Origin of the sequence: Cobetia sp. 5-11-6-3, from assembly GCF_013374055.1 — a bacterium.
GTDB lineage: Bacteria > Pseudomonadota > Gammaproteobacteria > Pseudomonadales > Halomonadaceae > Cobetia > Cobetia marina.
This window is the reverse complement of record NZ_BLWJ01000003.1, coordinates 402,329-459,999: the sequence shown is the minus strand read 5'-3', so window position 1 is coordinate 459,999 and position 57,671 is coordinate 402,329. Positions and strand designations below refer to the sequence as shown.

The 57,671-nt window shown below is 62.5% G+C and carries 35 protein-coding genes and 9 tRNA genes (2 of these 44 running past the window's edge); 32 read left to right on the top strand and 12 right to left on the bottom strand.

Annotated features, from left to right (window positions below; all coding sequences use genetic code 11):
• From doeA to HXS66_RS07740, 8 genes are all read left to right on the top strand, one after another.
• On the top strand, positions 1-259 hold the 3' portion of the coding sequence (gene doeA, locus HXS66_RS07775; RefSeq protein ID WP_176503260.1) for an ectoine hydrolase DoeA. It extends 968 nt beyond the left edge of the window; only the last 259 of its 1,227 coding nucleotides appear in the window; its start codon lies off the left edge, out of view; the stop codon is at positions 257-259.
• Between the two features lie 76 nt (positions 260-335).
• On the top strand, positions 336-1,421 hold the full coding sequence (gene doeB / locus HXS66_RS07770) for a N(2)-acetyl-L-2,4-diaminobutanoate deacetylase DoeB (protein ID WP_077378423.1): 1,086 nt from the start codon (positions 336-338) through the stop codon (positions 1,419-1,421).
• On the top strand, positions 1,418-1,918 hold the full coding sequence (locus HXS66_RS07765; RefSeq protein ID WP_255303153.1) for an Lrp/AsnC family transcriptional regulator: 501 nt from the start codon (positions 1,418-1,420) through the stop codon (positions 1,916-1,918). The genes doeB and HXS66_RS07765 overlap by 4 nt, the downstream gene beginning before the upstream one ends.
• A 50-nt stretch (positions 1,919-1,968) precedes the next feature.
• Positions 1,969-2,898, top strand: a complete 930-nt coding sequence (gene murI, locus HXS66_RS07760; RefSeq protein ID WP_176493542.1) for a glutamate racemase — start codon at positions 1,969-1,971, stop codon at positions 2,896-2,898.
• A 173-nt stretch (positions 2,899-3,071) separates the two neighbouring features.
• Positions 3,072-4,202 carry a tRNA (uridine(54)-C5)-methyltransferase TrmA gene (trmA, locus tag HXS66_RS07755; RefSeq protein ID WP_136938875.1) on the top strand — a complete coding sequence of 377 codons (1,131 nt, stop codon included), beginning with the start codon at positions 3,072-3,074 and terminating at the stop codon, positions 4,200-4,202.
• A gap of 385 nt (positions 4,203-4,587) precedes the next feature.
• Positions 4,588-9,426: an NAD-glutamate dehydrogenase gene (locus HXS66_RS07750; protein WP_176503215.1), complete on the top strand. Its 4,839-nt coding sequence runs from the start codon at positions 4,588-4,590 to the stop codon at positions 9,424-9,426.
• Positions 9,427-9,686: 260 nt separating this feature from the next.
• The gene (locus tag HXS66_RS07745; RefSeq protein ID WP_176503214.1) at positions 9,687-10,835 is read left to right on the top strand and encodes a hypothetical protein; all 1,149 of its coding nucleotides are present in this window, start codon (positions 9,687-9,689) and stop codon (positions 10,833-10,835) included.
• Positions 10,836-11,090: 255 nt separating this feature from the next.
• On the top strand, positions 11,091-12,134 hold the full coding sequence (locus tag HXS66_RS07740; protein ID WP_176503213.1) for a quinone-dependent dihydroorotate dehydrogenase: 1,044 nt from the start codon (positions 11,091-11,093) through the stop codon (positions 12,132-12,134).
• 821 nt (positions 12,135-12,955) lie between these two features.
• Here the strand turns inward: HXS66_RS07740 and rmf are convergent.
• On the bottom strand, positions 12,956-13,165 hold the full coding sequence (rmf, locus tag HXS66_RS07735) for a ribosome modulation factor (RefSeq protein WP_043334308.1): 210 nt from the start codon (positions 13,163-13,165) through the stop codon (positions 12,956-12,958).
• 529 nt (positions 13,166-13,694) lie between these two features.
• Between rmf and rlmKL the strand changes: the two genes are divergently transcribed.
• Both rlmKL and HXS66_RS07725 read left to right on the top strand, forming a co-directional pair.
• The gene (gene rlmKL, locus HXS66_RS07730) at positions 13,695-15,911 is read left to right on the top strand and encodes a bifunctional 23S rRNA (guanine(2069)-N(7))-methyltransferase RlmK/23S rRNA (guanine(2445)-N(2))-methyltransferase RlmL (RefSeq protein ID WP_176503212.1); all 2,217 of its coding nucleotides are present in this window, start codon (positions 13,695-13,697) and stop codon (positions 15,909-15,911) included.
• A gap of 3 nt (positions 15,912-15,914) precedes the next feature.
• A complete protein-coding gene (locus HXS66_RS07725) occupies positions 15,915-16,253 on the top strand; it encodes a glutaredoxin family protein (RefSeq protein WP_176503211.1) in 339 nt (112 codons plus the stop codon).
• An 85-nt stretch (positions 16,254-16,338) separates the two neighbouring features.
• Here HXS66_RS07725 and HXS66_RS07720 read toward each other — a convergent pair whose 3' ends face one another.
• Positions 16,339-16,617, bottom strand: a complete 279-nt coding sequence (locus HXS66_RS07720) for a WGR domain-containing protein (RefSeq protein WP_077378449.1) — start codon at positions 16,615-16,617, stop codon at positions 16,339-16,341.
• 224 nt (positions 16,618-16,841) lie between these two features.
• On the opposite strand from HXS66_RS07720, the gene pdxB reads away from it, so the two are divergent.
• Positions 16,842-18,020, top strand: coding sequence for a 4-phosphoerythronate dehydrogenase PdxB (gene pdxB / locus HXS66_RS07715; protein ID WP_176503210.1), 1,179 nt, complete (start codon positions 16,842-16,844; stop codon positions 18,018-18,020).
• A gap of 372 nt (positions 18,021-18,392) precedes the next feature.
• Complete coding sequence (gene nhaC, locus HXS66_RS07710; protein WP_077378455.1) at positions 18,393-19,949, top strand: Na+/H+ antiporter NhaC; 1,557 nt, start codon at positions 18,393-18,395, stop codon at positions 19,947-19,949.
• A 92-nt stretch (positions 19,950-20,041) separates the two neighbouring features.
• On the opposite strand, the gene argE is transcribed toward nhaC, so the two are convergent.
• The 5 genes from argE to msrB form a co-directional block, all read right to left on the bottom strand.
• The gene (gene argE, locus HXS66_RS07705; RefSeq protein WP_218015060.1) at positions 20,042-21,196 is read right to left on the bottom strand and encodes an acetylornithine deacetylase; all 1,155 of its coding nucleotides are present in this window, start codon (positions 21,194-21,196) and stop codon (positions 20,042-20,044) included.
• A gap of 279 nt (positions 21,197-21,475) precedes the next feature.
• Positions 21,476-22,375: a protease HtpX gene (gene htpX, locus HXS66_RS07700; RefSeq protein WP_077378460.1), complete on the bottom strand. Its 900-nt coding sequence runs from the start codon at positions 22,373-22,375 to the stop codon at positions 21,476-21,478.
• Between the two features lie 225 nt (positions 22,376-22,600).
• Positions 22,601-23,839 (bottom strand): pyridoxal phosphate-dependent aminotransferase, encoded by a 1,239-nt coding sequence (locus HXS66_RS07695; protein ID WP_077378462.1) that lies wholly within the window; start codon positions 23,837-23,839, stop codon positions 22,601-22,603.
• Between the two features lie 238 nt (positions 23,840-24,077).
• Positions 24,078-25,064, bottom strand: a complete 987-nt coding sequence (gene ylqF, locus HXS66_RS07690) for a ribosome biogenesis GTPase YlqF (RefSeq protein ID WP_077378465.1) — start codon at positions 25,062-25,064, stop codon at positions 24,078-24,080.
• Positions 25,065-25,269: 205 nt separating this feature from the next.
• Positions 25,270-25,692, bottom strand: coding sequence for a peptide-methionine (R)-S-oxide reductase MsrB (gene msrB / locus HXS66_RS07685; RefSeq protein WP_077378468.1), 423 nt, complete (start codon positions 25,690-25,692; stop codon positions 25,270-25,272).
• Positions 25,693-25,956: 264 nt separating this feature from the next.
• On the opposite strand from msrB, the gene HXS66_RS07680 reads away from it, so the two are divergent.
• The 14 genes from HXS66_RS07680 (at position 25,957) to HXS66_RS07615 (ending at position 31,663) form a co-directional block, all read left to right on the top strand.
• Positions 25,957-26,032, top strand: a tRNA-Glu gene (locus HXS66_RS07680).
• Positions 26,033-26,057: 25 nt separating this feature from the next.
• Positions 26,058-26,132 (top strand) — tRNA-Gly (locus HXS66_RS07675).
• Between the two features lie 4 nt (positions 26,133-26,136).
• A tRNA-Glu gene (locus tag HXS66_RS07670) sits at positions 26,137-26,212 on the top strand.
• A 37-nt stretch (positions 26,213-26,249) separates the two neighbouring features.
• A tRNA-Gly gene (locus HXS66_RS07665) sits at positions 26,250-26,324 on the top strand.
• Between the two features lie 142 nt (positions 26,325-26,466).
• Positions 26,467-26,542, top strand: a tRNA-Glu gene (locus HXS66_RS07660).
• Between the two features lie 69 nt (positions 26,543-26,611).
• Positions 26,612-26,686 (top strand) — tRNA-Gly (locus HXS66_RS07655).
• 142 nt (positions 26,687-26,828) lie between these two features.
• Positions 26,829-26,904: transfer RNA gene (locus HXS66_RS07650), tRNA-Glu, on the top strand.
• A gap of 34 nt (positions 26,905-26,938) precedes the next feature.
• Positions 26,939-27,013, top strand: a tRNA-Gly gene (locus HXS66_RS07645).
• A 362-nt stretch (positions 27,014-27,375) separates the two neighbouring features.
• Positions 27,376-28,344, top strand: coding sequence for an ABC transporter ATP-binding protein (locus HXS66_RS07640; protein ID WP_176503209.1), 969 nt, complete (start codon positions 27,376-27,378; stop codon positions 28,342-28,344).
• Entirely contained in the window at positions 28,341-29,114 is a 774-nt protein-coding gene (locus tag HXS66_RS07635) for an ABC transporter permease (RefSeq protein WP_077375500.1), read from the top strand. Before HXS66_RS07640 ends, HXS66_RS07635 begins: the two co-directional genes overlap by 4 nt.
• Before the next feature lie 133 nt (positions 29,115-29,247).
• Entirely contained in the window at positions 29,248-30,126 is an 879-nt protein-coding gene (queF, locus tag HXS66_RS07630; RefSeq protein WP_176503208.1) for an NADPH-dependent 7-cyano-7-deazaguanine reductase QueF, read from the top strand.
• A 128-nt stretch (positions 30,127-30,254) separates the two neighbouring features.
• On the top strand, positions 30,255-30,815 hold the full coding sequence (locus HXS66_RS07625) for an NAD(P)H nitroreductase (RefSeq protein WP_077375494.1): 561 nt from the start codon (positions 30,255-30,257) through the stop codon (positions 30,813-30,815).
• 8 nt (positions 30,816-30,823) lie between these two features.
• On the top strand, positions 30,824-31,399 hold the full coding sequence (locus HXS66_RS07620; protein ID WP_176503207.1) for a YiiD C-terminal domain-containing protein: 576 nt from the start codon (positions 30,824-30,826) through the stop codon (positions 31,397-31,399).
• A gap of 176 nt (positions 31,400-31,575) precedes the next feature.
• Positions 31,576-31,663, top strand: a tRNA-Ser gene (locus tag HXS66_RS07615).
• Positions 31,664-31,779: 116 nt separating this feature from the next.
• On the opposite strand, the gene HXS66_RS07610 is transcribed toward HXS66_RS07615, so the two are convergent.
• Entirely contained in the window at positions 31,780-33,108 is a 1,329-nt protein-coding gene (locus HXS66_RS07610; RefSeq protein WP_077375488.1) for an HlyD family type I secretion periplasmic adaptor subunit, read from the bottom strand.
• Positions 33,105-34,886, bottom strand: coding sequence for a type I secretion system permease/ATPase (locus HXS66_RS07605; RefSeq protein ID WP_176503206.1), 1,782 nt, complete (start codon positions 34,884-34,886; stop codon positions 33,105-33,107). Before HXS66_RS07605 ends, HXS66_RS07610 begins: the two co-directional genes overlap by 4 nt.
• A gap of 858 nt (positions 34,887-35,744) precedes the next feature.
• Here HXS66_RS07605 and HXS66_RS07600 point away from each other — a divergent pair.
• The 5 genes from HXS66_RS07600 (at position 35,745) to HXS66_RS07580 (ending at position 54,613) form a co-directional block, all read left to right on the top strand.
• The gene (locus tag HXS66_RS07600) at positions 35,745-49,385 is read left to right on the top strand and encodes a carbohydrate-binding protein (RefSeq protein WP_255303151.1); all 13,641 of its coding nucleotides are present in this window, start codon (positions 35,745-35,747) and stop codon (positions 49,383-49,385) included.
• A gap of 499 nt (positions 49,386-49,884) precedes the next feature.
• A complete protein-coding gene (locus tag HXS66_RS07595) occupies positions 49,885-50,166 on the top strand; it encodes a peptidylprolyl isomerase (RefSeq protein ID WP_077375482.1) in 282 nt (93 codons plus the stop codon).
• Between the two features lie 95 nt (positions 50,167-50,261).
• Positions 50,262-51,851 (top strand): ABC-F family ATPase, encoded by a 1,590-nt coding sequence (locus HXS66_RS07590; RefSeq protein ID WP_077375479.1) that lies wholly within the window; start codon positions 50,262-50,264, stop codon positions 51,849-51,851.
• A 241-nt stretch (positions 51,852-52,092) separates the two neighbouring features.
• The gene (locus HXS66_RS07585) at positions 52,093-53,088 is read left to right on the top strand and encodes a PepSY domain-containing protein (RefSeq protein WP_176493528.1); all 996 of its coding nucleotides are present in this window, start codon (positions 52,093-52,095) and stop codon (positions 53,086-53,088) included.
• Between the two features lie 328 nt (positions 53,089-53,416).
• Entirely contained in the window at positions 53,417-54,613 is a 1,197-nt protein-coding gene (locus tag HXS66_RS07580) for an NAD(P)/FAD-dependent oxidoreductase (RefSeq protein ID WP_077375472.1), read from the top strand.
• Positions 54,614-54,641: 28 nt separating this feature from the next.
• Here HXS66_RS07580 and HXS66_RS07575 read toward each other — a convergent pair whose 3' ends face one another.
• Positions 54,642-55,550 carry a LysR family transcriptional regulator gene (locus tag HXS66_RS07575; RefSeq protein ID WP_176503205.1) on the bottom strand — a complete coding sequence of 303 codons (909 nt, stop codon included), beginning with the start codon at positions 55,548-55,550 and terminating at the stop codon, positions 54,642-54,644.
• A gap of 218 nt (positions 55,551-55,768) precedes the next feature.
• Here HXS66_RS07575 and HXS66_RS07570 point away from each other — a divergent pair, with 218 nt between their 5' ends.
• The gene (locus tag HXS66_RS07570) at positions 55,769-56,965 is read left to right on the top strand and encodes an MFS transporter (RefSeq protein ID WP_176503204.1); all 1,197 of its coding nucleotides are present in this window, start codon (positions 55,769-55,771) and stop codon (positions 56,963-56,965) included.
• Between the two features lie 101 nt (positions 56,966-57,066).
• Here HXS66_RS07570 and HXS66_RS07565 read toward each other — a convergent pair whose 3' ends face one another.
• Positions 57,067-57,417: a YqjK-like family protein gene (locus HXS66_RS07565; protein WP_084207957.1), complete on the bottom strand. Its 351-nt coding sequence runs from the start codon at positions 57,415-57,417 to the stop codon at positions 57,067-57,069.
• Between the two features lie 36 nt (positions 57,418-57,453).
• Positions 57,454-57,671, bottom strand: the 3' portion of a protein-coding gene (locus tag HXS66_RS07560; RefSeq protein WP_043333873.1) for a phage holin family protein. Its footprint extends 205 nt past the window's final position; only the last 218 of its 423 coding nucleotides appear in the window; its start codon lies beyond the right edge, outside the window; its stop codon occupies positions 57,454-57,456.

Here is a 57,671-nt window from a genome sequence, read left to right as displayed (position 1 = left end):
GATGGACAAGTACGGCTTCGACCGGGGGGGCGCACGTTGCGGCTATCCCATCGGCATCAGCTATCCGCCGGATTGGGGCGAGCGCACCATGAGTCTTCGCCCCAGTGACGAGACGGTGCTGGAACCGGGCATGACCTTCCACTTCATGCCCGGCATGTGGATGGATGACTGGGGGCTCGAGATCACCGAGTCGATCCTGATCACCGAGAATGGTGCCGAGCCATTGTGTGACGTGCCCCGCCAGCTGTTCGTCAAGTGACGGGCTGGCCGTTCGTCAGTGATGCGATGCCATACGCCTTTGTTGTTGTGAGTTCGTCCGGCCAAGGAGGCCTGTCATGCGTGAATCTCCCGTCAGCCTGACCATTGACCTGAACGCCGATGGCCTTCAGCACGGCTTCTTCAAGCTGCCGATTTCCACCGATGAGTCTGCCTGGGGTGCCGTGATGACCCCGATCAGCGTGATCGCCAACGGTGAAGGCCCCACGGTGCTGCTCACCGGCGGCAATCACGGTGACGAGTACGAGGGCATCACCGCGCTCTACAAGCTGGCGGCCCGCCTCACGCCCGAGGACGTGCAGGGGCGTGTCATCATCGTGCCGACCATGAATGCGCTGGCGGCCAAGGCCGGCCGGCGCTGCTCGCCACTTGATGGCGGCAATCTCAATCGCAGCTTCCCCGGCGATCCCGAGGGGGGACCTACCGAGCAGATCGCCGACTATTTCACCCGGGTGCTGGTACCGCAGTGTGACTACGCGCTGGACCTGCATTCCGGTGGCCGCACCCTGGATATCCTGCCGTTCGCGGCCGCGCACCGCCTGGACTATCTCGAGGCGTCGCTGGGCGTGGAGCAGTGCCGTCATCAGGAAGCCGAGAGTCTGGCCGGCGCGCTGGCCTTCGGTGCGCCTTCGGCGATGATGATGTTCGAGCTGGATGCCGAGGCGCTCTACGACACTGCCGTGGAGCGCCAGGGCAAGGTCTTCGTCACCACGGAGCTGGGGGGCGGCGGTTCCACCACGCCTGAGCGCCAGGCGATCGCCGACCGTGGCGTCGACAACTTCCTCGCCTTCAGTGGCGTGCTGCGCGAACGCAGTCGTGCCGACCTGGAGGGCGATGTCGAGCGACGCCATGCCGACCAGGCGGCCAGGCCGCTGCTGATCGACATGCCGGACGCCAGCTGCTACGTGCAGAGTGAGCATGAAGGCCTGCTGGAACTGTGCGTGGCGCTGGGTGAGCAGGTCAGCGCGGGGCAGTGCGTGGCTCGGGTCTACCCGCTGGGGCGGGCCGGCCAGCCGGCGGTGGAATATCGTGCCGAGCGCGACGGCGTGCTGGTGGCCCGGCGTTTCCCGGCGCAGGTCAGTCTCGGCGATACGCTGGCGGTGATCGCCGAGGTGGTGGACGACCTGGCGCGAGATGCCTCATGAGTTCAGGCGCTGCGCGCGCGATGCCCGCGCCCAGGCTTGATGCCTTCGATCTGAAGATTCTGGCGATCCTCGAGCGCGATGGTCGCATTACCAAGTCGCGGCTGGCCGAGGAGATCAATCTGTCGGTCAGCCCGTGCTGGGAGCGGGTCAAGCGCCTTGAGCAGGCCGGCATCATCGAGGGCTATTCGGCGCGCATCAATCAGGCGCTGCTCGAGGCGCAGCGCGGCGGTGGCGTGGTGGCAGCCCCGCGCACGCCGGTATGGGTGGAGATACACCTCAAGCATCACGATGCCGAGAGCTTCCAGCGCTTCGAGCGCGCCATGCGCGAGGCGGACGAGGTGATCGAGTGTGTGGCGGTCGGCGGCGGCGTGGATTATCTGCTGCGTCTCGAGACGGCGAGCATCGATGCCTACCAGCGATTGATCGACCGCTGGCTGGTCTCCGAGCTTGGGATCGATCGTTACTTCACCTACATCGTCACCAAGCAGGTAAAATAGCGCGCCATTGCAGCCGACCTTCCTCTTTCGCAGCGCGAGATATCATCATCATGGCGCCTTCCACCGCCCCTTCAGGCTCCGTTGTCAGCCAGTCCCATGTCCTATCTGACGCGCCTGACGCGCCGGTGCTGATCTTCGATTCGGGGGTCGGAGGACTCTCGGTGGCGGCGGAGATTCGCCGCCAATGGCCGACGTTGCCGCTGGCCTATGTGTGTGACAACGCCGCGCTCCCCTACGGCACCAAGGCCGATGACTGGCTGGTGACGCGCATCGCGCAGGTGTGTGCGGCGGCGGTCGAGGCAAGTGGAGCGCGTGCCCTGGTGGTGGCGTGCAATACCGCCAGCACGCTGGCGCTGCAGGCATTGCGCGAGACGTTGTCGATTCCGGTGATCGGTACCGTACCGGCGATCAAGCCTGCCGCGCTGCTGGCGCGCAGCCGTCAGAGCGCGGTGCGCCGCGCACAGGGCGAGCCGCCAGTGTTCGGCTTGCTGGCCACCTCCGCCACGGTGAGGCGTGCCTATACCGAGCAGTTGATCCATGATTTCGCGGCGGATTGCCAGGTGATTCGCGTCGCGGCGGACCCGCTGGTCGCCGAGGCCGAGCGCCGTCTGCGTGGCGAGGCTGCTCGCCCCGAGGTGGTCGCGGCGAGTCTGGCGGATCTCGCGGCGGTGCCGGGGCTGGAGGTGGTGATTCTCGGCTGTACCCACTTCCCGCTGCTCAGCGCGGATATCGCCAGCGCCCTGGGCAGGAATGCGCCGGGTGAACCACCGCTGGCGCTGGTGGATTCCGGCGCGGCGATCGCACGGCGCGTGGCCCAGGTGCTGGAGTTGCCGGCCCGCACGGCGCAGGCCACGCTGGCGCAAGACGAGGTGTCTGACGCAGGCATCGCCCTGGCGACGGATGCCTGTCAGCCCGGCCTTGCCACTGCACTTGAAAGCCAGGGGTTTGCCGCCCCTCGAGGACTCGCGCTCGGCCCCTGACGGCCCCTGTCGCTGCATGAGTCACCAACCCGTGCTTGAGCTTCGCGCTGCCGGTGGTAGGCTAGCGCGCCCAACCTTTGAATGGACGTGATCGGCATGGCTTGCCATGACCCCATCCGCGTCCCTTTGCTCATCGTTTCAGTGCTGCGGTATGCCCGCAGGCAGGAGTCAGTGTGGCCATCGCCGTCGTCGATCCCAGTCAGTATGAACAGCAGCTTGCCGAGAAGGCCGAGCAGACCCGCGCCCGTTTCGCCGCCTTCGATGCGCCGGAGCTCGAGGTGTTTCCCTCGCCGCCCAGTCATTACCGCATGCGCTGCGAATTTCGTATCTGGCATGAGGATGACGACCTCTACTATGCGATGTTCGAGGTGGAATTCGACGATGAGGGCAACAAGAAGAAGACGGTCGTGCGCATGGACGACTTCCCGGTGGCCAGCCAGCGCATCAATACGCTGATGCCGCTGCTGCGTGAGCGACTCAAGGCCAGTCCGGTGCTGCGTGAGCGTCTGTTCCAGTGTGAATTCCTCACCACCCTGAGTGGCGAGGCACTGGTCACGCTGATCTATCACCGCAAGCTGGAAGAGGACTGGGAAGCCGAGGCGCGCGCGCTGGAGCAGGAACTCGACATCATGATCATCGGGCGTTCACGCAAGCAGCACCTCGTGCTGACGCGCGATCACGTCTTCGAGCGTCTCGAGGTCGATGGACGTGAATATGTCTATCAGCAGGTCGAGAACAGCTTCACCCAGCCCAACGCCGAGATCTGCCGCTCCATGCTCAGCTGGGCGCGCGACGTGACCCATCCGGACAAGGCGCAAGCGGAAGGCCGGGAGCAGGGCGATCTGGTCGAGCTCTATTGTGGCAACGGCAATTTCACCATCGCGCTGGCCGAGAACTTCCGTCGCGTGCTGGCCACCGAGATCTCGCGGACGTCGGTGGCCTCGGCGCAGGTCAATCTGGCGGCCAATGGCATCGACAATGCCCAGGTGGCGCGCATGTCCGCCGAGGACTTCTCGCTGGCACTGGCCGGTGAGAAGGAGGGGCGTCGCGTGGCGGAGATGGACCTCGAGAATCATGACTTCCGCACCGTGCTGGTGGACCCGCCGCGCGCCGGTCTCGATGCCGACAGCTGCGAACAGACCGCGCGCTACGAGCGCATCGTCTATATCTCCTGCAACCCGCAGACGCTGAGCGAGAATCTCGAGGTGCTGTGCCGTACGCATCGCATCGAGCGTTTCGCGCTGTTCGACCAGTTCCCCTATACCGACCACCTGGAGTGTGGGGTCTATCTCGTCAGGAAGTGAGTGAAAGCAGGCGTGTCAGCAAGTGAGAGACGGCGGAGCGTTTTCCGCCTCGACGCTTGAAAAGCCGAGGCCCCGTTGCCAACTAGACTCCAGATCCGGCTCCATGAGCCATCGGGAGTGATAGTGGCGGCGGGGCCTCGTCGTGTCTGTCTCGATGAACGCCTTGTTAGACTTTCGTTTCATGATGCGAGGCGCAAGTCAATACCCGATGCACAGATGTCATGCAGCATGACCAATATGGAACAGGCATGGGGCCGAGGCACAGACTGCGCTAGTCTGTGATGCACTGCATGAGCCTGCGCCTTGGCATCCTGTCACGGGTGCGAGCGTGGGCTCTCTATGACTATTCTTCCTGATACTTCCATCAGGTCAGTCGAGGTGATTGATGCTACACGTGGCGACGGACGGCAAGCAGGAATTCCTTGCGCAGCTCCAAGAGCAGCTGGACAAGCGACTTCCCAAGGACAAGGTGCAGGAAATCGCGGCCTTTGCGCGCGATTATCATGCGACGGCTTCCTTCGAGGACATGGCCGAGCGCAAGCTGGATGACCTCTACGGCTCCACTCTGGCCGTATGGCACTTCCTGCAGAGTCACGCTGCCCCCAAGGTGCGCGCCTACAACCCTGACTTCGAGAAGCATGGTTGGCAGTCCACCCATACCATCATCGAAGTGCTGCACCCGGACATGCCCTTCCTGGTGGACTCGGTGCGCATCGAGCTCAATCGTCGCGGCATCACCGTGCATGCCATCCACAATGCCGTGCTGGCCGTGGCGCGCGATGCCTCCGGTCAGCTGGAGCGCGTGACCGCGCCGCGCGCCGAGAACGCTCCCGAGACGCGCGAGTCACTGATCTACATCGAGATCGATCGTCACAACGATGGCGAGATGCTCGAAGATCTGGAAAACAGCCTGAGTGAAGTGCTGGCTGAAGTGCGGGTCGCCGTGGCGGATTTCGAGGCCATGCGCTCCCAGGGGGCTCAGGCGCTCAGAGAGCTGCGTGACAACCGTCCTGCCACCGTGTCCGAGGCGGATCACCAGGAAGCCTGCGAGTTCATGGAGTGGATGGGCAACGATCACTTCACCTTCCTCGGCTATGACGAATACACCGTCGAAGAGCAGGAAGACGGCACTCGCGTGCTGAGCAAGGTCGAGGGTTCCGAGCTTGGCGTCCTGAAGCTGGACCTCGAGCGCTATCACGAGCAGTCCCGCCATCAGCAGAGCGTCAACAGCGATCAGTACGTGCTGATCCCGGAGCTGCTGTCCTTCGCCAAGAGCGCCTTCCACGCCCGCGTGCACCGTCCGGCCTATCCGGACTACATCACTGTCGAGCGCTTCGATGCCGAAGGCCGCGTGATCGGCGAGCGTCGTTTCCTGGGGCTCTACACCTCCACGGTCTACAACCAGAGTCCGCGCAACGTGCCGATTCTGCGTCGCAAGGTGCAGGACGTCATGGAGGCCGCCGGGGTCAACCCGAAGGGCCACAACGGCAAGCACCTGCTGCAGATTCTGGAAGTCTATCCGCGTGATGACCTCTTCCAGATCTCCACGGATGAGCTGACCCGCACCGCCACCAGCATCCTCAATATCCGTGAGCGTCGTCGCGTGCGTCTGATCGTGCGTGAAGACCGCTTCGGCAAGTTCTTCTCCGTGCTGGTGTTCGTGCCGCGCGATGTCTACTCCACCGACCTGCGCGTGCGCATCCAGAATCTGCTCTGCGAAGAGCTGGATGCCACCTTCGGTGATTTCACGCCGTATCTGTCCGAGTCCGTGCTGACACGCATCCAGTTCATCCTGCGCTTCAAGGGCGACGAGCCTGGCCAGTACGACATGCGCGCGCTGGAGAACAAGATCGCCCAGCTGGCACGCAGCTGGCGTGACGAGCTGCATGCCGCGATGGTGGAAGGCTTCGGTGAAGAGCAGGCCAATGAACTGATGAGCCGTTATCGCGATGCCTTCCCGGGCAGCTACCGTGATGACTTCTCGCCGCGCACCGCCGTCTACGACGTGGGCCATCTGCGTGCGCTGGATGAAGGCGATGTCGTGGCCTTGAGCACCTATCGTCTGGTCGAGGATGACAACTCGGGTGTCAACCTGAAGCTGTTCCACAAGCATCAGCCGATTCCGCTGTCCGACGTGCTGCCGGTTCTCGAGAACCTGGGGCTGCGCGTCATCGGCGAGCGTCCTTACGAGATCGAGCGCAGCGATGCCACCTGCTGGATCCACGATTTCGATCTGGAGCACCACGGCAAGGGCGCAGTCGAGCTGTCCGAAGTGCGCGAGAGCTTCATCGAAGCCTTCAAGAAGATCTGGTCCGGCGAAGCCGAATCCGACGCCTTCAACCGCCTGATCATCGGTTCCGGCCTTGATTGGCGTGAAGTGGCGATGCTGCGTGCCTACGCGCGTTACCTGAAGCAGATCCGCTTCGGCCTCTCCCAGGCCTACATCGCCAATGCCCTGGGCAGTCATCCGGATATCACCCGCGAGCTGGTGCAGCTGTTCAACCTGCGCTTCGACCCGCAGGGTCAGGGCGATGAGGATGACGTCAGCGCCTGCCGCGAGCGCATCAACGGTCTGCTCGATCAGGTCTCCAGCCTCAACGACGACCGTCTGCTGCGTCGCTACGTGGATCTGATGATGGCCACCCTGCGCACCAACTTCTTCCAGCCGGCGGAAGATGGTCAGGCCAAGGACTACATCAGCTTCAAGCTCGATACCCGTCAGATTCCGGACGTGCCCAAGCCGCGTCCGATGTTCGAGATCTTCGTCTACTCGCCGCGCGTCGAGGGCGTACACCTGCGCGGTGGCAAGGTCGCGCGCGGTGGTCTGCGCTGGTCCGACCGTCACGAGGACTTCCGCACCGAAGTGCTGGGGCTGGTCAAGGCGCAGCAGGTCAAGAACGCGGTCATCGTGCCGGTGGGTGCCAAGGGCGGCTTCGTCTGCAAGCGCATGCCGGAAAGCAACGACCGTGACGTGATCCAGAAGGAAGGTATCGCCTGCTACCAGATCTTCATCCGCGCACTGCTCGACATCACCGACAACCTGTCCGGTGGTGACGTGGTACCGCCGAACGCCGTCGTGCGCTATGACGAAGACGACCCCTACATGGTGGTCGCGGCGGACAAGGGCACCGCGACCTTCTCCGACATCGCCAATGCCATCTCCAACGAGTACGGCTTCTGGCTGGGCGATGCCTTCGCCTCCGGTGGCGCCAACGGCTATGACCACAAGGGCATGGGCATCACCGCCAAGGGCGCCTGGGTCAGCGTGCAGCGTCACTTCCGCGAGATGGGCATCAACATCCAGGAAGACGAGTTCAGCGTGGTCGGTATCGGTGACATGGCCGGTGACGTCTTCGGCAACGGCATGCTGCTGTCCGAGAAGATCCGTCTGGTCGGTGCCTTCAATCACCGCAACATCTTCGTCGACCCGAACCCGGACACCGCGAAGAGCTTCGCCGAGCGCGAGCGTCTGTTCCGTCTGCCGCGTTCCAGCTGGGACGACTACGACAAGAGTCTGATCAGCGAAGGTGGCGGTCTGTTCTCGCGTGATGCCAAGACCATCACCATCACGCCGCAGATGAAGGAAGTCTTCGACATCCGCGAAGACCGCCTGGCGCCCAACGAGCTGATCAACGCGATGCTCAAGGCACAGGTCGATCTGATCTGGAACGGCGGTATCGGCACCTACGTCAAGGCCTCCACCGAGACTCACGCCGATGTCGGTGACAAGGCCAACGACGGTCTGCGCATCAACGGCAACGAGCTGCGCTGCAAGGTGGTCGGTGAGGGCGGCAATCTGGGGCTGACCCAGCGTGGCCGCATGGAAGCCGCAGCCAAGCGTGGCGTGCGCGTCAACACCGATTTCATCGACAACGCTGGTGGCGTGAACTGCTCGGATCACGAGGTCAACATCAAGATCCTGCTGGACGACATCGTCGCCCGCGGTGACCTGACCGACAAGCAGCGCAACCAGCAGCTGGCCGAGATGACCGACGAGGTCGGCGAGCTGGTGATCAAGGACAACTATCGCCAGACCCAGGCACTGTCGCTCTCCGAGCTGCAGTCCAAGGAAGGCATGGGCGTCTTCCGTCGCTTCATCAATGAACTCGAAGCGGCCGGTACCCTGGATCGTGAACTCGAGTTCCTGCCCTCCGATGAGGCACTGATCGAGCGTTCCAATGCCGGTGAAGCCCTGACCCTGCCGGAACTGTCCGTGCTGGTGTCCTACGCCAAGAGCGATCTCAAGACCAGCCTGATCGCCTCTGACGTGCCGGATGACAGCTACGTGCAGCAGCATCTGGAGCGTGCCTTCCCGCGCGTGCTGATGGAGCGCTTCCCGGAGGAGATGTATCAGCACCGTCTGAAGCGTGAGATCGCCGCCACCCAGATCGCCAATGACCTGGTGGATCACATGGGCATCGCCTTCGTGCGTCGCCTGGAAGACACCACCGGTGCCGGCAAGGCCGAGATTGCGCGTGCCTACATCGTGGCGCGTGACAGCTTCAACCTGGAAGCGCTGTGGACCCAGATCGAGGCGCTGGATCACCAGGTGCCGGCCGACATGCAGTACCGCATGATGAGCGATCTGATGCGCCTGATGCGTCGCGCCACCCGCTGGTTCCTGCGTCAGCGCAGCAGCATGGGCGTCAAGGAGAGCATCTCGCACTTCGCGCCGCGTCTGGCTCAGCTGTCCGAGAGCATCGGCGAGCGCCTCAAGGGCGAAGCCCGCGAGCACTGGGAGGCTCGTCGCGACCATTACGTCGAGGCAGGCGTTCCGGAAGCGCTGGCCAGCACCATCGCGGCGACCTCAAGCCTGTATGCCGGTCTCGGCATCATCGAGGCCGCCAAGGTGACCGGCGAGAAGATCAACCGTGTGGCGGAAGCCTTCTACGGCATCGGCCATCGTCTCGAGCTGCCGTGGGTCGGCGACAAGATCAACGGCCTCGAGGTGCAGGACAGCTGGCAGGCCCAGGCGCGCGAGAGCTTCCGTGATGACCTGGATCGTCAGCAGCTGGCCCTGACCGTCAGCGTGCTCAAGCAGGACAATGCCCCGCGCGAGATCGATGAGCGTGTCGACAACTGGATGGCAAGCCATGAAGGACTGGTCAGCCGCTGGTGCTCACTGCTCGGCGAGATGAAGAGTGGTGCCCAGTTGAGCTTCCCGCTGTTCGCCGTCGCACTGCGTGAACTGGTCGATCTGGCCGAGTCCCGTCGCGAGGCGTGAGCCGGGCAGGAACTCTGCTGACCCGCGATACGCACATCTGTAAGCGTCATCGCTGAACGAAACCCCCGCCAATGGCGGGGGTTTTTTTGTGCAATCAAGAAAATCGCGATTGCCAAGGCTGGGGTAAGGTAACTGTCGTCGAGGGTCTGGTATGCTGAGGGCAGCGAGTGCAACCCCTGTTTCCTGAGCCGCATGGTTGCCGCGATGGCAGCGGTCGGCTTACGTTTTCAAGAACTTCAGTACAACAAGGCAGAGACACCATGTCACAACGTGCGTTACCCCTTGCCTGCGCCATTGCGCTCGGCCTCTCCAGTTTCGCATCCCAGGCCGTGCTGGCAGATGGCAGCCCTGCACAGCAGCGCGCCGAAGCCGCTGCGGGCAAGCTGGACATCTCCAAGTTTCTCAAGCCGCGCAGCGATGCCCACAGCCAGAACTTCCAGTTCGGTGGTACCAGTGTCCATCAGTTCACCATCAAGGAAGCCGGGCGCTATGAGATCGACGGCAACGCCAACTTCGATGTGAGTGATCCCTACACCCTGAATGCCAGCCTGGAAGACGAGCAGGGTGCGATCATCGCCACGGGCACGGGGGACAGGGCATCGGATGGCCTGAACATGAATGTCGAGCTGGAGCCCGGGGTCTACAAGCTGCGCGTACGCGCCGACAAGCTGGGCGCCGGCAAGTCGGGTGGCAATACCTATGAAGTGAACGTGGCGGGCCTCAGCGAGAGCGGTGAGAAGCTCTCCGCCGAGGAAAGCGGCATCGAGACCGGTGACGGTCTGGTGTTCCTGGACACCGATGGTGATGGCCGCCGCACTGCCTTCGTCGATGCAGACGATGAAGTGGCGACCATCAAGCCGGCCACCGTGGCCGCGGCTGAGCAGGCGGCGCGCGAGCAGAAGGCCGCCGAGACCGGCAACGCTGCCGCGGAAGGTAGCGCTACTGCCGGTGAAGCCGTCGCCAGCACGGCGACTGGCACGGCCGAAGCTGCCACTTCTGCGTCTGCCACTACGGCGTCTGCCACCACGGCGGCGGCGACCGGCAGCGCTGCCGTCACCGAAAGTGAAGCGGAGCCGGACCGTCGTTTCGATGAGATCGTCACCGATGTGCGCATTCGCGAGAAGGGCGAGGTCATGACCTTCGATGTCTCCGATCGCGGCACCGTGACCATCGACAGCGAGACCTTCCCGGGCAGCGAAGGTACCTACAAGCTGCAGATGCGCCTGCTGGATGAGAACGGCAATACCGTGGCCAGCGACAAGGGCGAAGGTTTCGAGGGCGACTTCCACCTCGAGACCGTGCTGGAACCGGGGCGCTACACCGTGTGGGTCAGCGGTCAGAAGTTCGGCACTGCCATGGAAGGGGTCAACAACTACACCGTGCGGGTGCGTCAGCTGGACGTCAAATAAGCCCAGCGATCAGACCCTGACAGTGACAAGGAAGGCGGCCCTCGGGGCCGCCTTCCTTCGTGTGTCGCTTCCTTGCCGCCTTCCTCTGTGCCTCATCTTCGTCACTTCTCTTTGTCACTTCTCTTCGTTCTCCCTCGTCATTCTCGCCTGAGGCAATCGCGTCCGGCGGAGTGTCTGTCGCGACGGGCTTCGGGTATACTTCGCGCCCAGTTCCGCTGTCGTCATGCCCCCTGTCGCTGCTGCCTGGAGATCACCATGTACTCGTTTGCTCGCTCGCTTCTGTTCAAGCTCGATCCGGAAACGGCTCATGGTGTGACGCTCAACGCCCTGGACATGGCCCATCGGCTTGGCATGGCGCGTGGATTGGGCGGTGAGGCACCACGTGACCCGGTGACGCTGATGGGGCTCGAATTCCCCAACCGTGTCGGGCTGGCTGCCGGTCTCGACAAGAATGCCGATCACCTCGATGCGCTCGCCGCCCTGGGATTCGGTTTCGTGGAGGTCGGCACGGTGACGCCGAAAGGGCAGGCTGGCAATCCGAAGCCGCGCCTGTTCCGCCTGCCGGAGCACCAGGCGATCATCAACCGCATGGGCTTCAACAATGCCGGGGTTGAGCATCTGGTCGCGAAGGTCAAGGCGAGTCAGGCGCGTGGTGCCTCCGGTGTCGTGTTGGGGATCAACATCGGCAAGAACCTGACCACGGCGGTGGATGATGCGCTGAGCGACTATCTGGTCTGCCTCGAGGCCGTGCATGCTCACGCCGACTACATCACCGCCAACATCTCGTCGCCCAACACGCCGGGATTGCGCAATCTGCAGTTCGGGGACCACCTCAATCAGTTGCTGGCGGGGCTGCGCGAGCGTTGTGATCAACTCGATGCCGAGCGTGGCAAGAAGGTCCCGCTGGTGATCAAGATCGCCCCTGACATGGACAGTGAAGAGATTCTGTTCGTGGCGCGTGCGCTGGCTGACAATGGCATCGATGGTGTCATCGCGACCAATACCACCATCGAGCGCTCCGCGGTCGCGGGGAGTTCGCACGCAGAAGAGGCCGGTGGCCTGTCCGGTGCGCCGGTGCGGGAATCCTCCACCCGCGTGATTCGCGGGCTGCGCGAAGCACTGCCGAACATGCCGATCATCGGTGTCGGTGGTATCACGGATGGTGAGAGTGCGCGCGAGAAGGTCGCGGCGGGCGCGGACCTGGTTCAGCTGTACTCCGGACTGATCTATCGCGGCCCGGCGCTGATCGGAGAGTGCGCGCGTGCATTGGAGAAGGCGGATACGCTCATCAAGCTGTGATCAGACAGCCAGACAGCCAGACAGCCAGACAGCCAGACAGCCAGACAGCCAGACAACGAAAGAGCCGCCTCCTGACATCAGAAGGCGGCCTCGGTACCGGCGTGAATGATGATGTGGCAGTGTCAGCGATATGTCTCGTGAACTGACATTGCCGTGTTGGCTGCCATGTCCAGCCAGCGTGCACGATGCGAAGCGCTTTTGCCGTCAGGGACGGCGGTCGGGTATTGGCCCATCGAGCTCATCGGGTCCGTGGATGGTGATAGCAGGCCTGCAAGAAGCCTGCTGATGCAGTCAAGGTGAACGTTTGCCCGTGTCGTGCTCCGCGCTGAACCGTCGTTCATGCAGGCCGTCGCCTGCCGCGCATTCTCTGGAGCCATGTCGCGAGGGAATCGACACGAGCGCCAACATCTCGGCCTTTCAAGCGGAGAAGCGAGTCGGCCCCATTGCCTACTGCTTCACGCGCCTGACAGTGCCGTGCGTCTTCAAGATAGAAATAAGGCGTTACCTCCCTGGTGGCTTGTCATGTCGCTAAGCGACGTCCTTGGGATTTTCCGGGTGACATCAGCATCGACTGAGTCACCGTGAACACCTCGAGTCCTCTCTGTACGTGCCTTCCGGCGCCATTGATCAGGCGATCCGGTAGACTGATGCCGGAGAATCCGCTTGCGCAGCGCATCAGGCTGCGTGGGCGGGGTGAAAGGCGCCAGGCGCCATCTTCAGGTGTCACTCCTTGACGTCATGCATCCTGAAAGTCATCGGGACGGGAATCAACATCCCGGTGGGAGTATCCTGGTTTGTCCATTGCCGGAGCCCGCTGGGGCTCAGGACAGCACCATGGGGTTCTTGTGGATGCCGGACACGCCGGTCATGCCAGACCATTGGTCGCCACGTCCTTCGCGCCAGCCACTCATCCAGAATTCACGTAGATTGACATCGATACTGGGACAATCATCACGGGAACGACCGGTAACGCCGGCCTTGTAGCCGTGAACATAGGCACGCTGAAAGCGATCACGTTTCTGTCTCTTCATGGATGACCTCTATGTGAGAACCCATCGGCATTGGAGTCACTGTCGTGGTGTCTCTCGAGGAGACATCGTCCGGTGGCAGCGACTCGATACAGCATGGCTTGCCGAGTGAGAGAGTAGGCCGATGACCCGAAGGTCACTGCCGGCCTCGTGCTTCATCACCTCAGTGGCCACTGACCAGCCGTGTCGGGAAAGGCCGTGGATGTGAGATGATGGAGGGTCTTGCCAGTACATGCTCGAGCGTGATGGTGGATAGGTCACTGCAGGCCCGGATCTCTGCTCTGAAGGTTGTGTCATCAGAATCCTGTCTCATCGGTGGCAATGGTCACCGAGATGCAGTCGGGCATGCTGCCTGAATGAGGGTTTCGCTCCGTGAACCTCCTTTTCGCTTGGCGTGTCACCTTTCCGAATTGCAGCTACACCTATAGTTTTTAGAACACTGCCTCTGGCTTGTCGACAGCCGTATAGGAATATCGCTAGTGCCAGAAGCCAACTCACAGGAATAAGTCCGGCCTTTGCCGGTGAGAGATTCATGACTGACACGACTTCTGCGACTTCGCCGCGCGCCCCCAGCAACCCGCTCTCCACCTGGTTTGCGACCTGTCCGCGTGGCCTCGAGACCTTGCTGGCTGACGAGCTGACGTCGCTGGGTGCCGAGGTGACCGGCACCACCGTGGCCGGCGTCCACTTCAATGGAAGTCAGGAGACGGCTTACCGCACCATCCTGTGGTCACGCCTGGCCAATCGCATCATTCGCCTGCTGACCCGCGTGGGCGGCGTGGACACCGGCGAGCAGCTGCGCAAGGCGAGCGCCGGCGTCGACTGGGCAATGGAGTTGCCGGATCGTGCCTCCATCGCCGTCGATTTTCACGGAACATGGAAAGATATTCGACACACCTTCTTCGGCGCTCAGACCGTCAAGGATGGCATCGTCGAGGCGATGTTCGAGGAAGGTCGCCACAAGCCGACCGTCGATGGCAAGAATGCCGATCTGCGCATCTATGCGCACCTGCACAATGGCTACATCACCCTGGGTATCGACCTGGTGGGTCGCAGCCTGCATCAGCGTGGCTACCGCCCCGACCTCGCCCATGCGCCACTCAAGGAGAATCTGGCCGCGGCACTGCTGATGCGTGCCGATTGGCCGGCACGTGCGGCGCGGGGTGAGAGCCTGGTCGACCCGATGTGCGGTTCCGGCACGCTGCTGATCGAGGCGGCCTTGATGGCGGCGGATATCGCCCCGCAGTCGCTGAATGAAGACTTCGCCTGCCGCCACTGGGGGCGTCATGACGAGCGTATCTGGAAAGGTCTGCGCGAGGAGATGGAGCAGCGTGCCATCGCCGGGCGCCGCAAGGTCACCGCGCGTCTGTTCGGTCGCGATCACAGCCCGCAGGCGATTTCTGCCGCGCGCTCCAACGCCATGCGTGCCGGCATTCCGGCGCTGATCGAGCTGGAAGGCGCCTCCGTCGCCGAGCTGACCTGTCCAGAGGGTGCCACCACAGGCCTTGTGATGACCAACCCGCCCTACGGCGAGCGTCTGGGTGAGTTGCCGGCATTGGTGCCGCTCTATGCAAGCCTCGGTGAGCGCATGAAGCGTCACTTCGGCGGCTGGACGCTGGGCATGTTCACCGGCAACCCGGACCTCGGTCACCGTCTCGGCCTGCGTGCGCATCGTCAGTACGCCTTCCGCAACGGTCAGCTGGATTGCAAGCTGCTGATGATCGACGTGGCAGCGCGTGAGCGAGCGGTCGACGAGGACAGCGTGGCGGAAGATGCCCGCAGTCAGCCGGCACTCAGCGAGGGCGGCCAGATGTTTGCCAATCGCCTCAAGAAGAACCAGAAGTCGCTGGCGCGCTGGCTCAAGCAGAGCGGTACCACCTGCTATCGCCTCTACGATGCCGACATGCCGGAGTACGCGCTGGCCATCGATATCTACGGGCGTCATGTGCACGTGCAGGAATACACGCCGCCCAAGTCCGTGGATGCCAGTCAGGCGCAGCGTCGTCTGATGGATGCGCTGGCGGCGATTCCGCAGGTACTGGGCTGCTCGCCCAACGATATCCATATCAAGCAGCGCACGCGTCAGGCGGGCAAGGCGCAGTACACCCGTCAGGACAGCTCCGGTCAGCGTATCGAGGTGCAGGAAGGCGACGCCAGACTGTGGGTGAACCTCAAGGACTACCTGGATACCGGCCTGTTCTTGGATCACCGCCCGGTGCGCAAGCTGCTGGGCAAGGAAGCGGACGGCAAGCGGGTGCTCAACCTGTTCTGCTATACCGCGACGGCCACCGTGCACGCGGTTTTGGGCGGTGCCAGCGAGAGTGTCAGCGTCGACATGTCCAATACCTACCTGGACTGGGGGCGCGAGAACTTCAAGCTCAATGGCATCAGCGAGAAGCGTCACCAGCTTGTGCGTGCCGACTGCCTGAAGTGGCTGGAGCGTTCCCGCGAGGAGTTCGACCTGATCTTCCTGGATCCGCCGACCTTCTCCAATTCCAAGAAGATGGAAGGCACCCTGGATATCCAGCGTGATCACGCGCGTCTGATCGATCTGGCGATGGCCAGCCTGGCGCCGGGCGGCACGCTGATCTTCTCCAACAATCATCGTCGCTTCGTGATGGATGACAGCGTCAGCCAGCATCATGTGGTGGAAGACCTGTCGCGCAAGCTGCTGGACCCGGACTTCAAGCGTCGTCCGGATATCCACCACGTCTTCCGCATCCGTCGCGCCAGCGACGTGAAGGGCTGAGCGATGGCCAGCGTCCCGCTGTGGCTCTACACCACGGCGGGCTGTCATCTGTGTGCTCGGCTGGAAGCCACGCTGCAGGCGCTGGGGGCCGATGTCACGCTCACGCGGGTTGAGATCGCCTTCGACGCGCAACTGAGCGAGCGTTACGCGACACGCATTCCCGTGCTGGCGAGCGCATCGGGTGCAGAGTACTCGCTGGCAGATGGCGAAGAGGCCTTGCCGGGCTGGTTGCGCGCGCAGGGCGTCGAGCAGGGCGTCGATCAGACGCCCCCTGCCAGGCGTGACTCAGGCGTCGAGCCGCAGGGGCATGTCATGCGCCATGGGCGTCGCTTTCTGCGCTGATTCGCATCATGCCCGGGCCTGAACGAAAGACCGCCGCTACCTCAAGGTAGCGGCGGTCTTCTTGTCTGCGGGTCCCTGCGGCGGCCTAGCCTTCCAGCAGTGACATCTGGCGCATGGCATCTTCGGCCTCGGGGCTGTCAGCCGTAGCCTCCAGCACCTTGGTGAAGCCACGTGAGGCCTGGATGTGAGCGAGGTCACTGACCCAGGTCATGGCCTGCTCGTAGCTTTCGGCCAGATCGTGCTTCAGTCCGCCGAACTGGGTGCCGATCTGGCCCCAGGAGCGACTGACGATCCAGTCGCCGAACATGTCCTGATGTACATGGACCAGGACGTAATCATGATGGCTTTCCCAGCGGATGATCACGCGTGACTCCCGAGGTGAAACAGAGGTGGCATGTGGATGGCTCGCAAGGCGCTGCAGGCTTGTGGCGCATGCTGCGTACGCCTAAGATGGCACGGCGGCGAACGCTGAATCATACCATTGTAATCTTCGCATGCCTTGCGGCAAGTCAGAAGCTTTGCAAGACGCCATGCACGCGGCAACGACCGCAACGCTACCCACCGGCACAGCAAGGAACAAGGCAACAGATGCACATCATCGTGGATGATAACGTCCTTCTGGCAGAAGAGTTCTTCTCTGAATTCGGGGAAGTGATCTGTCTGCCGACCAGCGAGATCACCAATGCCGTCCTCAAGGAAGCCGACATGCTGATCTGCCGCTCCACGCTCAGGGTGGATGAGGCATTGCTGAAGGGCACTCGGGTGCGCTTCGTCGGCTCGCCGATCATCGGCACGGATCATGTCGATCTCGAATGGCTCGAGTCGGCAGGGATTCACTTCACCAATGCGCCGGGCTGCAATGCCGATTCGGTGGTGGATTACGTGCTGTCCTCGCTGTGGCATCTGGCGGAGCAGGAAGGCTTCGATCTGCAGCTCAATCGTCGTTTCGGCGTGGTCGGTGCAGGTCAGGTCGGCTCGAGGCTGATCAAGCGTCTCGAGTCGCTGGGCGCCGAGGTGCTGGTCTGTGATCCTCCGCGCGCGCTGGCGCAGGAGTCGGGAGAGGAGGCGGCAGAAGCGCTGAATTTCGTCGATATCGATCATCTCGTGACCGAGTGTGATGTCATCTGCGTGCATACCCCGATGGTGACAGGCGGTGAGTACCCGACCCATCACCTGATCAATGCCGAGCGCATCCGTGCCATGAAGCCCGGCAGCGTATTGCTGAGCGCAGGACGCGGTGGTTGCGTGGATACTGCCGCGCTCAAGCAGCGTCTGCTGGAACAGGCTGATCTGCTGACCGTGCTGGATGTGTGGGAGAACGAGCCGGACATCGATGCGGAGCTCGCATCACTGGTGGATATCGCCACGCCGCACATCGCCGGACACAGTCTGGATGGCAAGATGCAGGGAACCGAGATCATCTATCAGCAGGCTTGCCGGCATTTCGGCCTGCCGGCACGACGCAAGCTGGGCCAGTTGAAGCCGGACCCGTGGCTTCGCAAGCTGGTGCTGACGGGGTGGGCGCCGCCGGAAGAGGCCCTCGGTCTCTGCGTTCGGGCCTGTTACGACGTGCGCCGCGATGCCTTGGGTCTGCGTCGCTATCAGCGCCGCTTCGGCAACGCCGAGGGCTTCCTGCGTTATCGGCGTGAATATCCGTTGCGTCGCGAGTTCTCCACGCTGCGCGTCGAACTCAAGAAGAACGCCCGTGAGCTGCGTGAAGTGCTGGAAGGCTTCGGCTTCTCGCGTGTGAAGCTGGCCAGCAAATGATGTGACATGTCATCTCTCCTGCGATATCCACCTGCAGGAGGTGTCGAGGCCGAGTGACGGATCTCGATCGTCAGGCAGTCAGAACGCCCCTGTCAGCTTCGCTGGCAGGGGCGTTCTCGTCTCAGGTACGGATGTGGGGCGGATGACCCGGTAGATGAAACCGGTTCTCGGACGTTTCGGACTGCGACCTTGGTCGATATAATGTCGCCCAAAATTACGCTGACGACAGATGTCAGGGCGCGCCCCGGGCGACTTGTCCGAGGGTGGTGTGGCCCGCTGGCTCCCCGCGTACTCCCCGTTTCTCGTGCCTTCTGCCATGCCCGTCACGACGGCGCGTGTCGGCGTCCTCATTTCCTGAAGATGGTGTCCTGAATGCAACAATCTCCTGATAGACCAGCCGAGGGCGGTGGCTTTCGCCCTCCCTCCCTGCTGGATGCCCTGATCCCCATCGTGCTGGTCATCGCCATGCTGGTGCTGGCGGTCGTGCTGTTCGGCGCCGATGCTTCCTGGGGGCCGAATCAAGTGGCATTGCTGTCTGGCGCGATGATCGCGGGAGTCATCGGCCTCAAGAACGGTTATCGCTGGAGCGATATCGAAGAGGGGATCAACAAGGGGATCCAGATCTCGCTGGGCGCGATCCTGATCCTGCTGGCGGTAGGCGCGATGATCGGTACCTGGATTCTCGGTGGCACCGTGCCGGCGATGATCTACTACGGGCTGGATGTGATCGCGCCTCAGTATTTCTATGCCTCGGCATGTCTGCTGTGCGCGCTGGTGGCGCTGTCGGTGGGGAGCTCCTGGACGGTGGCCGGCACCATCGGTATTGGCCTGATCGGCATTGCCGATGGACTGGGACTTTCCGAGGCGATCACGGCAGGTGCGGTGATTTCCGGGGCCTACTTCGGTGACAAGCTCTCGCCACTGTCGGATACCACCAATCTGGCGCCGGCGGCGGCGGGGACCACGCTGTTCGCGCACATTCGTCACATGCTGTGGACGACGGTTCCCAGCATCCTGCTCGCGCTGGCAGGCTTTCTGTGGCTGGGCCACGACTCCGTCTCCAGCCTGCAGACGCCGGAGCAGGTCGCCAACCTGCGTGCCCAGCTGGGTGAGCAGTTCAACATCGGCCTGCACCTGCTGATTCCGCTGCTGGTGCTGCTGGTGATGGCCGTGCGTCAGATGCCCGCCTTCCCGGCGATCTTCATCGGTGCGGTGCTCGGGGGTGTCTTCGCGGTCATCTTCCAGCCACAGGCCGTGGCGGGACTGGCGAATGTCCCTGACATGTCCACCGCCATGGCGCTGCTCAAGGGCGTATGGATGTCGATGTTCGATGGCTATGTCTCCCACAGCGGCGATGAGGTGATCGACTCGCTGCTCTCCAAGGGCGGCATGAGCAGCATGCTCAACACCGTGTGGTTGATCCTCTCGGCGATGACCTTCGGCGGCGTGATCGAACGACTCGGCCTGCTGGAGCGTCTGGTGCAGAGCCTGCTGGGCGCGACGCGCAATGCCGGTTCGCTGGTCATCACCACGCTGGGTACCTGCCTGGCCTCCAATGTGGTGACCGGGGATCAATACATCTCGGTCATCCTGCCGGGGCGCATGTATCGCGCTGAATTCCGCCGCCGTCGCCTGGCGCCGGTCAATCTGTCGCGGGCACTGGAAGATTCCGGCACCATCACCTCGCCACTGATTCCCTGGAACAGCTGCGGCGCCTACATGGCGGCAACGCTGGGGGTCGCGACTCTCAGTTATCTGCCGTTTGCGCTGTTCAATCTGGTCAATCTGGTGCTGGCGGTGGCCTATGCCATGGTCGGCTTCAAGCTGGAGCGTCTGGCCGAAGGTGACGAGGCGGATGGCGGAGAGCCGACTCCGCTGGCCGAATCTCTGGTGCTGGATACCCCTCATGAGACGGCAGAGTCTCGCTGATTGACGTACTGGGTGATAGAGACAGCCAAGCCCGCCGCGTGGTGAACGCGGCGGGCTTTTTCATGGGCACTCGAGGGGGGGGCGTCCAGCGTTCAGTCAGTGCACTGATGACGTGTGAGGCGTATCAGGAACTCGCGATAGCGCTCCAGTTCGGCGATGTCGATGTACTCATCCGCCTTGTGGGCCTGCGTGATGGAGCCTGGCCCGCAGACGACAGTCGAGAAACCGCGATCCTGGAACCAGCCCGCTTCCGAGCAGAAGCCGACACCGCAGCGTTCACGCTGACCCGTCAGCGCAAAGGCCAGCGTCTCTGCCTTGCCGTCGGGCTCCGGCGTGAGCGCCGGTACCGAGGCGTAGTCCTCCAGTGTCTGGATGGCGCACTCCGGTGAGTGCTCCTGCATCTCGAGGGCCAGTCGGGCGGTGAAGTCATCGACTCGCGCGCGTACCGCGTCAGGGGTATCACCGGGCAGGTTGCGCAGCTCCCAATGCAGGCGAGCATCCTTGGCAATGATGTTGGTCGCATTGCCGCCCTGGATGGTGCTGACGTGCAGCGTGGAGTACGGGGGCTCGAACAGTTCGCCCCGTGAGGCCTGGGTGCGCAGGTCGTTTGCCGTGCGCTCCAGCTCCGAGATGATGCGCGCGGCGTAGAACGTGGCCGAGACACCCAGGTCCGGTCGGCTCGAATGCGCCGGCACGCCGGTCACTTCCGTGCGCCAGGCATGCACCCCCTTGTGCGCCGAGACCACGCGTCCCTCCGTCGGTTCTCCGATGATGACGGCGGCGACGTCGGGCAGCGTGTCGCGCATGTGGTCGATCAGTGGCAGACAGCCCAGACAGGTGCTTTCCTCATCGTAGGAGAAGGCAAGGTGGAGTGGCCGCTTGAGGGGAGCATCAAGAAAATCCGGCACCATCGCCAGGCACAGGCCGATGAAGCCTTTCATGTCCACCGAGCCACGACCGTAAAGACGACCCTCCTTCAGCGTGGCCTGATAAGGGTCATGGGACCAGTTCTGGCCGCTCACGGGCACGGTATCGGTATGGCCGGAGAGCACGACACCACCGGCCACCGCGGGCCCTATCGTGGCGAGCAGCGAGGCCTTGTCGCCTTCGGCATTCGAAAGCACGCTCGCCTGGATGCCATGTTCGGCCAGCAGATCGCGAACGAAGTGGATCAATGCCAGATTGGAGCGATCCGAGGTGGTATCGAAGGCGATCAGGCGAGTGATGATGTCGAGGGTGCGTTGCATGTCGAGCCTCATGAGGCATGGCGCCGTTCGGGGAGGGGCCGGATGTGAAAGCCCGAGGGGATCACATTGGCGCTGAACGGACGCAGGAGTCTGCTTTATGCAGTTGCCTGCATGCCAAGTCAATCGTGGCCGCAACCCCCTGTGGCACTTCGTGGCTGATCACGATGTGCCGCGAGGCATGCTTGGGAGTCTGCGGGGTCAGCCCTGACGCAAGAAGCCCGCCACGTGACTCACGTGGCGGGCTTCTGCATCGCTCAAGTGTGCGGTCCTGCTCGAGGCTTATTTGTAGGCAGCGGCCTTGAGCGCGGCGATACGGTCATCCAGCGGCGGGTGGCTGGCGAACAGCTGCTCCATCAGCTTGCGGCTCTTGCCGGTGGTGATGGCGAAGGCGGTCATGGTGTCGGGCATCTGGTCCGGCAGCTCATGTTCCTGCTTGAGGCGTGCCAGCGCGTTGATCATCGAACCGCTGCCCGCGAGACTCGCGCCTGCGGCATCCGCACGGTATTCGCGCCAGCGCGAGAACCAGGCGACGATCATCGAGGCCACCAGGCCCAGCACCAGTTCAAGGACGAAGACCACGGCCATGTAGCCGAAGAAGCCCAGGCCGCCGCTGTTGTCATCTCGCTTCAGGAAGGCGTCGATGGCATGTGCGGCAATGCGCGCGAAGAACATCACGAAGGTGTTCACCACGCCCTGGATCAGCGTCAGCGTCACCATGTCGCCGTTGGCCACGTGCCCGATCTCGTGCGCCAGTACCGCACGCACTTCCTCGGGACGCATGCGATTGAGCAGGCCGGCCGAGACGGCGACCAGCGCATCGTTGCGGTTCCAGCCGGTGGCGAAGGCATTGGATTGCTGCGCCGGGAAGATGCCGACTTCCGGCATCTTGATGCCGGCGTCGCGAGACAGTTCCTCGACGGTCGTCAGCAGCCAGCGTTCGGTATCGTTCTGTGGCTGTTCGATGATCACGGTGCCCGTCGAGGACTTGGCCATCATCTTGGACAGGAACAGGGAAATCACCGAGCCGGCCATGCCGATGATGAAGCAGAAGATCAACAGGGCGGTGTAATTGATGCCGTTGGCTTCCATGTAGCCATCGAAGCCCAGCAGGCGCAGCGTGACACTGGCCAGCAGCACCACCGCCAGGTTGGTGATCAGAAAGAGGGCTATCCGCATCATGGGGTCAGGTCTCCAATGCCAATCTATCGGTAAGGCGCAATTATCTGCCCGCCATGCTGACAGTGAGATGAATCACTGCGACATGGCGGGCAGATGGCGCGTAACAGGAAGGTATCACCACCGTGCCGGTGTGCGTAGACCTTTCGTGAGGCAGGTATCGACACCGTGGCGTCAGGCCGTCTCGAGGCTCAGTGCTGCGGGAGCCTGCCGCAGGAAAGAGGTGTCTCAGCTCTTGCGGCGGCGCGCCAGGAAACGACCGAGACGCTCGATGGCCTCTTCCAGCTGGTCGGCGTAGGGCAGGGTGACGATGCGCAGGTGATCCGGATTCGGCCAGTTGAAGGCGGTGCCCTGCACCAGCAGCATCTTCTCTTCCAGCAACAGCTCCAGCACCATCTGCTGGTCGTCCTCGAAGGGATACATCTCCGGGTCGAGACGCGGGAACATGTAGAGCGCGCCCTTGGGCTTCACGCAGCTGACGCCGGGGATCTCGTTGAGCTTCTTCCAGGCCGCATCACGCTGGGCCAGCAGACGGCCACCCGGTAGCACCAGGTCGTTGATGGACTGATAGCCGCCGAGTGCCGTCTGGATGGCGTGCTGGGCCGGGACATTGGCGCACAGGCGCATGCTGGCCAGCATGTCGAGACCGGAGATGAAGTCGGCGGCGGGGCGCTTGTCACCGGAGAGAATCATCCAGCCTGAGCGGAACCCTGCGCAGCGATAGCTCTTGGACAGGCCATTCATGGTCACGACCAGCAGATCATCGGCCAACGCACCGGTGGAGACGTGCTCGGTATCGTCATAGAGGATCTTGTCGTAGATCTCATCCGAGAACACCACCAGGCCGTATTCCCGCGCAACCTGCAGGATGTCCTTCACGACGGCTGGCGGGTAGACCGCGCCGGTCGGGTTGTTCGGGTTGATCAGCACGATGCCCTTGGTGTGGCTGGTCACCTTGGCGCGGATGTCCTCGATGGAGGGAGCCCAGTCCTGCGCCTCGTCACACAGATAGTGCACGGCACGACCACCGGCCAGATTGGCGGCAGCGGTCCACAGGGGATAATCCGGTGCTGGCACCAGCAGCTCGTCACCATCATCGAGCAGGGCCTGCATGGCCAGCACGATCAGCTCCGAGACACCGTTGCCGATGTAGATGTCCTCGATGCCGACACCTTGGATGTCCTTGCGCTGACACTCCTGCATGATCGCCTTGCGCGCCGAGTAAAGCCCCTTGGAGTCACAGTAGCCCTGCGCGGTCGGCAGATTGCGCATCACGTCCTGCAGGATCTCTTCCGGTGCCTCGAAGCCGAAGGGCGCCGGGTTGCCGATATTGAGCTTGAGAATGCGATGACCTTCGTCCTCGAGACGCTTGGCGTGTTCGAGAACCGGCCCGCGAATGTCGTAGCAGACGTTGTCCAGCTTGTGTGACTTGCGAATTTCGCGGGGCTTTCTTTGCTCGGTATCCATGGTGCTTTCCGTAGATCTCCGTCACGTAAGGTGTAGGGGCGAGTGTCCAGCATATCGCGCCGCCTGCCTGCCGCGCCACGGCCAAGGGCCAATAGCGTGGTTAAATTTGCGGTTTGAAATGTTCAGGCAGAAAAAAATCCCGCCAGAGGTTATCTGGCAGGATTTTCAACTGGCTTGCAGGCATGGCCCGCGAGTGAGATCTGAATTCGACCGTCGTTATCTCACTGTTCTGGTAGCGTTATTCGCTCGCGGACTCAGGCGGTTCGCTTATCCGTGCGCCATCTTGCGTCTCGCCACTGGCTTCCGGCACCGGCTCGGCGGGAATGTCCGCCGGCGTTTCCAGCGTCAGGCGCCCGAGCTTGCCATCGCGCAGTTCGTGCAGCAGCACCTCTGCACCGCGATGTAGATCGATGATGCCACCGGCGCGCAGGCCGCCACGCTTGCTGGCGATCTCTTCCAGAATCGCGACCCCGTTGAAGCCCGAGAGCGCCATCAGATCGACCTTGCGCGGGCCATCACTCTCGACTCGCTCGGCGTCAGGGTTGGCACTGTAGGCCGGCAGTGACTTGAGCTTGTAGCGAGCGATCAGCTCATCGGGATAGCGCCTGGCCAGCTCCGCCGCCACGACCACCGCCACATCGGTGTAGTCGATGGCGGTATCCCGAATCGCGCCGCTGCCGGCCAGACGGTAGGCGCTGGCCTGATCCTCGATCTTTGGCCACATCACCCCGGGGGTGTCGATCAGGGCGATGCCGCCATCGATGCGAATCTTCTGCTGACGCTTGGTGACGGCGGGCTCGTTGCCGGTCTTGGCGATCTTGCGACCCGCCAGACCATTGATCAGCGTCGACTTTCCGACGTTGGGGATGCCCATCACCATCACGCGCGCATCACGATCGACACGGATATGACCGGCCATCTCGCGACACAGCCGCGGGATCTGCTTGAGGTCACGCGCCTCAAGCGTGGTGATCGCCAGTGCACGGGTATCGGGCAGGGCATCGAAATACTCGACCCATTCACGCGTGCGTGCCGGGTCCGCCAGGTCTGCACGTGACAGCAGCTTGAGGACCGGCTTGTGGCGGGTCAGCTCGGACAGCACCGGATTGGTGCTGGAGTAGGGGAGGCGGGCATCGAGGACTTCGATGACCACGTCGATCTCGGGCAGCGCGTCCTTTATCTGACGACGCGCCTTGTGCATGTGTCCCGGGTACCAGCCCAGCATGTTGCTTCTCCTGCCGTCAGGGGTATGACGGTTGTCCTGTCACCTCTTGTCCTGCCTCCTCGCCCGCCTGTCAGGAGTCGCTCACCATTGGAGGCGGCGATAGATGACAGGCAGCAAGGAGAGGGGACGCGTATGGCGGCGCATTCTACCAGAGGCGGCTCGGCCATGGAGAAACGCTGGCTTCGTCTTCTCGCGCTCTGGCGTCTCAGCTGCGCACCGGCTTGAAGCGCAGGGACACCGAGTTGATGCAATAGCGCTGCCCTGTCTCGGTGGGGCCGTCGGGAAAGACGTGTCCCAGATGGGATTCGCAACGACGACAGCGCACTTCGACACGTCGCATGCCATGGCTGGTGTCGAAATGCTCTTCGACGGCGGCATCCGCATAGGGCCGATCAAAGCTCGGCCAGCCACAGCCGGCGTCGAACTTGGTGTCGTTGTCGAACAGCTTCGCGTCGCAGGCGATGCAGTGATAGGTGCCCGGTGTCGGGCTGACCTCGTGATCGCCACTGAAGGGGCGTTCGGTACCGGCTTCACGTGCGACGCGATACTGCTCCGGCGTCAGACGCTTGCGCCATTCCTCTTCACTGCGGATCAACTTGTCCTGGGTCGGCTTGTCTTGCTCGCTCATGGTCTCTTCTCTCTATGCGTTTCTCGAATCGACGCCCGCGCGAACCTGCAAGCAAGTTCCCGAGAGCGGCAATCCGAAACAATGGCTACCGGTCTTCACTCGACACCCGGTACATACCCCAAGAATGCGGGCGTCAGGGCGTGACCACAAGCACGTGGTGGATGCACTTGGCCAACGCCGGAAAAATCCTGTTGAAGCAGGGGGTTGACGAAGGGGAGGGGGCTTTGTAATATACGCGCCACCTCGACGAGGCAAGAACGTTACGTCCCATTCGTCTAGTGGTCCAGGACACCGCCCTTTCACGGCGGTAACAGGGGTTCGAACCCCCTATGGGACGCCACTTCTTGCAGCGTAGAGACCGGAGTGCGGGAATAGCTCAGTGGTAGAGCACAACCTTGCCAAGGTTGGGGTCGCGAGTTCGAATCTCGTTTCCCGCTCCAGTGTGTCCCATTCGTCTAGTGGTCCAGGACACCGCCCTTTCACGGCGGTAACAGGGGTTCGAACCCCCTATGGGACGCCATCTTCGGTCTTGTGTGGTCGCATGATCTGCTTGTGTTGCGGGAATAGCTCAGTGGTAGAGCACAACCTTGCCAAGGTTGGGGTCGCGAGTTCGAATCTCGTTTCCCGCTCCAAAGGAAAAGGCAATGCGACAAGGTCGCGAGCTGGTTCGCCAGTCCGATCGAATCTCGTTTCCCGCTCCAAAGGAAAAGGCAATGCGACAAGGTCGCGAGCTGGTTCGCCAGTCCGATCGAATCTCGTTTCCCGCTCCAGTACGTCCCATTCGTCTAGTGGTCCAGGACACCGCCCTTTCACGGCGGTAACAGGGGTTCGAACCCCCTATGGGACGCCATGCAGAGCATGATGGTGTGGCAAGCCAGCAGTAGAACAGATGTCGTGAATGAACGTTCATGACACAGGTGCGGGAATAGCTCAGTGGTAGAGCACAACCTTGCCAAGGTTGGGGTCGCGAGTTCGAATCTCGTTTCCCGCTCCATTCGGAACAAGTGGTGTGACAAGGTCGCGAGCTGAACGTCAGCCCGGTCGAATCCCATCTCTCGCTCCAGAGGAAAAGGCAATGCGACAAGGTCGCGAGCTGGTTCGCCAGTCCGATCGAATCTCGTTTCCCGCTCCAGTACGTCCCATTCGTCTAGTGGTCCAGGACACCGCCCTTTCACGGCGGTAACAGGGGTTCGAACCCCCTATGGGACGCCATTCTGTTTGACGGCGCAGTTTTTGGTTTCGACAGGCGGGAATAGCTCAGTGGTAGAGCACAACCTTGCCAAGGTTGGGGTCGCGAGTTCGAATCTCGTTTCCCGCTCCAGTCGAACACGATGTGATTGATGAAATAGCAGTGCCCCATCGCCTGACAGACACGATCATCGTGCCACGTCACTGGCGATTTTTTTGTGCCTGAAATTCCTCTCCACCCTGTTCTGCGCCGCTCTCTGGTGCTGTCCCCGCGTGATTTTCACCCTCTGCTTGTTTCCCGTGGCGCACTAATGCCTTTCTGCCGTGTGTCTGATGTGGCAGCGCCGAATGCGTTACCATGCGCATCCAATATCTTGCATCTGATTTTCATGTTCGCGGACTGCGAGAAACGGTGCCATCACTGTTGCGCAATTGTTCTCAGATGCGTCTTTTCTGCTGTGCTGGCTGACAGCGTCAATCGATTACAGGTGTCCGATGTCACGACCTGCCTTGTCTATCCGTGGCCTGACCAAGGTCTACGGCAACGGTTTTGAGGCGCTCAAGGGGATTGATCTTGATGTCCCCGAGGGCGATTTCTTCGCGCTGCTGGGCCCCAATGGGGCCGGAAAGTCCACGACCCTCGGCGTGGTGAGTTCGCTGGTGCAGAAGACCGCAGGCAAGGTCGAGATCTCGGGAATCGATATCGACAAGGACTTCTCGAAGGCCAAGTATCACCTCGGCGTCGTGCCGCAGGAGTTCAATTTCAATCAGTTCGAGAAGGTGCAGGACATCGTGATGACCCAGGCGGGTTATTACGGCATGCCGATGAAGGAAGCGCGTCCACGTGCCGAGCGCCTGCTCAAGGATCTCGGGCTGTGGGACAAGCGCGACACCCCGTCACGCATGCTGTCCGGTGGCATGAAGCGCCGTCTGATGATTGCCCGCGCGCTGATTCACAAGCCGCGTCTGCTGATTCTCGATGAGCCGACTGCCGGGGTGGATATCGAGCTGCGTCGCTCGATGTGGGAGTTCATGCGCCGCATCAACCGTGAGGAGGGCACTACCATCATCCTCACCACGCATTATCTGGAAGAGGCCGAGAGCCTGTGCCGCAATATCGCCATCATCAATCACGGCGAGATCGTGCATAACACCAGCATGCGCGAGCTGCTCAAGGAGCTGGACGCCGAAACCTTCCTGCTCGATCTACGTGAGCCGCTTGACAGTGCACCGGTCATCGAGGGTTTCGAGGTCTCTCTGAGCGATCCCCAGCAGCTGTCGCTGTCCGTACGCAAGGGCCAGTCGATCAACACCGCCTTCGCGGCGCTGGATCGCGCCGGGATCACCGTGGTGTCGATGCGCAATCGCGCCAATCGTCTCGAGGAGCTGTTCGTCGACCTGGTCGAGCGCTCCAATGCCGAAAGCGGTATCGCCTCCAATGTCGCCAAGGAGATCACGCAGTGAACCCCCGTCAGCTATGGGTGGCTCTGGTCACCATCGTCGTCAAGGAAGTCCGTCGTTTCACGCGTATCTGGCCGCAGACGCTGCTGCCGCCGTCCATCACCATGACGCTGTACTTCGTCATCTTCGGCAATCTCATCGGCTCGCGCATCGGTACCATGGATGGCATCAGCTACATGGATTACATCGTGCCGGGGCTGATCATGATGTCGGTGATCACCAACTCCTATTCCAACGTGGCCTCGTCGTTCTTCTCCAACAAGTTCCAGCGCAGCATCGAGGAGCTGATGGTCTCGCCGCTGCCGTCCTGGATCATCCTGCTCGGCTATATCATCGGTGGCGCCGTGCGCGGGCTCGGTGTCGGCATCATCGTCACCGCCGTGGCCTTCCTGTTCACGGATCTCGATATCCATCACCCGATCCTGACCATCGTGGTCGTGGTGCTGACGGCGCTGCTGTTCTCCATCGGTGGCTTCATCAATGCGCTGTTCGCACGCAAGTTCGACGATATCTCGATCATTCCGACCTTCGTGCTGACCCCGCTGACCTATCTCGGTGGCGTCTTCTATTCCATCCACATGCTGCCGGACTTCTGGCAGACGGTGTCACTGGCCAACCCGATTCTCTACATGGTCAACACCTTCCGCTACGGCATTCTGGGGGTCTCGGACATCAGTGTCGGTCCGGCGATGGCGGCCATCGTGGCCTTCATCATCGGCCTGTTCGCCTTCGCGCTGTGGCTGCTGGAGCGTGGCAAGGGCATCCGCAGCTGAAGATGTCGCCCAGAGGATGATGGTAAGATGCGCGCTATCGCGCCAGTGCACGAAACGCCGGCTTCTGCCGGCGTTCTGCTGTCTGCGCCCCTGATATCGATGCGTTATTGGCCTATTTCACAGGAGTGCTGTCATGGCTCACCCCACTGCCGTCAACGTGCCCGATGAGGCGCGCCCCGAGACTCTCAAGGATGCCCCGCTCGGGCGAGAGTCCGCTTACCCCGAGCACTACGATGCCAGCCTGCTGTTCCCCATCGCGCGGGCGGCCAACCGTGGTCCCATCGGTATCGATGATGCGGCGTTGCCGTTCGTCGGTGAGGATGAATGGCACGCCTTTGAGGTCTCCTGGCTGGATGAATCCGGCAAGCCATGGGTGCGTGTGGCCCGTTTCCGCCTGCCGGCGGCTTCCCCGAATCTGATCGAGTCCAAGTCCTGGAAGCTCTATCTCAACAGCCTCAATCAGAGCCGCTTCGCCGATCAGGCGGCCGTGCAGGCGACGTTGGAGCGGGATCTTGCCGCCGCGGCGGGCGCGCCGGTCGAGGTGCGTCTGCTGGGACTGGATGATGACGAGCTGGACGTCGGGCGCCTGCCGGGAGAATGCCTTGATGACTTGCCGATCACCGTCGAGCACTACACGCCGTCGCCGGAGCTGCTCAGCGCCGATGACGCCGATATCGTCAGCGAAGACCTGCACAGCCATCTGCTCAAGTCCAACTGCCCGGTCACCGGTCAGCCGGACTGGGGCAGCGTCTGGATCCGCTATCGCGGCCCACGTATCGATCGCGAGCGCCTGCTGGCCTATCTGATCAGCTATCGCCAGCACCAGGATTTCCATGAGCACTGCGTCGAGCATCTGTTCGTCGACCTGATGGCGCGCGTGAAGCCTGAGTCCCTGCTGGTGATGGCGCGCTATGTGCGCCGTGGCGGCCTGGATATCAGCCCGTGGCGTGCCACGCCAGATCTCGAGGCCGAGGCCCGTGCCAGCCTGCCGCTGCGTCTCTCGCGTCAGTAGTCCTCTCTATGGTCATGTCGTCTGATCGGCTTGCCAATCAGGCAGATAGCATCGAGTGATGAGACGGCGTGCTGGCGAGATGCTAGTGTGAGAATCATTCTTATCTTAAGTCTGTGACAGGAGAAACGATGGACGCGCTGACGTTACTGCATGAACGCAATTCCATGGGCAAGCTGATGGCGCCAGCCCCGAGCGATGCGCAGATGGAGGCCATCTACCAGGCCGCCCTGCGTGCGCCGGACCACGCCGAGCTGACGCCCTGGCGCTTCATCGAATTCACGGGCAGCGGGCTGGAGCGCCTCGGCGAGCTGTTTGCCGAGGCGGAGCGCAACACGTCGCCGGCAGGTGACGAGGCAGCCCAGGCCGCGGCCAGCAAGAAGCCGCTTCGTGCGCCGATGGTCGTCGCGGTGATCGCCAAGGTCACGCCGGACCACCCCAAGGTGCCGCGTGTCGAGCAGGTGGTGAGTGCCGGTTGTGCCGCTCACGCCATGCTGTTTGCCGCTCAGGCACAGGGACTCGGTGGCATGTGGCGCACGGGCGGCTACGCGTTCGACCCAACCGTCCACGCCGGACTGGGCATGAGTGAGCAGGATGAGCTGGTCGGCTTCCTCTACCTCGGCACCCCGGGCGGACGTCTCAAGCCCTTGCCGAGCCGCGAGAGTGCCGACTTCGTCGAACGCTGGCAGTGAGGCGCTGAATGAACGAGCAGTTGCGCTCGAGTGGTGAAGCCTGGCCACCGCTGCCTTTGCCGCGTGACGGGCAGGGGCGGTCGGGCACTCTCGCGGCGCCGGTCAGTGAAGACCTGTCACGGTTCCGTGATTGGCTGAGTCAGGCGATTCCGCTGGCTGCTCACATGGGGCTTGTCGAGATGCAGTGGTCAGAGCCCGAGCGCTCGACGGGTCAGCTGAGCTGGCATCTGCATCTGCCGCCCAATCTCAACGACAAGGGCACGGCCTTCGGCGGGGCCATGAGTCTCGAGGCGACCCTGTGTGGCTGGAGCTGGGTGACGCTGTGGCTGCGTGCTCGCGGTATCCAGCGCGATCTCGTGGTGTCGCGTGCCAGTCAGCAGTTTCTGGCCCCGGTCAGTGGCGATTACCACATCCGCTGTGCGCCGGATGACATGGCCGCGCTGATCGACGTCGGCGAGCGTCTGGCGGCAGGGCGGCGAGCGCGATTGTCGCTGACTCAGCAGTTGTGGTGTCAGGTCGATGGGCAGTCTTCCCCGAGACTGTGTTTCGAGGCCCGGGGCGATTACGTGGTGCTCGGGCCGTGATGCCGAGCACGGTCCCGGCCCGACCTCGGCCCGAGTGCGGTGGGTGAGGGCGCTGACGCTATCTATCTGAAAGATTTTGGAAAAAAGGCTTGCGTCCCTCAAGGGTTATCGATAATATACGCCGCGTTCTCAAGGGAAACACGACGCAGTCGGGTGACCAATGAGAGCACTGATCTGGAGGGGTGTCCGAGTGGTCGAAGGAGCACGCCTGGAAAGTGTGTAAGTCGAAAGGCTTCGAGGGTTCGAATCCCTCCTCCTCCACCAGATTCAGAAAAGCCCGCATCTCACGATGCGGGCTTTTCGCGTTTCTGAGGGGGGATCTGGTCGAATTGCCTGCACCCCTCGTGATTCCCTGCGTTTACTGGCGCCTCAGTCTCCTGTCATTCCTCCCTCATTGCTCGCGCCAGCATATCCACGACAGGCTTGCCGACATAACTGGCGAAGCTGCGCTCACCAGTACGGATCATCACTTCGGCAGGCATGCCGGAAAGCAATCGCATGCTCTCGGTCATGTTGCTCTGGCCGGTCCGGGTGACGCGAATCCGCGCCTTGTAATAGCGGGCACGCGTCGCTTCATCCTCGAAGCTGTTGGCGCTCACGTGCGTGACCTCGCCATCGATGATGTTGGACAGGCGCTGATTGAATGCGCTGAAGCGAATCTCTGCGGGCTGGCCTAAGTAGAGGTGGTCAATATCATGGTCCGGGACCCTGGCCTCGACGATGAAGCCGTCGCCGGCGGGCACGATATCGAGCAGGGGGTCGCCACTGCGAATCACCGCGCCCAGCGTATGGACCTTCAGGCCGACCACGGTGCCGGCCACCGGTGCGATGACCTTGGTACGCCTGAGGTTGTCATTGAGCGCGACCAGTCGTTCTTCCGCATCGGTGACCTCTGCCTGAACCTGGCGTAGAGACTCGCCGATCTGTTGCTGGAATTCCTGCAGGCGAATCTGTTTCTGCAGCTCGTTTTCGCTGATCTGGGAACGCAGCCGTGCGACCTCGGCAAATTGGCCGGCATTGTCGCTCTGGTATTCGAGACTCTCACGCTCCATCTCACGCAATCGCTGGTTATTGATCAGACCATTTCGGAACAGCTTGCGATGGTTGGCAACGTCACCATTGAGAGAGTTGATGCGTCGTCTTGTGATGGCCTGGGTATTCTCGAGACCTGCAATCTGCTCGTTCATCTGCACGACCTGCTCATCCAGGGCTGCCATGGCACCGTTCAGCGATTGACGACGTACGTCAAAGAGCCGCTGCTGTACTTCAAGGACCTCCCGCACACGAGGATTGGTCGACTGCCTCAAGGCTTCCGGGAAGGTCAGGGTCTCGGCGTTGCTGTACTCGGCAAGCAGGCGTATCTCACTGGCTCTGGCAATCAGGTATTCAGCCTCGACGATCTTCTGCTGAGAGCGTGCCTGGGTGTCATCGAAGACGATGAGCACGTCGCCGGCCTCGACATGATCGCCATCCTCCACGCGAATCGACTCCACGATACCTCCCTCGAGGTGCTGGATGGTCTTCGTGAAGCTCTCTACCGATACCGATCCCGGTGCCACCACGGAAATTGCCAGGTTCGCCATGACTGACCAGCTGCCGAATCCGCCGACCGCGATGAGCAGCACGGCCAGGCCGAGGCGTCGATAATTGTGGTCGCGTAGCGGAAGCTCACTGTCAAAGCCGCCATTCATGGAGTGGGAGGTGGTCATCTCGGGCTCTCCTCACCGCCTTCATGGCGGCCTCTGGCACTGGGTTTCAGCTCGGTGACACGCTGTGCGTTCCTGGACGGAGTCGAGTGCCCTTTCCCTGCCACGGCCCGTGCAACGGGTCGTCCTCGCGTCGGCGGGGACAGTGAAGCCACCTGGCCATCCTTGAGGACGAGGATGCGGTCGACCTGCTGCAGAAGACGTTGACGATGGGTGATGATGATGGCGGTGGTGCCTGCCTGGCGCAGTTGCATCAGACACTTGGCCAACGCCTGCTCGCCACTTTCATCCAGGTTGGCGTCCGGTTCGTCGAGCACTACCAGCACCGGTTTTCCATAGAGAGCCCGCGCCAGGCCGATACGCTGTCGCTGACCCGCGGAGAGGGCGGCTCCCCCGTGGGACAGCCAGGTGTCATAGCCTTGCGGCAGGCGAAGGATCATGTCGTGGACACCGGCGCTCTGGGCGGCTTGCACCACGAGTGACGCATCGACCTCCTGAAAGCGCGCGATATTCTCGGCGATGGAGCCATCGAACAGCTCGATATCCTGCGGCAGATAGCCAAGATGAGGCCCGAGCGCGGTCCGCTTCCACTGACTGACGTCCACGCCATCGAGGCGTACGCACCCCAGCTGCACTGGCCATAGGCCGAGTATCACCCGTGCCAGGGTGGATTTGCCGGCGGCGCTGGGGCCTACCACGGCGATGTGCTCACCCCTGGCAAGTGTCAGAGTGATGTCCTTGAGGGTCGGTAGACGCTCGCCTGGCGGCGCGGCGTTGACTGCCTCCAGTGTCAGTCGGCCCTTGGGGGCCGGCAGAGGCATCGAGGGCGCCTCGGCCGGCACGGCCTCGAGCAGCTCCTCGAGGCGGGCTCGTGAGGTGCGTGCAGCGCTGAAGCCTTTCCAGCCGGTGATCATCTGATCGATCGGCGCCAGCGCCCGCCCCATCAGGATCGAGCCGGCAATCATCATGCCGGGCGTCAGGTCGCCGGTCAGCACCAGATAGGCGCCAAGACCGAGGATCAATGACTGGAACATCAAGCGCAGTACCTTGGAGGTGTTGGTCAAGAGACCTGCGCGGTCGCTTGCCTTGGACTGCAGCACCAGATACTCACGGTGGCGCGCCTCCCATCGATTCTGGATGCCCGGCAGCATGCCCATGGCGTGGAGCACTTCGGCGTTGCGCAGATTGCTGTTGGCAAGATCCTGGGACAGGACATGTTGGCCGTTGGCATCGCTCAGCAGCTTCCGAGTGGTCTTCTCGTTGATCAGCGCAATGACGGTCAGAACAAGGCCCGCGCCCAGGGCGAACAGACCAAACCATGGGTGAAACAGTGCCAGCACGCCGATGTATATCGGCACCCAGGGCGCGTCAAAGAAGGCGAACAGGCCGTTGCCGGAAAGGAATTGGCGAAGGGTGGTGAGGTCGTTCAACGGCTGTGCGGAGGGCTTGCCCGGCGTCATCAGGGAGTGCTTGAACATGGCACTGTAAAGTCTCGGGCTGATCAGTACGTCCAGTCGATTCCCGACCCGCACAAGGATTCTGGAACGCACCAGCTCCAGCGCGCCCATCACCATGAACAGGAACACGACCACCAGAGTCAGCATCAGCAGCGTTTCCTGGCTGCGTGTCGTGATGACGCGATCATAGACCTGCAGCATGTAGAGCGGAGGCACCAGCATCAGCAGGTTGATGAAAAGACTGAAGAGACCGACGTAGACAAAGCTGTGCCGACAGTGGTCCAGGATCTTTTGCAGGTCATTACCTTCCCGGGAGATGGCCATGGTGTCGTTCCCTAGCGTCGTTGGTGTTCTTTTTATCCACGTCACCGTCGTTGACGGCTGCCTGAGCTCGGATATTCACGTTGTCTTGAGGAGACGCCATGGTTCTGTGGTCAATATTGACCATCTATTTATTAGGCTATTCTTTTTTATTCCTCTGGCTGCCTGTTGAAATATTGCTGCTGAATGATCGGCGAGCAAGTGAATATTTCGATGATCAATAAAAAACTTTCCGGGTTTTATTTTGCTGGTTTTTGCTGTTTATTTTGCTCATGTCTGATGGTGAAGATCCATATGGTTTGCGTTTTTCAAAAAGTATGACGGTTCTGGCTTTCGACAAGATTATCTTCTCTGGTATTCAGCATTGTTTTTCTCCTCACGCAAGTCGTATCTAGGGTTTATAGGGGTGGTGTTTTATTATTTCAAAGCATTCACTGTATTGTTTTAATTGAATTTATTTTGATGTGGGAATCTGATGCATATTGCCATTTCGAGGGTGAGTGGAAATACCTCTTGTCTTGCGATAGGCCGCGTCTAGACTCGTTTTTGACGGGTTTACGAGCTTTTGACGGTCATGTTCTAACTCTTTGGGAAAGCGTTGGAGAGTGGGACGTCATCGGGGATTCATTGCCGGTGAGGGACGTCGTGTCGTGAGGTCTCAAGATGGCGTAGAAATCGCCACTAAAAATTATTCGAGGGGTAGGGAAAATGTATTCCATGTCATTCGTATCGAGTCGTCTTGAGTCCATGGCATCACGTATCAGGAGTGGTGATCGTCTTGAGGGAAAGACGTTCCAGGATCACGAGATAATGGTTACGCCATTTCCCTCAGCGTGGGGGGATTCCATCAAGTCAATACGAATGACATTCGAGGATGCGCAGGATCGACTGTCGGTATTTGAGCGATTTGAGCGTCCCTTTGTCTTTGATCATCTGCCGACCCCTCTATCAGGCAAGCTCAAGATGATGATCGAAGCGTTGGACGAAAGAGGCGAGGTACTGCCCGGGTCTGGTGAGCAATTCGGCTTCGAGGTCGAGCCACCGGATGTCGTCGCCGAGGAGGTGAGAGACCAGGAGGTGAGTGGCCAGGAGGTGAGTGGCCAGGAGGACACGCCGCAAGCCGCCCAGGCGCTACTGACCAGTAGTGATGAACCTGCCGCGGGCACAGGACCAGCCTTGCTGGCCGAACCTGCCCCTCTGGCCACGGCGGCGCTCATCGCACCGGAAAGCTTCACTACCCTTCGTATCGAGGCCGAAGACCTCAGTGATGACGACGGAGATGGCAATGCATCCTCCATCGGTGGGGCCGGTATCGAGGTGGTGACAGGGGGGGATAATCCGTCCAATACCGCCAATGCATCAGGCACTGCCTACGTGGACTTCGGCGGCGCGACCGGCGAGACGCTGACCTTCACCTTCAGCGTCACCGAGGCCGGTGAATATGAACTCGCGCTGGGGTATGCGCTCAGCCAGAATGGCGATGGGTCTGATCGCAACCGCCCATTGCGCCTGGACGTCAATGGCGAACTTCAGGATCGAATGTTTGATCTGCCGAGCACGACCCTGACCGGCGACGCCACTGATTTCAGTGAGTTCGGCGAGCGTACCATTCGCGTTCAGCTGCAGGCGGGCGAGAACACGGTGTCCTTCACCTCCAACGGGGCCAGTGGCCCCAACGTCGACTATCTGGAAGTGCGTGCACCGGACCCGGACGTCTTCGTCATTCAGGGTGAGGATCTCGATATCGGCCCGACGTCTGATGTCGCCGACGCTGGCACCAATCGTGTGGTGACTCTCGACAATATCGCCAGCTTCACCAATGGCAGGGAAACCTTCCGGGTCGGCGCCGAAGGCGCCAGCTATCTCGACTGGGCATCGGAAAATGCCGAGGCCTACGGTGACTTCACTCTCGAGGTGGCTACCGCCGGCACGTACAGTGTCACCGTGACCTATGCCAGCAACTCGGCGCGTCCCATTGATCTCTTTTTGGTCGATGACGACACGCAAAGTCAGGTCGGTACCTTCCAGTTCGCAGCGGTGACTGCGCCGAATTACTACCCCGATGATGTCGATGATGTGCCCGCGGACAACCAGCCAGGCAATGGCGGGCCTTCCGCGTGGGAGGGCTGGTCGACCGAGACGCTGGAGATCACGCTGGCCGCCGGCAGCAATACCCTGCGTCTGGGCGGCGCGACCAATGGCCCGAATATCGACAAGATCGAGGTGGCACTACTGGAAGCCGAGGAGGTAGATCCTGTCGATCCGGTGATAGCGCCAGTGGTGGTGCAAGCCGAGGACGCCACGCTGGGCGTCGACAACGGGGCAGCCACCTTGGTGCGCGACGCCGCCAATCCCGAGGCCGGTGGCTTTGTCGGACTGCGCCCGGACTTTTCCGGCACCGGTTATGTGGATTTCGGCAGCGCGCCGGGTGACAGCCTGACCTTCACCGTCAATGTGGCCGAGGTGGGTGACTACGACCTCAACTTCCGCTATGCCAGCACTGGTACGCGTCCGCTGGATCTGTCGATCAACGCAGGCGAGCCCGCCGCGCTTGCCTTCGTCGGGACCGATCCCAACGCAGGCAACGTCGACCCTGAAGGCTTCGATGTCTGGGAGTACCAGACTCTGACGACGCGACTGGAAGCCGGCGACAACACCATCACCCTGGCGATTCCGCAAGGGCGCAACAATGGCCCCAATGTTGATCGCCTGGAGGTCACCACCGCGGGCACGGGGCCGATAGGGGACGTCGTGGCGGATGACGATGCCTCTGTGCTGGCCTTTGCCGCGGTGGAGCCCCTGCTCAATGGCGCGACCGTCGGCGAAGCGGGCTTCAGCGTCAGCGGACTGGATGCCGACATCACCTTCGTCGGCGTGACCTTCGATGAGGGAATCACGGTCCAGGAGGTGGTGCCGAACCCGGATGGCAGCTTCACGCTGGATCTGTCGGGATTCGCTGATGGCGATCTGTCGGTCACGCTGATCGCCATGGATGCCTTCGGCAACCGTGCCGAACAGAGCCTGGCGCTGACGCTGGATACCACCGCCGATGAGGGGGGCGACCTGGCACTCGAAGGCCCGCAAGATGCCATCGAGGCGGATGACAGCGCCAGTGTGGTATTCGGTGTCGCGGGAATCGATGACGGCTCGACTCTCGAGATCAGCTTCGACGGCGGCGTGACCCGTCAGTCCGTTGTCAGCGATGGCGACACCTTGACGGTCGATCTCTCCACACAGGCGCCGGGCGATGTGATCGTGACCCTGATCGTGACCGATGCCGCCGGCAATGAGGCGAGTGTCGCGGAGGCGGTCACGCTGGCCGTCGTCGGCAGCGTGACGCTGGATGTCACCTTCGATGACGCCACGATCAGCGCCTACAACGCGACCCAGGACAATCCCTCCGTTGGCACGGGGGCGGTGGTGGAAGACGACGGTGGCACTCTGACGTTGAACGACAATGTCTGGAAGCGGGCAGCCCTGCCGGAGGACTACACGATCACCAGTGGCAGCATCCTGACCCTGGATGTGGCCATATCCGATTCGCCGGTCCCCGAGATCGTTGCCATCGGCTTCGATGCCGATTCCAATCCGTTCAATGGGGGAAACAGTGTCTATCAGCTGGGCGGCAGCCAGACGCAGGGTGGCTTTGTCGATCTGCGTGGGCAGGGCATCGACAATGGCGATGGCACCTTGCGCTTCACCATCGATCTCTCGGCGCATGCGGGCATCACCCTCGATTCGCTGGTCTTCGTCAACGACGATGATGTGGGCGCCAAGGGCAGTGCGAGCTTCAGTGGCGTAAGCCTGTCAGAAGCCGATGTCGATGACACCAACAGCGCACCGCGCGTGGTGGGGGGTGGCATCGCTGATCTGAGTCTCGACGAAGGCGCGAATCTCGAGGTTGACCTGCCCTTCGTCGATGACGATGGCGATGACCTCGCCTTCAGCTTCCGGGTCACCGATGGCGATGGCCTGCCGGTCACCGTGGACGGGCTGAGTATCAGCGACACTGTGCTGTCCGGGAGCCTCGTTGGTCTGGTGCCGGGCGATTACACCATCACGGTGACCGCCGATGACGGCACCGCCAGTACCGATACCGACTTCGCCTTGAGCATCGAGAACGTCAACGACGCCCCGGTGGCGGAGCCTGCCGCTCTCGAGCCCTACTTTGGAGAGGTGGGCGAGAGCTTCCTCCAGATTCCGCTGGCGGACTTCGCCTCGCTGTTCTCCGATGCCGATGGCGACAGCCTGACATTGACGGCCGAGGATCTGCCTGCCGGGCTCGAGGTGATCGATGGCGTCATTCAAGGCACGCCAAGTGAAGGAGGCACCTTCGATGTTGTCGTGCGCGCCACCGACCCGAGTGGTCTGTCAGCGACCCAGTCGCTGAGCTTCATCATCGAAGGCACCCAGGTTGGCGATAGCATCACGATCGAGGCGGAAGATTTCACGGATCTCGACGCCGGTAACCTGATCGTCACCGGCAGTGCGTCGGCGTCCAACGAGCAGCTGATTCGTCTGACCAGCAATGCGCCGGCGACGATCGGCACTGATCTCTCGGCGGGCGGTGTGGAGCCGGGCTGGTACATCGCACGCCTCTATGTGTTCGATGAAACCGACGGTGAAGGCACCTTGACCCTGACCATCGGTGACACCGTGCTTGAAGCGCGCAACACGACAACCGATAGCCTGAGCGCCGACGTGGTATTGAACGACGACTTCGGCACCTTCGTCGGCAGTGGCGCACGCGGAAATGCAGGCCAGAGCGGCAACCGCAAGGAAATCGTCTTCGAGACGCCCGTCGAGGTCACCGCCGGTGATCTGGCAAGCCTCGAACTGCGTGGTGCCGGTGGCGAGCTGATGCGTATCGACTCGCTTGAATTCGAGCGTATCGATGAGCCGGTCAATACTGCCCCGACCCTGGCGGGACTCGGTGCCGCGATCAGTGTCGACGAGAACAGTGCAGGCGTGGCGAGTCTGGTGCTTGAGGATGCCGATGGCGACAGCCTGACGGTGACGCTGTCCGGTGCCGATGCCGCGCTCTTCACCTACGACGTGGCGAGTGGAGGAATCGCCTTCCTCAATCCACCGGACGCGGAACTGGCCGCCGACAGCGATGAAGATGGTATCTACGAGCTGACCGTGACGGTGACCGATGGCGAGGACAGCGTGTCACAGGACACCCTGATCACCGTGGCAGATCTCAATGAGAGCATCGCCATCGACCAGACCGCGTTTGCAGTGGATGAGAACCTGACCGAGATTGGCGCGATCCCGCTCGTCGATGAAGACGGGGGGACTCTCGGCCTCAACGCGCCGGTATTCGCCATCACTGGCGGGGCCGACTCTCCGCTGTTCACCATTGACGCCACCACCGGCGTGCTGAGCTTCACCAGTGCCCGCGATTTCGAGCTGGCGGTCGATGATGACGAAGATGGCGTCTATGACGTCGAGGTCAGCGTCAGTGACGGCGACCTCTCCACCACCGCGCAGCTCTCGGTCACCGTGAATGATGTCGATGAAGCGCCGTTCTCGCCCCTGCGTCTGCAGGCCGAAGACGGCACGGTGACGAGCTTCGATGACGGCGCCAACGCGACGGATACCGTAGTGCGCGATGCCGACAATCCCGAAGACAATGCGAATCTGGAGAACGGTCTGCGGCCGGGCTTCTCCGGTACCGGCTATCTGGACTTCGGCGACACGGCTGGCGATAACGTCGCCTGGCAGATCGAGGTGGCCCAGGCCGGTCAGTACGACATCAGTGTGCGTTACGCCACCAATACCGATCGTCCGCTGGATCTGGTGATCAATGGCGGCGATCCGCTGATGCTGGCCATGGCCAGCACGGACCCGGACGGCAGCGGCGGGGAAGAAGGCTTCGACCACTGGGTCTTCGAGACCTTCACTGTCAGCCTGGAGGCGGGCAGCAACGCCATCGTGCTGGCGATTCCCGCTGGCGCCACCACCGGTCCCAACATCGATCGCATCGAAGTGACCGACGCCGGCAGCGGCCCGATCCCGGAGGATGTGAGTGCCGATGAGGACGGCGATCTCGCCATCGTCGCGGCTGACGACACTCTCGATGCCAGTCAGCTGGCGGCGGCAGTCTTCAACGTCTCCGGCATCGATGACGACGTGACCAGCGTTGCCGTGTCCTTCGACGGCGGCGCGACCCGTGAGGCAGTGACGCCGGACGCCGATGGCAACATCACGCTGGATCTGAGCGGCCAGCTCGATGATCAGAGCGGCGATCTCGCCGTCTCGCTGTTCGTCACCGATGCCACCGGCAACGAGGCCAGCGCCAGCGAGGTGGTCAGCTTCGCGGAGGGCGACGGCACGCCTGCATTCAACTTCGCCATCGAGGGCGAGGCGCTGACCATCATCGATACCGACGGTGATACCCAGGTGCGCGATGCCGACAATCCGGAAACCAATGTCGCCTCCGGGCCAGATGGGCTGTGGGATGACTTTACCGGCACCGGTTATCTGGACATGGGAGCCGACGCCGGTGACGCCGCCGAGTTCCAGGTGGCGGTCGATGAGGCCGGTACCTACACCCTGGAGGTTCGCTATACCAATGCCGGTTCCAACGGCGCGAATCGCCCCATGGACATCCTGGTGGACGGGCTGAGTCAGGGGGATCTGGCCTTTGCCTCCACGGGGACCGACGCCGCCGGCTGGGAGAACTGGACCACCACGACGCTCGAGGTGGAGCTCGAGGCCGGCGACAACACCATTCGCCTTGCCAACCTGGGCAACGCCGGCCCCAACATCGACAGCCTGACGGTGAGCCGTGATGGCGTGGTGCCGGAGCGTCCGGTGGAGCCGGGCGAGCGCTTCTCGGTCAAGATCAACTTCCAGCCCGAAGGCACCGCGGTGCCGGATGGCTACATCGCCGACAACGGCAAGGCCTTCGGCACCCAATCGGTGACCGTGGATGGCCAGACCCATCAGTACGGCTGGATCACCGAGGCGTCGATCTACGACGGCGAGCCCGGCACCGAGCCGCTGGACATCAGCGCGCTGACCAGCGTGGCGGTCAATGACCGCACCGATGACATCGCCGGGCTCGACCCGCGCCAGGGCACCTACGCCCACTTCGACCAGCCGGGAAGCGCCTATGTGCGCGCCGGCTGGGAGATCGAGCTGGACGATGGCTACTACGAGGTCACCGTCTCCATCGGGGATACCTCCGGGCCCTACGACAGTCGCAACGTGCTCAATGCCGAGGGTGAGCTGTTCAATGATCCCTTCACCCCGTTCCGGCCCGATGATTTCCCGGCGGACGGCAATCCGTCAGATGATACCGATGGCTTCCGCTCGGATCTGGTCACCCGCATCGTGCAGGTCAGCGATGGGCGTCTGACACTGGACTCCCTGGGGCTCGACAACGAGAACACCGAGATCCAGTACCTCGAGATCCAGGCACTGCCGGACCTGACGCCGGAAGATGATCGCATCGCCGCCGAGGATTACGCCTTCTTCACTGACGCGCGCGCCATCGCTGGGGTCGGTGACAACGAGGTGGAAGTCGATCTGGACCCCGACGACGGCGGCCTGCCGAGCGGGGTCGACCCGACGTCCGACATCTTCGTCGGCATCTCGGTGGTGGACGGTCGCGGCGGGGCGCTGCTCGAGAGCCTGGCTGACGGTTCGATCCGGCTGATCGAGACGTTGACCGGAGAGGAGGTCAGCTTCAACGCCAACACCACCGGTGGCTTCGATTCCCTGACCATCTCGCCGAGCCAGACGCTCAAGGAGTTCACCAGCTATACGCTGATCATCGACGGCTTCCAGGATCGTGGCGCCAACGACGACCTGGACGCGCCGACCCGTGAGTTCCAGAAGTACACCAACACCTTCATCACCGGCGAAGCCCCGGAGATCGTCGCTCGCGATGTGGCCTTCAATGACGTGGTGGAACTCGACGGTGCCTCTGACAACGCCTTCGGTTTCACCTCGCTGGAGATCACCGCCGATGGCTCGACGATGTACATCGCGACCATTGGTGGGCAGATCCTGCGCTACGACATCGACCCCGTCGATGGCTCCCTCGGCAACCGCCAGGAGCTTTCGCTGCCGAGCGATTACTTCCATCAGGACGGGGCCGATGCCAGCAATGATCGCCGCGGGATCATCGGGCTGGTGATCGACCCCACCGACCCCGACGTGCTGTGGATCACCGACAACTATCCGATCCCGCTGTCTGGCCGTGACAACGGCGTGCCTGACTTCAGTGGCCGGATCACCAAGATCACCCTGGAGGGCGGTAGCGAGTTCTCGGGCACCGCCGAGCCCTACATCACTGGCCTGCCACGCTCCAATGGCGATCATGTGACCAACAGCCTGGAGTTCCGCGCGAATCCGGATTACGACGCCGAGACCAATCCCGATGTCCCGAGTCATCTGCTGTATCTGATCCAGGGCTCCAACTCTGCCATGGGCGAGCCGGACAGCGCCTGGGGCAATCGTCCGGAGCGTCTGTTGAATGCCGCGGTGATGGAGATCGACCCGACCCGTGATGCGCCTCCCGGTGGCTTCGATGTCACTACCGAGCCGCTTCCCGACAACGGCCAGAATACTCGCTTCGATGACCCGGATGGCCATCCCAAGGACGACCCGATCCCGATGGGCAATGGCGAGTTCCTGGTGTTCGATGAGCGTGGTGTCGCCACGGTGCAGGACGAGTCCGGCAACGTGCTCGAGTCCTACTACGACCCCTACGCCAGCGACGCGGTGCTGACGATCTTTGCCACCGGGGCGCGCAACGCCTACGACCTGGTGTGGCATTCCAATGGCTTCCTGTACGTGCCGACCAACGGTTCGGCGGCAGGCGGCAACGTGCCGGATGACCCGTCGACGCCGGAGGACGAGCGCTACACCAGTGTCGAGAAGCAGGATGACTATCTGTTCAAGATCGTCGAGGGAGGCTATTACGGGCATCCCAACCCGCTGCGCGACGAGTACATCCTCAACGGCGGCAATCCGACCAGTGCCACCGACCCCAATCAGGTCGACAAGTATCCGACAGGCACCAACCCCGAGGGCACCTACGATATCTCGGGTGTCTATTCGCTCGGCGAGAATCGCTCGCCCAACGGCGCAGTGGAATACACCAGTGATGTCTTCGGCGGCAATCTGCAGGGCAACGTGCTGTTCACCGAGTACTCCGGCGGTGATGACGTGCGCTCGATCACGCTGGATGCCAACGGCAACGTGATTGGCGATGACGTACTGCGGGATCCTGAGGGCAACGTCATCAGTTACGTCGACCCTCTGGACATCATCGAGAATCCGGTCACCGGCCAGCTTTATCTGCTGACCCTGAATCGCGGCAATGGCCAGAGCCAGATCATTCGCCTCGACCCGGCACCGGGCGGGGTGGTGGACCCGGTCGACCCCGTAGACCCTGTCGACCCGACGGATGAGCTGGTCTCGCTGCTGGTCATTCAGGCCGAGGACAGGACGCCTGACGACGGCACCGCCGTGACGCTCGCGACGGGGACGGACGCCGAGATCCAGATTCGCGACATCGACAACCCCGAGACCAACCAGCCGGACCTGCCCAATGGCCTGCGCCCCGGTGCCTTCGGGCTCGATGGCAATACCGACGATACCGATGGCACGCCAGGCGGCTATGCGGACTTCGGGTCTACCAATGCCGACTTCCTCACCTTCACGTTCGAGCTGGATGCCGAGCAGGCTGGCGACTCGGTGCTGCATCTGCGCTATGCCAACGGCGGCAATGCCGATCGCCCGCTGGAAGTGTTCGTCAACAATGTCAGTGTCGGGGTGTTTGACTTCAGTCCGCCCGACGGCCTGACGGGGGATGCAGCCTGGGCCGAGTGGTTGACCGAGGCCGTGGCAGCGACGCTGGTCAGTGGTCAGAACACGGTGCGCCTGCAGGCCACCGCCGACACCGGCCCCAATATCGACCAGCTGGAGATCCTGCAGGAAGCGCCGGATACCACGCCTGGCGTCGATGAGTACGAGGCCGAGGGGGCAGTGCTCGATGGCGCCGTGGTGGTATTGACAAGCGATGATGATCGCAACGCGTCCGGTGATGGGTACGTCGACTTCGCGGGAACGGGTGATCAGACCATTACCTGGACACTCGATGTCGCCGAGACGGGAAGCTATGACATCGCCTTCCGCTACGCGCTTGCCGCGACCAAGGATGACCGTCCCCTGGGGCTTGCGATCAATGGTGTCGACCTCGGGATGTTGAACTTCGAAGGCCAGAGCAACGCTGACGAGAGCGACTGGTTCTTCCAGAACACGCTGGTCGCTCTGCAGCAGGGTAGCAACACCATCACCCTGACCGCGCCGGGTGCCGTGGGGCCGAACATCGATCTGCTGCAGGTGCCGAATGCACCGTCCGACAGCTTCATCCCGGTCTATGCCGATGTCTCGAACGGGGCGCGCATCGAGCTCGAGAGCGGTGACAGCGCACGCACCCTCAACGAGCTGACCGCCGACTTCTACTTCAGCGTGGACAGCAGCGGACTCTATCGTCTGGATCTGGCCGCGAATGCGGGCGCCGATGATGGCCAGGGCCTGGCCCTGACGCTCAACGGGCAGTCGGTGAAACTGCTGGCCTATCCGGGAGTGGGTGACGCTGGTGAAGAGGGCACCTATGTCGAGCTCGAGGCCGGGGTGGAGTACAACCTGCGTGCGGTGTCCACCGCCGATGGTGCCGATGATCTCGACTATCTCGATGTGATGCCGGTGGTCGGCAGCGACAACGCCGATATCGTGGTAGAGAGCGGTGATGCCGCCTACTACTCCGATCGCCTGCACTTCAGTTATCTGGACAACAACAGCGGTTCGAATCCCGATCGTGACTTCAAGGAAAGTGCCACGGTCACCATTTCCAACACCGGCAGCGATGTGCTGGAAGTGCTCGATGCCGACATCGACGGCCCCTTCACGCTGGCGGACCCCGGGGTGTTTGATGGCCTGACGCTGGCCGCGGGGCAATCCCTCGAGGTCACGGTGCTGTTCGACCGGGACAGCTACACCGCGCCGTCCAACAATGCCGGTGATGGGGTCTTCGAGGGCCGTATCCGTCTCACCACCAACGATGCCGACTCACCGATCGCCGAGATCCACATGGCTGGCTTCTGGCAGGCGCGTGACGAGGGTGGCTGGGAGCCCAACGTCAACGAGGTGTGGGAGGTGTTCGGCTTCGGTAACCGTATCGAAGGCTTGTCGACCGTCGGTGGCGGAGAGAATTCGGTACTCAACGACTTCGATCTGTATCGCCCGGTCAATGATGACGAGGTGCTATCGCGCTACTGGTCTCTGGCCGAGGGGGCTGGCGAGGCCAGGATCACCCAGCTGGCGGCCTATCACGGCGGTGGCGGGGCGACGCTGGGTATCCACAACCCCGGCGACAAGGGGCAGGACGTGATCTTCTCCAATCACGCGGGCGACAATAACCAGTCGATCCTGCCGGTATTGGGCAACGGCAACTTCGCCACCGCGACCTTCGGGCTCGATGATATCCCGGCCGGGTGGGCCGGAAGTGGCGTGTTCGGTATCGAAGTGGCCAATCTGTCCACGGACCCGTCACTCAACCCGACCGGAGGCGGCACCCCGCCGGCCGATGCCGAGGGTATCGAGCGCGGCTATACCGTGCGCATGTTCCGGGCTCTCGATGCCGAGGGCAACGTGATCCCCGACACCTACCTGGGGATCATGGATTACACCGGGATCAACTATGACTACAACGACAACATGTTCCTCATCGAGGGCGTGACACCGGTGTCTGGTGGTGAGCTGACGGTCATCAACAATGACGGCGTGCCTTCCAACGATCGCCTGGTGATGTCGCGCATCGAGAATCCGGCCAATGCCGCGCAGGAGGTGCATGACGAGGTGACCGTCACGCTGAGAAACGATGGCTTCGAGAGTCTCGACATCAGTCGCGTCGAGGTCAGTGATGCGACGCTGTTCGAGCTGACGGAGGCCTTCACTGCGGTGACGCTGGAGCCGGGTGAGTCAGTCGATGTGATCGTGCGCTTCATCGCCGATGACCCCAACGATGGCAGCCTCTACGAGTCCAGCCTGATCATCACCTCAAGTGATGCGGATGAGGGAGAGAAGGTCATCGAGCTTGCCGGCCTGGCCCAGAATCGCTCAGAAAGCGGCCAGGAACCGGGAGTGCAGGAGATCATCGATGCTTTCGGCTACTCGACCAATGTTGCCGAAGGGCAGATGAACCAGGGAGGGCTGGTGGAGGCCAACGGCGATGAGATCCTGTCTCCGTACTTCCAGCGCGCCGATGGAGGCTCGCCGATCAAGATCACTCAGCTGGCGGCTTACCACACCCAGGGCGACGTGGCACGACTGTTTATCCACGACGTCGACAGCCGTGATATCGACGAGGTGCTGGCCCACGACGAGGCCGATGGTCAGACGTTGCTGCCACGCACGCTCAATGAGGGAGATCTGCTGACCACCACCACCCTGGATCGCGATGCGCCCTTTGGTTTCTTCGCTGAGATATCGGGCCGCCAGGGCTATATTTCCTGGTCCGATCCCGACGCCAACCTCCATGAGGACACCGTCGATGCCATCGGAACTCCCGGCAACAATCTCAACTGGGACGAGAATGATGGCCATCTGATCCGTGTGTATGTGGCCAGGGACGCCGCCGGCAACGAAATCCCGGATACCTATATCGTGATCCAGGATTACGCGGGGGTGAACTACGACTACAACGACAACATCTTCCTGGTGGAGAACGTCACTACCTACGATCCCGCAGGGGCGGAAGATGCTGACGGCAATGGACGCGTGGATCTGTACGACGACGATGACAACGACGGTGTGCCGAACTTCCTCGACAATCCCGAGCCGGTGGGACAGAGCGCCTTCAATGCCGGCGAGACTGCCTGGGCGGTGGGGATCGATGGCCTGACACTGGAGGCGCGCCTGTTCGACAACGGTGGCCAGGGCGTCGCCTACAACGACACCACGCAGGCCCACCAGGGCGATGGCTTCCGTTCCGACGAAGCGGTGGATATCTCCAATGGCAGTCTGGCCATCGGCTATGTGGCCGACGGTGAGTGGCTCGAGTACACCCTGAATGTCGAGACGGCGGGCACCTATGCACTGAACTTCTCCGCCTCGGCGACTTCCGACGGCAAGTCGATCACCGCCGCCTTCGAGCAGGACGGCAGCTTCTATACCGAGGGCCAGGCGGTGGCGGTACCGGACACCGACGGTTTCACCAACTTCACCGATGTGGGTCCCTTGACCTTCACGCTGGAGGAAGGTGAGCAGGTGCTCAGATTGACCTTCAACGGCGGACAGCTGGATCTGGCCTCTCTGAATCTGACGCTGGTGGCGCCGGTGGACGATGGCCAGCAGGCGTACACCGACGATGGTCAGCCCTGGCAGGTAGGCAGTGATTTCAGCCTTGAGGCGGTGAATTACGATGAAGGCGGACAGGATGTCGCCTACAACGATTCCAGCGAGGTGCAGGAGGGGACCGATGTTCGCGGTGAGGGCGTGGACATGGCCAGCGGCGGCAGCGCCATCGGCTGGATCGAGGATGGCGAATGGGTGGAGTACACCTTGAACGTCGAACAGGCCGGTACCTACGACATGGCCTTCCTGGCTTCCCTGGGAGTCACGGGGGGAGGGCAGCGCAGCATTACCGCAACCTTTGCCAAGGAGGCCGACGCCCCGTACGCCAGCGCCACACCGGTAGGGGTCTCACCGACCGGTAGCTGGACCAGTTTCGTGGGTACCGAGACCGCCCAGGTGACCCTGGAGGCTGGAGAGCAGGTGCTGCGACTGACCTTCAATGGCGGTTCCATGGACCTGCAGGGATTCTCGCTCTCCCTTGATGGTCAGCAGGCCTTCAATGCGGGAGGTATCCCCTGGCAGGTACAGGCGGATGAGGGACTCAGCCTCGATGCCGTCAACTTTGATGAAGGCGGGCAAGGGGAGGCCTACAACGAGCTCTCCAGCGCTCAGTTCGGCTCGAACTATCGCGATACACCGGTGGATATCGTCGGCGAGGGGGAAGCGATAGGCTGGGTAGAGGATGGTGAATGGCTTGAGTACACCATCGATGTCGAGCAGGCCGGCGCTCACACGCTGTCATTCGTCACCTCCGCTCCTGACAATGGGCGCAGCATCACGGCCTCGGTGGAGAAGAATGGCGAGTTCTATGACGAGGCCAGTGGCACGCTGCCCAATTCCGGCGCCTGGGGAGTCTATGTCGATGGCCCCTCGCTGACGCTGGACCTGGAGGAGGGGGTGCAGGTGTTGCGTATCACCTTCAATGGCGGTTCACAGGATCTGGCGTCCTTCCAGATCACGCGTGATCCGGATGTGGCTCCGGCTGGCTCACCGAATGCACTCACGATGATGAGCATGCTCGAGGACGGCGACGCGATTCCGGTCTCCAATGATGAGGAGGCGCCGATGAGCGACGATGTCGGCCTTCAGGGCATACAGGATGATGTCCAGGCCGGCCTGCTCTAGAAAGACGGCGCAAGATGACGGGAAAGGCGTGAGCAAGTGGCCGGGAACATGGCATGTGCTGGAACCTTGCCTTTCCCGGCCCGCGTAGATGCCTGGCAGGACATGCGTGAGTCTCTGACGCGCATGTCCCGCCAGGCATCTGCGTGTCGCCAGTCCCCCCTCTCCTTCTTTCGGTGTGACGCTCCGAGATCTCCCGGCAACACCTGATGGCGCGAGACGGGTCTCGATCTCCGCGCCTGCGTCTGGCGTTACCGGTTGCTCGCCTGTCAGAAGCGGCTGCGAACACGCACTGCAGCGTCTGTCTTCCTGAGCTGTTATCATGCCCGCCTTCAGATTCACCTTGTTGGCTGTTGTCTCCCTCATCTTTCGTCTGGCCTCCCGCCATCTCCCTCGTCATGCGCCTGTTGTCGCAGGTCGTCGCTGACAGGTCGGCACCTCGGAGGGACAGAACGCGAACCGGGAGAAGACAGGCACGCATTCGCTTGCAAGAGGACATGAGATGGCTCGTATTGCCATGGCACGCCACATTCTGGTGAAGACCGAGGCCGAGGCGCAGCGTCTCAAGCAGTCACTGGAGCGCGGCCAGCCGTTCGAGAAGCTGGCGAAGAAGCACTCCACCTGTCCTTCCGGCAAGCGGGGCGGTGACCTGGGCGAAGTGCGCCCCGGCCAGATGGTCGGCGGCATCGATCGCGCCATCTTCAAGGGCCCGCTCAATACCCTGCAGGGGCCGCTGAAGAGCAAGTTCGGCTATCACCTGCTGGAAGTCTTCTTCCGTGGCTGATGCCTGACGGACCGCGATTCCAGACCCCGTATCATCCGGCGCCAGCGTGACGCTTCGTCACCGCCCACCTTTTCATTCCAAACGGATATTCCCTCGTGATCTCTACCGCCAATCTCACCATGCAGTTCGGTGCCAAGCCGCTGTTTGAAGACGTCTCCGCCAAATTCGGTCGTGGCAATCGCTATGGCCTGATCGGCGCCAACGGCTGCGGCAAGTCGACCATGATGAAGATTCTCGGCGGCGATCTTGAGCCGTCCGGTGGCCACGTCATGCTCGAGCCCAACACCCGTCTGGGCAAGCTGCGTCAGGACCAGTTCGCCTATGAGGAATACACGGTGCTCGACACCGTCATCATGGGCCACGAGCGCCTGGCGGTGGTCAAGGCCGAGCGTGACCGCATCTACTCGCTGCCGGAGATGAGCGAGGAAGATGGCATGAAGGTCGCTGACCTCGAGGTCGAATTCGCCGAGCTGGACGGCTACACCGCCGAAGCGCGTGCCGGTGAGCTGTTGATGGGCCTCGACATTCCCATCGAGCAGCACCTCGGGCCGATGAGTGAAGTCGCGCCGGGCTGGAAACTGCGCGTGCTGCTGGCACAGGCGCTGTTCTCCGATCCTGACGTCCTGCTGCTCGATGAGCCGACCAACCATCTGGACATCAACACCATCCGCTGGTTGGAAGGCGTGCTGACCGCGCGCTCCAGCACCATGATCATCATCTCGCACGACCGTCACTTCCTGAACAGTGTCTGCACCCACATGGCGGACCTGGATTACGGTGAGCTGCGTCTGTTCCCGGGCAACTATGACGAGTACATGACCGCCGCCACCCAGGCGCGTGAACAGCTGCAGGCCGACAACGCCAAGAAGAAGGCGCAGATCGCCGAGCTGCAGTCCTTCGTCAGTCGCTTCTCCGCCAACGCCTCCAAGGCCAAGCAGGCGACCTCGCGTGCCAAGCAGATCGACAAGATCCAGCTCAACGAGATCAAGCCGTCCTCACGCGTCAGCCCGTTCATCCGCTTCGAGCAGACCAAAAAGGTCCACAACAACGCGGTGATGATCGACAAGCTGGCCAAGGGCTTCGACGGCAACACCCTGTTCGAGAACTTCAGCTTCACGGTCGCCGCCGGTGAGCGTGTCGCCATCATCGGCCCGAACGGTATCGGCAAGACCACGCTGCTGCGCACCCTGGTCGGCGAGATGCACCCGGATGCCGGTGAAGTGAAGTGGACCGACGCCGCGGAAGTCGGCTACTACGCGCAGGACCACGCGCATGACTTCGCCAACGACATGAGCCTCTACGACTGGATGTCGCAGTGGACCGGTGGGGGCGAACAGGTCGTGCGTGGCACCCTGGGCCGCATGCTGTTCTCCAATGACGACATCCAGAAGTCGGTCAAGGTGCTTTCCGGTGGTGAGCAGGGTCGCATGTTGTTCGGCAAGTTGATCCTCAAGCAGCCCAACGTGCTGGTGATGGATGAGCCGACCAACCACCTGGACATGGAGTCCATCGAGGCACTCAACCTCGCGCTGGAAAACTATCCGGGCACGCTGATCTTCGTCAGCCACGACCGTGAATTCGTCGGCTCGCTGGCCACGCGCATCATCGAGCTGAATGCCGAGGGTGTGGTCGACTTCTCCGGCACCTACGATGACTACCTGCGCAGCCAGGGCGTCATCGTCTGAGCGAGCACGTCTGCTCCCTGGCGTGAAATCGCCGCTCTGATCGCCCCCGTTGCCCCTGGCAGCGGGGGCGATCTGCCATCTGGCGTCGACGATCCGCGCCATTCGATTGCGCGATGTGACTGCATGTGAGAATCATTCGCCGATGAGGTGTATTTGTCTTATCATCTGCGCCTCTTGATCGCACCCGCGCGAAGGCGTGTGCATCCACCTTGTCGTTGCTCTCCCCAGGAACAGAGTCATCATGTCAGATGTCGCACCCGGTGCCCCCGCTCAACGGCCCGCCTCGCGCGCCACTTCCATGCGTCAGGACACCCCCCGTCAGCGAGGGCGGCGCAAGACCCTGGCGCAGCGACTCAATCCCTGGATCCGCTCTCTGCATCTGTATTGCGGCGTCGCGCTGGTGCCCTTCGTGCTGTTGTATGGCGTGAGCGCCTTCCTGATGAACCATCCCGGTCTGTATCGCGACATCCAGCAGACACCCTTGTCGTCCGAGGCATTGCAACGCGCCGCGTTGGGCCCGGTGGATGCTCAGGCTCTGGCCGTGGCCACCGTGGCGGAAATGAACCGAGTCTCCTCGGGGCGTCACGAATTCACGCTGGTTGATCCGCAGGCGCTCGAAGGGGCGCCGTTGTCTCTGCTGCTGGATTCCCGGGGAGCGGACATGCGTCAGCGCTACATGGTGGATCTTTCCCACGGTGAGGGACGGCGCATCGCCATGCAGGAAAACGCCGCGGGAAATGCGTCGGCTCGTCCTGCTCGCATGCCGCTGGCCGGCCAGACCCTGACGCTTCCTGACACCTCGCCACTGGCGGTGCCACTGGTCAGTCAGCAGGCCCGTCTTCGCGAGGCGATCGGCGCCAGTGAACGTCAGCCGCTCAATGGCAAGGGGACGCTCGACTTCACGCTGGAGGACGGCAGCGGCCAGCGCTTCACTGCCCAGCTGGACCTGTATTCAGGCAAGCTGAAGGGCCAGCCCGTCGGGCAGGTCCAGCCCGGCGCGGGGCTTGGCGAAACCCTGACGCATCTGCACAAGCAGCATGGCTACAAGAGCAGCGTGCTGGAGTGGCTGTGGGCCGTGGTCGTGGATGTCATGGCCTGCGTGATGGTGCTGTGGGGGCTGACTGGCCTGTGGATGTGGTGGCAGATGAAACGTCGGCGCCCCCTGGGCGGCCTGCTCATGGCGGCCGGTATCGGTCTGTCGGCGGCTCTGGGACTGGGGCTGCATGCCGGAATGTGACAGGTGAGGTGAGCAGGCTCTTGGCTTGATGTCGTGTCCAGCGAGACACGACAGAACCTGACGAGATGGCATGTCAGCTGACGTGCGAGCTGACGTGCGAGCTGACGTGCGAGATAAAAAGGAGCGCTGTGGATATCCGCAGCGCTCCTTTTGATGGCCAATCCGCGCTCCGCATGTTGCCAGGGGACGGCGGGAGCCCGAAACCGGGCGTGGCTTCTGGTAAACTGCGCGGCCGGTGTCTGGCACAGTCGGGCCACCACGGTGCCTCTACTCGAGCACTCGGCGTTTCAGCACCGTCTTTCTCTTCTTGTTGCACGAGGTTTCCAGCATGGCCACATACGACGTCATCATCATCGGCGCAGGCGCGGCAGGCCTGATGTGTGCCGCCACGGCGGGCTATCAGGGCAAGCGCGTGCTGGTGCTGGACCACGCCAACAAGGCCGGCAAGAAGATCCTGATGTCAGGTGGCGGGCGCTGCAATTTCACCAACCTGGATGCCGGGCCGTCCAACTTCTTCTCACGCAATCCGCACTTCTGCATCTCGGCACTCAAGCGCTACACGCCGCATCACTTTCTCGAGCTGGTGGAGCGTCACGGGCTGGAGCATGTCGAGAAGAAGCCGGGGCAGCTGTTCTGCGCGGATTCCGCCAAGGATCTGCTGGCGATCCTGATGACGGAGTGCGAGTGGGCCGGGGCGGAGATTCGTCTCAACACGCGCATCACTTCGCTTGAGCGTGCGGGTGAGGGCATGCGGGTCGAGACCAGCAACGGCACGCATACGGCAGGGCGGGTGGTAGTGGCGACCGGTGGTATGTCGATCCCGACGCTGGGCGCGACAGGCTTTGGCTATGATATCGCGCGCCAGTTCGGGCTCGAGGTCACCGAGACCTACGCGGCGCTGGTGCCGTTCACGCTGACCTCGCAGTGGAAGGAGCGCCTGTCGCCGCTGTCCGGGCTTGCCTGTGACGTCAGTGTCACTGCCGGCAAGGGCCAGTATCGCGAACCGATGCTGATCACCCACCGTGGGCTTTCCGGCCCGGCGATGCTGCAGGCCTCCAGCTGGTGGACGCCCGGTCAGCCACTGGACATCGACCTGCTGCCGGGGGTGGACGCCTACGCCGAGCTGCTCGCCCTGCGCGAGCAGCATCCCAAGCGCCAGATCGGCCCCTGGCTTGGCGAGCGCCTGCCCAAGCGCCTCGCCCAGTCGCTGGTCGAGTGGCAGGATGCCGATGCCGGCCGCATCAGCGAGCGCAGCCTCGCCGAGCTCTCCAACGCGCGTCTCGAGCAGCTGGCCAAGGCGCTCAACCACTGGCAGCTCAAGCCGGCGGGCACCGAAGGCTGGCGCACCGCCGAGGTCACCATGGGCGGCGTGGTCACCGATGCCATCTCGCAGAAGGACTTCAGCGTGCGCGATCTCCCGCAGCTGGCCTTCATCGGTGAGGTGCTGGATGTCACCGGCGAACTGGGCGGCTACAACTTCCAGTGGGCGTGGTCCTCGGCGGTGGCCTGCGGGCTGAACTGCTGACCAGCACGTTCTCACCACTGGCCGCGTCTCATGCCATCTGCTGGCGGATGGCGGGCCGGCGCTGCTCGACCAGCGCAACGAAGGCCTCGGTCACCGGTCGGCCCGGTGTGGTCGGATAGTGAAGCTCCAATGGCACCGCCCCGAGCGCCGGACGCAGGGGAATGAACTGACAGCCATCGCACTGCAGACGGCGGATGCAGCCGGGCGCGATGGCGACCCCCAGTCCGGCCGCGACCTCACTGAGCAGCGTCTGCATCATGGCCGGCTGGCGCTGGAGGCGCGGCGAGAAGCCGGCATCGCCGCAGGCGCTGATGATCTGGTCGAACAGCCCCGTCGCCTGCGTGCGCTGAAACAGCACGAAGTCCTGCTGCGCAAGCTCGCTCAGGGCCAGTCGTTTGCGGTGCGCCAGACGATGGCCCTCGGGCACGACCGCCATCAGCCTATCCTCGTAGACCGGCAGAGCCGTCAGGGTATCGCGCTGCTCGATGGGCAGCGGACGCGACAGGCCGAGGTCGATCTCGTCACGCGCGAAGGCATCCAGCTGCTGCTGGGCGCTCATCTCATGCAAGGTGAGGCTGACCTCGGGGTGGCTGGCGGCGAAGTCGCGCATCAGGCCGGGCACGAAGCTTGCGCAGGCCGAGCTCATGTAGCCGATGCGCAGCGTGCCGGTCTGGCCGCTGGCGGCCATCGCCACGCGCTTGCGTGCCTGTGCTTCCAGCGCCAGCATGCGCTGCGCTTCTTCCAGCAACGCCTCGCCGGGTGCCGTCACTCGCACTTCCCGCGTATTGCGCCACAACAGACTCACGCCCAGTTCGGCTTCAAGATCGGCGATCTGGCGACTGATGGCAGGCTGAACGGTGTGCAGCTCGCGGGCGGCGGCCGAGAAGCTCCGGTGCGTCGCCACGGAAATGAAGGTTCTCAGTGTGCGCAGTTCCATGGCAGCTCTCGTCAGTTGATTGATGTTCATCAAGTATAAGTCATATCAAGTATCGTCATTTCTATTATCAATGCTCGCTCATTAGTCTGGGGACCTGCCAAGCCTTCCTCCGTCAGCTTTCTTCCTCTCGCGCCCTCCCGGCTTTCGTGTCTCACAAGCCAGGAGGGCGCGGCGATGCAGTGGCTGGCAAGAGGGCCCTGTTTCCGAGTGGAGCCGATATGACGACATCAACTTCCCGAGGTATCGCGCAGGATACGCGCGATACCTCTCGACCACTTTCTGGCGGCGGGCGTTTCACGCTGCTGGCGGTCGCCTGTCTGACCATCATGGTGGGAACCGTGGTCGCGCCGGGGCTTCTGAGCATCGCCTCGGCGCTTGAGGTGAAGAGCCATGCCAGCTGGCTGATCACCCTGCCGTCGCTGGGTGCGGTGCTGTTTGCGCCTATCGCCGGGCGCATGATCGACCGCCTCGGGGCCTATCGCGCGCTGACTGGCGGGCTGTTCCTGTATGGTCTGCTGGGGGCGGGCGGGGCACTGCTGGAAGGCACCGTCGCCGTGTTCGCCGATCGTATCCTGCTGGGGGGCGTCACCGCGGTCGTGATGGCGGGAGGCACCACGCTGATCTCCGAGTGGTATCACGGCCATGCGCGACTCAAGATGATTGCCCAGCAGGGCATGTCCATCGAACTTGGCGGTGTGATCTTCCTGTTCGTCAGTGGCGTGCTGGCAGGCATCGCCTGGCAGCTGCCTTTCCTGCTCTACCTGCTGGCTTGGTTGCTGCTGGCCATGCTGTGGATGATGGTGCCCAGGCAGTCACCTGCATCCCCTGATGAAACGGTTGGCAAGTCGGGCCAGCAGGCGCTGTCCGCTTCGCTCACCAGTGTCTATCTGGCGGCGGCCATGGCCATGACGCTGTTCTTCACCGCCATCGTCATGCTGCCCAAGCGCCTGAACCTGCTGGGGCTGAACGAGGCCTCGACCGGCATCTTCCTGGCGGCGATCTCGATGGTCGCGGTGGTGGCGGCGATGTGGATGCCGAAGGTCTCACGTACCTTGCGCGAGATGCCGACGCTGGCACTGGCCTTCGTACTGTATGCCGCCAGCCTGTTCGTCTTCCAGCAGGCCGAGAACATGGGGGTGATGAGCGCGGGTGCCGTGCTGGCCGGGATGGGCTTCGGCTTCTCGATTCCGCTGCTCAACCACATGACGGTGGAGCGCAGCCACGCACTGGTGCGTGGACGCAATCTCGCCTACCTGACGATGGCGATCTTCCTGGGCCAGTTCCTGACCTCCTTCCTGGAGTTCCTGCCCGGCGATGGTCGCAATGTCTTCGGTTTTGGCGCCGTGCTGGGCCTGATCTTCGCGGCTCTCTATCTGGGTATCCATCTGCTCAAGCGCGACAGTCGCGGCGCCTGAGTCATCCCGGGCAACGCCTGCCCGCTGCATATCGAGACGTGCGACGAAAAAAGCCCCGCGACCTGAGTGCCAGGTGGCGGGGCTTTCGGTATGTATCGTGATCACTTGTCGAACAGTATTCTCAGGCGGCGAATCATCACCCAGCCCATCAGGCCGCGCTTGATCAGGCTCAGGCCCTTCTTTGGCCGGAAACCTCCCCGCGCGGCAATCAGGCCGCCCACCAGAACCAACGGGCCACGGTATTGCTGCACCTTGGCCCAGCCACGGTCGATGGGGGCGGTTGCCTCCTTGAGGTCACGCATCGCATGACTGACGTCGAGGCGCTGCTGGCTGATGCGTGCTTCGAGTTCCGCACGCCTGGCATCGCGCGAATGCGCTTGCCGGCGACCGTTCCCCCCTGAGGGGGGCAGTGCCGGCTCACGCTGCGCGAGGGACTGTCTGGAAGAACTCATCTCGCCTCCTTTACAGGGGCTGGCAGGCGGGGGGCATCAGAGGTTTTCGCGTTGGCGCTGGCGTTCCAGAGCGTCGGCGCGGACGTCCTTGAGGCTGTCGCTGTCGCGGCTCAGATTGCTGAGCGTCGAGCGCAGCAGGCTGCGCTGGGAAGCGATCACCTTGACTCGCCAGGCGATCAATCCGCCCAGTGCCAGCAGGATACCGCCGCTCAAGGCGATGGCCAGCAGGCGATGGGTATCCCAGAAGGCCACGA

Excerpts from the sequence above, each read along its gene's own strand:
- doeB (WP_077378423.1), top strand. The coding sequence starts at position 336 with ATGCGTGAATCTCCCGTCAGCCTGACCATTGACCTGAACGCCGATGGC.
- HXS66_RS07765 (WP_255303153.1), top strand. The coding sequence starts at position 1,418 with ATGAGTTCAGGCGCTGCGCGCGCGATGCCCGCGCCCAGGCTTGATGCC.
- murI (WP_176493542.1), top strand. The coding sequence starts at position 1,969 with ATGGCGCCTTCCACCGCCCCTTCAGGCTCCGTTGTCAGCCAGTCCCAT.
- HXS66_RS07750 (WP_176503215.1), top strand. The coding sequence starts at position 4,588 with ATGCTACACGTGGCGACGGACGGCAAGCAGGAATTCCTTGCGCAGCTC.
- HXS66_RS07745 (WP_176503214.1), top strand. The coding sequence starts at position 9,687 with ATGTCACAACGTGCGTTACCCCTTGCCTGCGCCATTGCGCTCGGCCTC.
- HXS66_RS07740 (WP_176503213.1), top strand. The coding sequence starts at position 11,091 with ATGTACTCGTTTGCTCGCTCGCTTCTGTTCAAGCTCGATCCGGAAACG.
- rmf (WP_043334308.1), bottom strand. The coding sequence starts at position 13,165 with ATGAAGAGACAGAAACGTGATCGCTTTCAGCGTGCCTATGTTCACGGC.
- rlmKL (WP_176503212.1), top strand. The coding sequence starts at position 13,695 with ATGACTGACACGACTTCTGCGACTTCGCCGCGCGCCCCCAGCAACCCG.
- HXS66_RS07725 (WP_176503211.1), top strand. The coding sequence starts at position 15,915 with ATGGCCAGCGTCCCGCTGTGGCTCTACACCACGGCGGGCTGTCATCTG.
- pdxB (WP_176503210.1), top strand. The coding sequence starts at position 16,842 with ATGCACATCATCGTGGATGATAACGTCCTTCTGGCAGAAGAGTTCTTC.
- nhaC (WP_077378455.1), top strand. The coding sequence starts at position 18,393 with ATGCAACAATCTCCTGATAGACCAGCCGAGGGCGGTGGCTTTCGCCCT.
- argE (WP_218015060.1), bottom strand. The coding sequence starts at position 21,196 with ATGCAACGCACCCTCGACATCATCACTCGCCTGATCGCCTTCGATACC.
- htpX (WP_077378460.1), bottom strand. The coding sequence starts at position 22,375 with ATGATGCGGATAGCCCTCTTTCTGATCACCAACCTGGCGGTGGTGCTG.
- HXS66_RS07695 (WP_077378462.1), bottom strand. The coding sequence starts at position 23,839 with ATGGATACCGAGCAAAGAAAGCCCCGCGAAATTCGCAAGTCACACAAG.
- ylqF (WP_077378465.1), bottom strand. The coding sequence starts at position 25,064 with ATGCTGGGCTGGTACCCGGGACACATGCACAAGGCGCGTCGTCAGATA.
- msrB (WP_077378468.1), bottom strand. The coding sequence starts at position 25,692 with ATGAGCGAGCAAGACAAGCCGACCCAGGACAAGTTGATCCGCAGTGAA.
- HXS66_RS07640 (WP_176503209.1), top strand. The coding sequence starts at position 27,376 with ATGTCACGACCTGCCTTGTCTATCCGTGGCCTGACCAAGGTCTACGGC.
- queF (WP_176503208.1), top strand. The coding sequence starts at position 29,248 with ATGGCTCACCCCACTGCCGTCAACGTGCCCGATGAGGCGCGCCCCGAG.
- HXS66_RS07625 (WP_077375494.1), top strand. The coding sequence starts at position 30,255 with ATGGACGCGCTGACGTTACTGCATGAACGCAATTCCATGGGCAAGCTG.
- HXS66_RS07620 (WP_176503207.1), top strand. The coding sequence starts at position 30,824 with ATGAACGAGCAGTTGCGCTCGAGTGGTGAAGCCTGGCCACCGCTGCCT.
- HXS66_RS07610 (WP_077375488.1), bottom strand. The coding sequence starts at position 33,108 with ATGACCACCTCCCACTCCATGAATGGCGGCTTTGACAGTGAGCTTCCG.
- HXS66_RS07605 (WP_176503206.1), bottom strand. The coding sequence starts at position 34,886 with ATGGCCATCTCCCGGGAAGGTAATGACCTGCAAAAGATCCTGGACCAC.
- HXS66_RS07600 (WP_255303151.1), top strand. The coding sequence starts at position 35,745 with ATGACATTCGAGGATGCGCAGGATCGACTGTCGGTATTTGAGCGATTT.
- HXS66_RS07595 (WP_077375482.1), top strand. The coding sequence starts at position 49,885 with ATGGCTCGTATTGCCATGGCACGCCACATTCTGGTGAAGACCGAGGCC.
- HXS66_RS07585 (WP_176493528.1), top strand. The coding sequence starts at position 52,093 with ATGTCAGATGTCGCACCCGGTGCCCCCGCTCAACGGCCCGCCTCGCGC.
- HXS66_RS07580 (WP_077375472.1), top strand. The coding sequence starts at position 53,417 with ATGGCCACATACGACGTCATCATCATCGGCGCAGGCGCGGCAGGCCTG.
- HXS66_RS07575 (WP_176503205.1), bottom strand. The coding sequence starts at position 55,550 with ATGGAACTGCGCACACTGAGAACCTTCATTTCCGTGGCGACGCACCGG.
- HXS66_RS07570 (WP_176503204.1), top strand. The coding sequence starts at position 55,769 with ATGACGACATCAACTTCCCGAGGTATCGCGCAGGATACGCGCGATACC.
- HXS66_RS07565 (WP_084207957.1), bottom strand. The coding sequence starts at position 57,417 with ATGAGTTCTTCCAGACAGTCCCTCGCGCAGCGTGAGCCGGCACTGCCC.